Genomic DNA, 40676 nt, shown 5'->3' with positions numbered 1-40676 from the left:
CCTGCGCCAGATCGGAAACCTTGGAGCGATAAAGTTCGGAAAGGTTCGGCTGCAGTCGCACCGGTGAGGGCGTAGCTTCGGAGAGCTTCGCTGCGTACGTCGGGCTCATTAAGAGCGTCGGCAAGGTTGCTGACTTTGGAGTGATAGAGCCTCGACATGTTGGGGTGCAGCACAGGTTGGGGCGCTGGCACCGCGTTCAAGTCATTTTCCAATTGGGCTTTCCTCGCTTCCAACTCAGCCATTTTGTCTTTGACGGTCGACGCCGGCGCTCCGTCGATCAGCGCTTGAACCAGACGAGCCAGCGCGTGATTGGTCTTTGCGAGTTCGGCTTCCTTGGACGCGCGAGTCTATTGGGAAGTGGCTCTCAACCGGTTGGTCTCTGCGACGGACTCTTCGCAAAAGACACTGAACAGGTCTGGGCCCATCAATTGGTCGGAGAGTGCGATGAGAACCCGGTCTTCAACTTTGGTCCTCGCGATGGACTTGCGATTGTTGCACGTGCCTTTGTTGCGCGTGCTAGAGCAGCCGATGTGGGTTTGCGAAATGACTGACATGCCGCGGCCACAGGCCCCGCAAGCAAGTAGCCCTGATAGCAGGTACTTTGCCCGTCGGGCGCGGCCCAGTGCGTGCCCAAGGTTGGCCTGCTTGGGGAGAGCCATTCGCTGCTGACGTGCCTTTGTCGCGTCCCAAAGGTCCTGCGGAATAATACGTAGTTCGGGTGTCGGCACTGTGATCCAGTCTTCAGGCGGGTTGAGCCGTGAAACCCGGCGCCCGGTTTTAGGATCCTTGAGGTAGCGAAGCCTGTTCCAAACCAGGCGGCCGACGTAGAGCTCATTGTTCAATATGCCGGTGCCGCGGCTTGTGTTGCCGTGAATGGTGGAAGCGCCCCACGCCTTTCCTCTTGGACCAGGAACACCGTCTTCATTGAGAGCCTGGGCAATTTTGCGTGGTGAAATGCCCGCCACATAGTCTTCAAAGATGCGGGTGACTATGATTGCTTGGTCTGGATTGATTTTGCGCTCACCGGTTGCTTGTGAGCCGTCGGCCTCCAGGCGTCGCAAGACATCATACCCGTAGCTGTTCCCGCCTCCTGATCGCCCAGATTCAACGCGACCTCGCAGACCGCGTCGTGTCCGCTAGATCTTTCAAGAACAAAGCACTCATCGTGCCCTTTAACGCGATGTGCAACTCCGATATCGCGCCCTCGGAAAGGGTCACGATCTGCACGCCGGCAAATGAAAGGCGCTTGTAAACTCCAGCGATGTCTTCCTGGTCACGGGAAATACGATCTAGGGATTCCGCTAATACAAGTTCGAACTTACCAGCTGACGCATCTTCCAGAAGGTATTGAATGCCTGGACGGATCAGGCTCGCACCTGAAATTGACCGGTCACTGTAGCTTTCGGCGATCTCCCAGCCTTCCCGCGACGCCCGTTCGCGGCAAAGACGAAGCTGATCCTCAATCGATGAGTCACGCTGGTTGTCCGAACTGTATCGGGCGTAGAGGGCAACTCGGGGTGACGTTTCGGTCATTTGTCCGTTTTCTCCTCAAAAGAGCGTGGCACGTCGTTTCGATAATGCCAACCGGCCGCCCGAAAGGGCGGTCATCGGACATTGCGCCGCAATCGCGCCATCGCGTCAATGTGTTTGCGGCCCGCATCGATCTGGCGGGCCTGGTTGTAGTGCCGCTCGGTCGTCTTCGGGTGGGTATGACCAAGCAGAGGCGTTGCCAGCCGAACGTTTTCCGGACTGTTGTGGGCGAGCGTGGTCGCCGCAAAATCGCGGAATAGGTGCGGTGATATCGGCCGGCCGAAAGCCTCGGTGGTGCGACGCGTTATGGCCTCGCCAAGCGCCTTGGGTTTCAGCGCGGAACCGTCGTTCGAGATCCAGAGCGCCCGACCGGGGTCCGAGTACCATCGACCGCGCTGGTTTAGAAGATTGGGCCGAACATGGTCGAGATAATGCTCCAGCGCAAGAACCAACTCGGCCGGAAAACCCGCTTCCCAGTATCGTTTGGTCTTGGAAAGTTCAGGGGGAACGATGAGCTTCCAGCCCTCGTCGACCTGGATCAGGTTGGTGCCGAGTTGCAGCGACGCGAAGGCCCGTATTCTCAGTGGCCGGAGGGCTAGTAGCGCGACTGCCAGACCGTCGCGATACTGGGTCAGTGGCAGGCGCGGATCGCCACCAAACACCGCTTCAGCATTCGCCATCAACGCTTCACCGAGCCGCATAAGGTCGTCGACCGGAACGACGCGGTTTCTCTTGTCTTTGCTTGGAGCAGCCCGCCAGCTCAGGGAACGCTCAGCCCTGCATAGGTGAGTGCGGTCCCATTCGGGCCAGGCCACGCGGCAATACTCGACCAGGTCCCGGACGTGACCATGCTCTGTTACGGACGCGACGCGCGCGTTCAGCCATTTGGCGTAGGACCGAATGTTCCTTGGTGTCGCTGCATCGGGCATGGGAACAAGGCTGCTTGCACGCTCATCAACCAACCAACCCAGAAATCGCCCGACTGCCTGTTCAACCAGTCGACGCGTCGGCTCCCGCCAGCTGCTCGCCAGACCGGTGCCGTCGAAGATATCGCCCTGAAGTTGGGCTCGTGCCCAGGCTTCCTGGTCTTTTGAGGACCAATCTTCGACACGCAGGCATCGTGGTAACCTTCTTGTCCTGTTCACGATGGCGACCTCCTACGATGCCGCCTGGGTGACAGGACAACTTCGTCAAAGCGTGCTGCCGCGGTGGAAATTTCCATGCCAGCATAGAACTGGATCGTGGTCTGCAGCGCCTTGTGACCGAGCAAAACCCTAACCGTTTCGTAGTCGGCTGGACGTTGCTTCAGGTACAGATATCCGGTGACATGACGAAACTGGTGGGGCGAGATCCGGACACCGAGTTCGCGTTTCGTCGTCTTGGAAATTGCCATCCCCAACCCGACCTTGGACCGCTTGGTGCCCCTCCGCCCCGGAAATAGATCCCGACACCCTGTCTCGGCGAGCGCGGGCCACACCTTCTTGAGGTACATGTCGAGCAGCCTGATCGTCTCGGGCGCCAGTGGCAGTTCAATTTCCAGATCGTTTTTGACGGACTGAGCAGGGAAGTAGAGAGAAACCTGGGCACTCCGGCCGGAACCGCGACGGACGATGTTCGTGTCGAGATTGATGTTTACCAGGTTCTCGATCCGAACCGGGGCATTCGTCAGGATGGCGATGGCAAGCGATTGCGCCGCAAGATAGGCATCGCGTTTGCCAATCTGCGGTTTACTTGTTGCACGGCGCATCAGTCGATCCGGCAGCGCAAGTAGATCCCGGACAATTCGCTCGTCGTCAAATAGCCGTAGTGTGTCACGATTCTTTTTCGTCATGCCGCCAGACTTCACCCTGCACCGGGCGCAAACAGCCGTGAGTTTCCGGAGCGGCTCGTCGTCTAGGTGAACCCAATGACGCGCAATCGACAGCAACACACCACTCATTTGATGGGTTTGCTGCGACGGCTGCTTGTCTTCGTTCCGCGCAAGAAACCAGCGCAGGATGTTCTTTGCATTCTCGATTTCGACAAGTACCGAAAGATTCGCGATGCTTGAGGGATCGGCACCCTGACGCGTCAGCGCAGACGCGCAGCGCAAGATATGCTTTCGGTGCCATTCCACGCTGACTTCCCTAAGGGGTCTAAACTCCTGCTCGTCCAGAAGATCGGCCCCAGCCAATCGATCACACCAGGTATCGAGATCCCTCACGAAAGAAGCCGGGAAGGTCTCTTCCGGGAGCAGGAAAATCTCGCGGCGCTTGATCACCGACAATTCGATGCGCGGCCATCCGTCGACCGATGCATAACAGCGGTTCCAACTCCGGATCAGGTTCTGAACAAGTTTTTCGGCGTTCTTCACGAAGGACCTCGTGGTGATGGCTTCGCTGTAAGAGGCGACCACGTCGTCATTGACAGCCACCGGCCCGATATTCCGCAACGAGCACCATTGCGAGAACCGGGTGAGCGCATTGCTGTCATTGGGGGAAGAAAGTCTCTGCATGAGAACCGCCCATTCCGGCAAGAGTGCCGCGTTAAGCCGAAGCGGCTCCACATCGGCTCCCGAATGGATCAGGGCCGTCACGAAGAGCGAACGAATATTGGCGAGCCGACGTGCCGACATCCTGAAGCGGCGCGGCTGAACGTCTTCAAGGATTTTCCGGAGTTCCGGCACATCCACTGATATGCTGGACGGCGGCAGTTGCGCGAACCTTGCAACCTGGTTCACCGCTGACGCCATTTCACGTTGTGCCTGCTTTGTCAGACCTTCGTCGGCGTTGAGGCGCGCGATAGCCTCCGCCAGCGTCGTTGGTGGACTGACTGAAAGTGACGGATCGTGTCTCATAGGGCCTCCGGCTGTCCTTTAGTGAGAATAGTGTTAACTTTGCGTTAATCAAAACCCAGACAATTCAAAAATAGTTTACACTATATTTTTTAGTATATTGAAAGATATACATAAAATATGATTGCTAAAACCTTGCACCAGGTCCTTAGAAGCCGGTGCGCTCGTCGATGAAATCGATCAGTTCAGCCTCGGGAATCCGAAGCACTCTCCCCATCCGAAAAGCCTTCAGGCGACCGGTTTTTATCCAACGAAACACGGTGCGTTTTGAAACGCCCATGCGATCCGCAACCATCTCCGCGGTCAACATTGTGCCAAGCTGCGCGTTTGTCATTCTGTATTTTCCTTTTTTGCGGGGAGCGTGTCTTCATGACAGTCTGTGCCCTGTCCGCGTTCCAACTCGGACACAAACTGCCGTGCCGCAGAACGTGCCAAAACGCGTACTAAAGCTTCCAATGAAGCTGAGCCTTCCGCGTTCGGCATAGTAGCGTTGTGGCGTGAGGTGTCCGTCATGGACACTTCTTAGTGCCCGCTTCCGTGATCTCTGTAGTCACTAGTCGATGAGGATTTGCGCGATTAATGACTATGAAGTTTGGATGGTCCCACTTTTGATTACTTAGCCAGGTGGCGGGTAATTGCGGTGTCCAGACCAGTGGTGCTCATGCCAATACTTTCGAAAACCAGTTCACACATGTTGCAGAACTTACCTTCCGGCGTTGATGTCGGCTTGGCATCGAAAACTCTTTCAAAGGTGTGCGAAAGTTGAGTAAGCGCATATTGCCGCTCTTGATTGGGCGGTTTGCCTATTGGCACTGGGCCCACCAGCTCATCTTGGGCTTTCAGGTGCTTGATTAGGAGACCCAAGAGGCTTGTGATTGGTTGAGTTGGGTTCTCGGCCATGGCTTGCCTTGCGGCCCGCTGAACTTCCGCCAGAACCCACTGAGCACCGCCGTCACGGGACTGCTTGATTGCGAGCTCCAAGTCACGTTCGTCAATCGAAAAGCCAATGAATTGCTTGGTCAATATCTCCATGCCGGGAATGCTAAAGAGGGTAGCCAAATCGCCCGAAAGATCTTCGTCTGAAAAATATCGAATGAGATCGTCTTCGGACGAAAACGCGGTCTGGGCATTATGTAAGTTTTTGATTGTAGCTCTGAGAGCGGTTCTGGTTCTCTTGATCCCTTCGTTAAGGGGTATGCCGCGCTTTTGAGAACCCAATAGCGTATGCGCGATGACCTGAACGGATTGCACAAAGAAGCGGATGTGCTTGTCTGGAACCTGAAGGCTAACCTTCGCGATCTCGGTCAGCTCTTCTTCAGTGGGAATGACAATCGCAGATTGGGGTGACATGGATCAACGGCTCAAAAATATCGATATCAGAAATGACATCAGACTAACCTAAAGCAAGCCTCGAGTCCCGAATGACGCTGGAATGGCACACGTAAAAGCTTTGGCTGCCATCGAAAGTGAATTGTTCAGAGATTGCTCGTATGCAAAGGCGAACCCCAAACAAGAAACCGCGAAATGGCTTGCTCCAAGAGACTTTCCTGCCGCCCGTCAACCCAGCTTATGCTGTCAGACCGTGCACGTAGCGGACTTCTTTAGCAATTACCACCAACGGAAACTTTGAGCTCATATGCGATATTGGGCCCCGGTATCGAGTACGTCACTTTTTCCCGCGGCCTGGACGTAGCCAGGATTTCGACGAACGACCGGAGCTGGTGAAAGCGACCCTTTAGGCTCGGAGTTGCTCGATGCCTGGTATGAATGGCCGCTCCTCCTACCTCAGCAGTCATCTGAGCAAATTGGTTGGATGACCGAGTCGAGCCCAAAGCAGGCGTTCATTGCGTTACCCAGAACAGCCAGTTTGCGCGAATAACTGAATTTGCATTGGGGCGCAAAATGATCGAGAGAATGACTGTTTTAAAACCTATCAGGCTTTTGGGCTGATCACGGCTGAAACCTTGTTATAACAGCGGTTCCTGGGGAAGTTGGTCCATTCATTGCTCGAAGTTCATTGCTAGCCCCTTCCAATCGGACCTCCCTGGCGACCATTGGCTGGATATCCACTTCGCCACGTTCGATCATTCCTAGAAGGCGTGGGTATTTCCATGAAGGCATACCACGAGTGCCGAAAAACGAGAGTTGTTTGGAATAGATTGCCCGCATGTTCACCTGCATCTGGCCGTCGCTCGACGGCATACCAATTTGCACGTGTCGACCAAGGATAGCGAGACACTCTACGGATGCGTTCGTCGTTGTTTCGATACCCAACGCTTCTATGGAAACCTGTGCTCCTCCATCCGTGATATCTCGGATCGCTGCTGCGGCGTCTTCTTTGCTTGCATTTACTGTTGCGTCCGCGCCGTTGAGCTTTGCATGCTCAAGCTTCTCTTCAACCACATCCACTACGACAACTCGGCATCCAAGCATTTTTGCCAATAGAAGAACTGACAAGCCAATCCCTCCGGTTCCGTGGACAGCCACCCATTCACCAGCTGCGACATCTGCACGGTCTGTCAAAGCATGCCAAGCAGTGGTGACACGACACCCGAGCCCTGCCGCCAAGGCAGGGGACAGCGTTTCTGGCAAGTGAACCAAGTTGTGGTCAAAAGGCACTGCAACGTATTCTGCGTATGCACCTTGCGTTCCAAATCCAGGAACGATTTGGTTAGCACAAGTGTTTGATACGCCTGTTTGACAAGCGTTGCAGCTACCGCAGCCTAAGATGAATGGCGCTATGAGGCGATCACCAACTTTGTGCTTCGCTTGAGGCCCTGCCTCTACCACGGTCCCACAGTATTCGTGCCCTAAGATGGAGCCATTTTGAACTTTGGGGTGTGCACCAGACCATCCATGGAAATCCGAGCGGCATACGCCACAGGCAGCGACCTCCAGGACCACTCCATTGTCTGGGCAGGTTGGATCCGGGACCGTCTCAATCGAAAGGTCTTCACAAAACTCTCTTACGACTGCAGCTCGCACTTAGCGCTCCTAAAGATTTGGTTTCATTGATCGAGCAATTCGGTTCAGTCGAGACTAAACAGGTCTATCGCCTTTCACGGTCACACGTCGCCCTTTACGCTCTGCGGGCCAATAGTCCCAGATAGCACGATGCATGCAGCACCGGTTGTCCCAAAAGGCCATGTCGTAAAGCGACCACCTGAACCGGATTTGATAGTTGATTTGTTCCGCATGCTCGAAAAGCATGTCGAGGATCGCATCGCTTTCCTTATCCGACAAGCCCACAATCTTTGTCGTAAATGTTCGGTTCACAAATAGCGATTTCCGGCCCGTTTCCGGATGAGTTCTAACAATTGGATGAACTGCTTCGGGACAATCAATATCGCTGTCTTTTTGTCCCCGGTCGCTATAGCGGCCTTTATAGATATGCTCTGAACTATGAAGCGCAGACAGGCCGTTGATCATATCTTTTATCGGTTCAGAAAGATCGTCGTAGGCCGTATACATATCACTGAACATAGTGTCCCCGCCGCAGGGAGGGGCGATATGGATTTGAAGCATAGTTCCAAGAGGAGGCGTCTCGTCGCAAGAGACGTCAGAGTGCCAGAACTCACCGTTTGCTACCTTGGAATTCTTGGTTGCATGGATTTCGAAAATCTCTGGATATCCTTCCATTGTTGGGGCTGCGGGGTGCGCATGAAGCGGTCCAAAGCGTTTCCCAAATTCAATGTGCTGCGCAGGCGGAATTTCTTTCTGCTCTTTGAAAAACAGAACTTGATAGGTGTGAAAAGCGCTGCAGATCTCTGCGAACTGGTTGTCAGGAACAGGCCGGCTTAGATCGACTCCATAAATCTCAGCCCCAAGGTTTGGAGCGAAGGGTTTGGCAACAATGGAAGTATAAGCGTTGGATTTGGGAGCAACCATAAGCACCTCTGGGTTTGGTTTCGTTGGGCATGCCATGCGCAAGGTACACATCAACAAAAATGAACAAAAACGAAAATTCTTTGACTAATCAGTGAAAAACTTTCACATATCGATCACGGTTTAGGCGGTAGTGAGGTTATCGATATGAGCATTCGGTCACTACGAACTCTAATCGCAGTTCATCGACATGGTAGCTTCCGTGCCGCGTCAGAGGCGGAGCATCTAACTCCGTCGGCGGTCAGTCACCAGATGCGGAATCTGGAGGTCACGTTGGGGCTCGTTTTATTTGACCGATCGGCCAAATCAACCAAACTGACTCATGCCGGGCTAACGTTCGCCGAAGAGGCTGCAGCGGTGGTGGCCGCATATGACGGTTTGGCGGAAAGGGTGAGGTCGAACAACGAACTCTTTGGTGAAATAACTTTGGGGGCTGTTCCAACAACTCTGACTGGATTGGTGCCAATTGCGCTAGCGAGGCTAAAGTCCGTGCATCCGGATATCCGTGTAAGAATTGTTCCAGGTTTGACCAATCAGCTTTTGCTACAGTTAGATCGCGGGCAGATTCAAGCGGCGATCATTTCCCGACCAGATGTTCTGCCAAACACGTTGAAATTCTCTGAAATTGTATCCGAAGAATTGGTCCTGCTTGTCTCGGAAAACACCCCAGATTTACCTCCGAAAGAACTGCTTGGTGCGTCACCGTTTATTCGTTTTACGCGTGATGCGGTTGTAGGAAGGCAAATCGAGACTTGGCTGCAAAGAAAGGGCATTGAAGTCAAAGACGCCATGGAACTAGAGAGCCTTGAAGCAATCTCAAGTATGGTGGCGGCTGAACTTGGCGTATCAATCATACCAGACAGCCGCTTAACTGCATATGACCACTTGCGGCTCAAAAGGATCCCCCTTGAACAGAACGGACCTAAGCGCATTGTTGGCCTGGCAAGTATGACGGCGTCGCCTCACACCAAAATGATCGAGGCAGTTACGGCGGCGCTATTGGAAGCAGCGGATAGCCAACGGGTTTACCTGTGAGTTGGCACTACGATAGGTATCCACAAGATGTTTTTGATCATTATTAGTAAGACAACTGGAAGTCAAATTTGGGCTTGGTTCTGTGATTGGCATGCAACGTGGAGAAAAACAGCTTCAAGCCCATAGCGAAAAAACATCCGATGTCGTTGTGCCCTTCTACAAAGTATCTCTGCCACTAGCCAAAGCAAAATTCAGAGATGGTGAGGCAACGTACGGCCGGAAAAACAGTATTGACGCTCTAAATCTGCAGTCTAATTCCTTTGCTACCCTTACAAAAAGCAGACTGCGTTTGTGATCTAACAATTTACCTTTACGGTCACTTGCGGTCCAAGAGTAAGGTACCCACGTTGCTGGTTCGTCGGTAGTGAGTGACGTTGAGCCAGTTTAGTCTGCACGGCTTTAAACGCTGTCTGAGTGGGGCCTCGCGTGCGCTAAACTATCCCCAACTCGGCCTCGCGAGGTTTCAGACACCGCTTGAGGGGTTCCCGATGGAACATAGTACCAGCCATCCAACCAACGCTGTCGGACGTCTGTTTCGAGCCCGAATTGAACTTGAGCTCCGACGTTTTCTGCTGATGAAACGTCCAAAAGTATCCATCTAAAAAACACCAGATTCTTATGCTTCGGGAGGTTAGGAGAAAAAAAGAATGGCGACTCGTGGGTATTGTCTGTGTAAAAAAACAAGTTGGGTCTACCACGGTGACCAAACATGGTCATGCTATTGCCACTGCGATGACTGCCGTCGGAATTGCGCCGCGCCGGTGGTTGCTTGGTTCGGTGTGCCGATAGAAAACTTTGAATGGACCGGTGCTAAACCCCGCACTTATGAAAGCTCCAAAGGCGTTTTCAGGCACTTTGGTGGAACTTGCGGGTCACCAATTGGGTTTGAAGCCGATCACTATCCAGGTGGTATGCACCTCTATGCTGCGTCGCTCAAAAACCCGGAAAATTTCGAACCGACATTTCACGTTAATAAGCAAAGCAAGTTGCCTTGGCTTCAATTGACTGATGATCTCAACGCCTTTGAAGGCACATTATTACACACCCCTAACGACCCAGACGGATATCAGTAGATTGCGAAGCTACCGGATTTTCAAGTGGCAGCTTCTTCCGAACAGCAGACAATCACTGAACTCTGCCGAACGACCGCATCGAGCCCGAAGCAGACGCTCGCCTTGCGCGCCGCTTCTCAGGAATGCGGAATAATCTCTCGGCTTCTATCGACGGCCTGTGCCGAGCTCGCAAGACAGATTAAGGAACGTCAACACTGGTTCACCGATTCCGGCATCCAAGCTGGTACCCGATATCGCAATGCGCTTTCAGCCGTTTGGTGTCAGTAGCAGTCCAGTCCGCAGGGGCCGTGACCTCGACCCAGGGCGAGATGTAATCCTGCGCAAAATAGGCGTGTCCATGTCCTGGTGGCGTACCAAAAGATAACGCCATGTCGAGGGCCAACTGAAACTGCGTGACTACCGGGATGAAGACGAGTTGCTTTGAGACATCTTCAGCCGGAGGTTCGTTCATCCAGGGCGGTGCCCGCCAAAGGGAACTCGGATCGTAGAAAACGATCGGATCGCTGGAATACTGCAGGAATACGATCCGCATGTCCCCCCAGTCGGCGATGGCTTGAGAGGCATCCGAGAAGTGAGACGCAAATCGGACGAACGATCCGTTCCCAATGATGGGGAGCACCCATGGACTGCCAGGTTCGCGCGCGTTTTGCGCTTGCTGCCAGAACCGTGACGGAAACGGCGGGCCGGCCCAGAAGGCTCCATCGATCGGGTCGTCAGCAAGGCGGAAGAGGTTGGTGGCATGCATCGACGACCAGGCACCAAGGCTCAGACCATGCACGTAAAATCTTGGGCGGCGATCCTTTGGCAGCGTCCGCCAATAGGAGTGCACCACGTCGAGAAGCGCGGTCGCCTGATCGAGGCCGGTCCGGGTTTCTAGAACCAGTGCCAGAGGCGATTGTAGGTAGGAATACTGGGCGCTAACCGTCGCGATATCGCCATTGTGCATGTATTCCACTGGATCGTGAGAACCCGGGTCCATCCAACCGGTTCCTGTGGGGCTAGTAACGATCAGAACTTCCCGATCAAAAGCCCTTAGCCGTTTTAGCTCGGCAAGTGCCAGTTCGGCCCGCTCTTGCGGTGACTCGCCGTTCGCCCGGCCGACATAAACCCGAATAGGGTCCAGCGCGGGTTTTCCTGTGAAGGCGGAAATCGCTTCGGCGTCCGGGCCATCCAGGACGAAATCTCGACCAGGTTGACCCATCGCCGCCCAGTCAATCAGAGACGCTTCGGAACCAGCCTGATCCGGTCTTTCGGGCAGGTCAGGCGCGATATCAAAAAGCATCTGAGCGGCCTCGAAGCTTTCATCCAGGCCCGTGACCACCCGGTCGAAAATGCCGTCGCGGGTGACGACGAAGAGCAGCAGGGCGACCGTCACAACGCCCAGAACATTGGCCCGGCGCGGGGGCATGAAGCGATAGAAGCGATCCCTGACCCATCGGAACAGGGCCGCCACGAACGCGCCGATCAGAAAAAAAAGCGCAAAGGTTCCGGTCCCTGCCAAGAGGATCTGCGCCAGGTGCTTTGCATCTGCAAGCTCCATCCCCATTTTTGCGCGTAGCTCATTCTGCCATTCAAAGCTGTAAGTCAGTGTCCATATTGAAAATCCGGCAACAAGAGCTGCAAAGACAATGTTGCCAACAAGCGCTAGACGTCCGCGCATGCGAGGCAGATCGGCGGCCTGCCAAATCAGTTCGAGCACACGTCCCAGAAGATAGCCAAGCGCCACCAAGATCCCGCCTAATAATCCCTGAACCGTTGGCTCGCGTGGAATTAGGGAGGGGGTCAGCGAGGCGGCAAAGAACAGAAGGCCTAAAAGCAGGCACGGGAGGGATACTCCGGCAATCAGTGGTCTTATCCACCGCACAATCGTTCCTCCACGAACCAGGAAAACTCAGTCAGCTTAGTGAAACGCAGCGCGATGGGCCATGTTTATTGTGCAAGTTCCGGGGTATCGCAAACACCGAAGCTTTTGCGGTCCCTCTCCCTGAGGACGCACATAATATGTGGAACGGACATGTCCGCTTTGGCTCGGAGCGGTCGTTCGCTACGCAGCCTATTAATGACCGCGTTGCGGACAACGCGAGCCTCGGGCACCTTGCGCGAACTCAGATGTCGTGAGAACTAGTATGTTATCCGACGGCAGCGCGCCCGTCTTCTTGAAGTCATAGGTGGAGAGTTTGGATGCCGGACGAAGCTAGGCCCCCGGTTCTTCTATTAACAGGCACAAATGCCGCAGCCTGGACGATGGATAATGTTCGGGCGTCATATGAGTCGTCGGGATATGCCTGCCACAGCCTAACTTACCGCTATCACGATCTTCCATTCGGACCAGAACGCGACAGCAAGCTGATCGGACTGAGCATCGCAGACTACTTAGAAGATGCCCGGCAAGCGATTCAAGAAATCGGCGAGGCTCCAGTTGTTGTCGGTCACTCCCTTGGCGGCGTCGTTGCACAATTGTTGGCGGCTGAAGGCGCTGTGAGAGCTGGCGTTCTTCTCAACAGCAGTGTGATGAACGGTGTTTTAGCAACGACCGATAAAGAGCGCGATCTGGGGAAGCTGTTCATTTCGTCCGGTGCTTTTTGGGAACACGCGCTTGGGCAGGATTTAGATCTTCTGGCAAAATACGGGCTGAATACACTGCCGGACGAACTACAGCATGATATTCATGCACGTCTCGGCACTGAGTCCGGTCGCGTTCTGTTTGAGTTTGTCTTCTGGATGTTCGATGTCCACCAAACCACCCTCATTGATCCTGCAAAGGTAACCTGTCCTTTGCTTTTTGTTTCGGGAACTGAAGATAAAGCCGTTTCAACAAGCACTGCCAGAAGCATGGCTTCCCGTTATGAGACCGCTGATTTTCTAGTGGTTGAGGGTGCGTGTCACTACCTACAGTTCAACGAGACATGGCCCCTCACAGCCCAAAAAACGTTAGATTGGCTAAGAAGGGCTATTTGAAGGCTTCGCAATGAGTAAGGCCCGTCGCAGCCATCAGAGTTGGTTCTGAAATGGTCCCTGCTTTCTTTAGGAAAAGACGAAAACCATGACCCTAGTTCATGCATGGGCGTCCCCGATGGGTTTTCGCGGAACTCACTTCAAATTGGAGTTCCGCGAAACTTCTTTCTCTTGAAAACAGAGCAACTATTCGATTTCGAGTTTTTTGAAACGCGATCCTTTCCAGCTCACATCAGCCATCAAACCCTTTTGGCCAAATATAAAGGATACGATATCGCTTTTGAGGTTAGTGGTATCCAAGTCGCCTCCAGCTCCGACCTTGGCCACAGCCACCGAAGCATCTACACCCAATTCCCACTCACGGTCATTGCTGGTGAACTTTGCCAACGCTTCGTTTGTATTCAGCGCCAAAATCATTGAATGAGACTGTATTCCAGCAATGAACCCGCCTTTAACGCCGAACGTGTTGTAATAGAGCTTTTCATTGGCCCCGGAAACGAGCACGCATCGACCTCCCTCAGCGCCAAAGCCAAGGCCAGCTTTGGTGATGCTCGGGCAAACCAAAACGCCTTTTGCATTTGCCAGCACTTCTTCAGCGCCTTTCGTATCAGCTTTGAATTGAGCTAAAGTTGCCTCTGCTTCCGCATCGAGCTTTGCAGCATCATCAGCCGTGAATTTGGCGGATGCTGTCGTCGCAAAAACTGAGACAAAAAAAAGGCTGGCGAAGACGACTATTAGATGATTTTTGATTGCGTGCATTTTTTTCTCCCTAAGGCTCGGGAACCGAGTAATCGGTTCGCGTGTGCAAACTGCACAGAAGTTTCAATACCAGACGAATTACGATTCACGAAAGCAGATATCCGACACATGCGTTCCTCAGAATTCCTGCGCGTGTTTAAGATCTGCATTGGGCTTTGATCGGACGATCTGCGCGACATGCTCGAACGCAATGCGGGCGAAGCTGACGATTGCTTGCAGGGATTTCAAGTCTACTTTGTCGGCCTCCATGCGAGTTTTTTGACAAGACCCGCTCAAACGAACAAATGGCCTCCCGGCGACGCCATTCACATGCGTCTCCAGGAGGCAACCAGACAAATCTGGTGAATGCGCGTGCAACAGCGGTAAAACAGACTTGCCGCGCATTCGAATAGTTGAATTCAAAATACAACATTTTAATATTTTTTACGCGCGCAAAGAGATTATTCTCGCATGCTTGATGTTTGCTTGAGTATTCAAACTCGCAGGCCCGCCTCAGCGGGTTGGGTTGCGTTGTGCGAGTAGTTGGTCACGAATCTGGACAAGAGTGTCGCGAAATAGTGCGTATACCAACCTGGTTAGCTACCCGTGCCTAAAAAGCACAATCCAGATAGTCTGGACATTCCCATGACCAGACTGCAGCCCACGTTGTCTATCATCCCAGATTAGAACAGCGCGGGCAATAGGACTACGGCTGTGTCTTGTCGCGTTTTTTACTAGCGACTGCTTCGGGCTCGATGCGGTCGTTCGCTACGCTCGGCCTGGATGACCTATTTGCGGACAAAACAGTCTTTGGCTGCGAGTTCCCGAAAGGCTGCTTTGAAGCGCTATCCGGCAGCGCGCAAAGGGATCGAAACGCTGAGCTCGCGTGCGATTTCGTCGATGAGCGCTTTTACGGGTTCGGTTTTTCTTTTGGGATGTATGCGAGCCACAAACGTAATATCGGGTGGTGCTGGAAACACCCCCTCGATGACCTCGATTTCGTCAGATAGGTGCATCCCATTCAATAGCGCTACCCCAAGCCCAGATTGGACGGCGGATTTTACTCCGGCGGCGCTGGGGCATTCCAACACCTGTTCAAAGTGATGCCCCTGCGCTTGGCCGTCAGAGAAGCCCCATTGCCTGTAAAAGCAATTTTTGTCGAACGAGAGAAATGGAATTGACCCCAAGGTGTTTAGGAGCAGGTCAGGAGATTTCACCCAATGCAGAGTGTCGTCAAAAAGAACGAGGTCACCTTTCGCGACATCGGAGTTGAAAATCTGCATTACTGCAACGTCCAGTTCACCTGCCTCGAGCCAGGCCTGCACATTCAGACTTTGGCTTGTTCGGGTTCGCACGTTGACCTCAGGGAAAAGTCTTGTGAATCGCCCGAGGATCCGGGCGATGTCGCTGGTTGCCGTATCCTCAGTCACGCCTAGTCGGATGGTCCCGGCAAGAGGTTTCTTACCCAAATCAGAAAGGGCTTCGTCATGCAGGTCAACCATGCGGCGCGCATAGTCACATAGCCGCTTACCCGCATCCGTGAACAATGGCCCACCCGCTCGACGCGCGAGCAGGTGGCAATCCAACGCTTGTTCGAGGCGTCTAATTTTGTGACTGACGGCGGATTGCGACAACCCAAGATGTTCTGCTGCGCGCGTAACACCGCCGTAGTGAGCAATGGCGAGCAGAGCTCGTAGTGCATCTATTTCAAGTCTCTTAGACATTCTCTCAACCATCCATGACATTTTTCAATCATTATATGACAATCATTCATTTGATTCATATGTTATCGCTTGGCTAAGGTTTGCGAAAGCTAAAAATCTAGAGCATCGCTATGACCCACCTTGTTAATCAAAATGTCATCATCAACGGCACACGCATCTCTCATGGTGTACATGGTGAAGGGAGCCCCGTGGTTCTTATCCACGGCACACCGTCCTCCTCATATATCTGGCGCAATATACTGCCTTCGCTGGTCTCCGCTGGATACAAAGTCCATGTCTGCGACTTGCTGGGATATGGGTTGTCGGAACGCCCTTGCGACCCGGCTATCGACACGTCCGTCACCGGCCAAGTCCCAATCCTTGAAGGATTGCTCGACATATGGGGCCTAGATGATCTGCACGTCATCGCCCATGACATCGGCGGTGGCATTGCACAGCGCTTTGGCGTCCAGTCGCCCGACCGGGTTCGCACGCTCAGCATGATTGATGTAGTGAGCTATGATAGCTGGCCCTCAAAGCGCACTAATGAGCAGATGCAAGCTGGTTTAGAAAAGCTGATCAAAGCACCAGATGCCGATCATCGTGAGCATTTCCGCGAATGGTTCTATTCGACGGTTCAAAACAAAGTGCGTTTAGCAGAAACTTCGATGGAGACCTATTTGGACTTCATCTGTGGTCCGGTCGGTCAGGGAAGCTTTTTCCAGCATCAAGTCATGCATTACGACCCAAAGCATACAGACGAAATTGCCCCTCGTTATGCTGAACTCGGCAAGAACCCAGTTCAACTGATTTGGGGGGCTGACGATGCGTGGCAGGTTGTCGATTGGGCGCATCGACTGCACGACGCAATCCCAGGTTCAGAACTTCATGTGTTGGAAGACTGCGGTCACTTCTCACTGGAAGATCAACCCGAAAAGATTTCTGCCTTGCTGGTAGACTTTCTGCAAAGGCAGTGCTGAGCGATGACGGAGATCACACAAACGAATGTCGCTGGGCGCGACAAGCGACAGCTCACATCGCTATTCGAGATTATCGGCTCCGTCTTGGCGATGGTTTATGCATTGTCGATTGCGCTCAACGTAGGAGCAGAAATGCTTGGATTCTCGCTGCTGCTTGTGTCTTCAGGTCTGTTTGCAGGGTGGGCAATTTTAGATCGGCGTTGGGCTTTCCTTTTGCTCCAAGTCTTCTATGCAACGTCGGCAATTATTGGGTTGATCCGTTGGGCCTGACAACAATTCAGCGAAATCGTCCACATCAATAAGAAGGAGAGAAACTGTGAAACTGACGGACTTCAAGGTTCTGGCATTCGACGTTTATGGCACGCTGATCGACTGGGAAAGCGGGATGGTCACAGCTCTCAAACCATTGACTGACAAGATCACACAAGACCTGACACGTGACGACATCCTTGAAGCGCACGCCTATCATGAATCCACGACACAGCGCAGGACACCCAACAAAAAATACTCCGATCTCCTTGCTATCGTTTACCGTCGTTTGGCTGAAGAATGGGGTGTCGAAGTGACTTGGGAAGAATGCCAAGCATACGGCCTCTCGGTGCGCCAGTGGCCAGCATTTGACGATAGCCGTGACGCACTCGCCTATCTCAAACAACACTACAAACTGGTCGTCCTGACCAATACCGACAATGTAAGCTTTTCAGGGTCGAACGCGCGGCTCGGCGTCCATTTTGACGGCGTTTATACTGCAGAGGACGTGGGCAGCTACAAACCCAATGATCGCAACTTCGACTACATGCTGGAAACCCTTGCAAGGCAGGGCATCGCAAAAGAAGACATTCTGCACACCGCCGAAAGTATGTTCCATGACCATAGTCCGGCCAACAAACACGGGCTGAAAAATTGCTGGATATACCGCCGCTATAAGAAAGAAGGGTTCGGAGCAACTATGAACCCGGGTGAGATGCCCAGCTACAATTTTTGTTTTAATAGCATGGCCGAACTGGCAGACGCACATAGGGCGGAGTTGTCCGGAAAATAAGTCTGCACCGGACTGCGAAGCCGACATTCGCTGCTACTTGTTGAAGCTGTAAGTTTGGGCTCAGGGCTGCCGTTCTCCGCAGCATTCATAATTGACCGGTCGCAGCCCAATCCGGACAATTAATCCAATGTATGCAATTCCGCCTTGCGGACAAAGCTCCAATTCGCAGGTGAGCAGCCTTCCGGCCGCAGAACGTCAGAAATGCACAGAAAACAGATTTTGGAAATCTACGGGAACGGCTCAGAAAAAATGTCTTTCGGCAAACGCCGAACGAGCAGAGGTTTGGTCAGACAAACTTACTGTTCGCAATGTTCCAACAGAATCTCTGTTCTGAACCAAGAATGCTAGAGGATTGCGAAAAAAGTTAGTTTCCGCACTTGGAGACCTAGATTTCTGCAGGTCTGGCAAGGACGCGCGAATAGAAGGTCGATCCAAATCAGCAGGTCAATGCAAAAGCACGTACTTAAAACCTGGAACATGGCGAAAGCGTGATATGTCTTGCGGAGATGAGGATCTGAAGGTTAGTTACTAAGCCGCTGTTTCGTCCTCATTTATTCTAAAGAATATTGAGTACAGAGTCGGCACTACTATCAGCGTAAGAACGGTCGCAAAACTCAAACCGCAGATAATCACCACTGCGAGCGACTCAAAAAATGGATCCCACAGCAAAGGCATTACTCCAAGTACAGTAGTAAGTACTCCCAGTGCCACTGGGCGGACGCGTAGAACAGCTGCGTCGACAACAGCCTGCAATCGAGGTTTTCCACCAGCAATCTGAGTATCGGTTTCGTCAATAAGGACGATAGCGTTTTTGATTAGCATCCCTGTTAGAGACAAAATACCCAGTATTGCCATAAATTCGAGTGGCGTTCTGGTTGCCGCGAGCCCCCAGACGACTCCAATGAGAGCCAGAGGTACTGTCAACCATATGATCAGTGGCTGACGGACTGCATTAAACAAGAAGAAAACTACGACAATCATCGCTCCGAACCCAAGCGGCATAGTCGAAGCCAAACCGTCGTTTGCACTTTGCGAGTCCCCGTACTCACCCCTCCATTCAAGAGAATACCCACTCGGCAAATGGATTGCCTCTACGAATGGTCGGATTTGAGCGAAAAGGTCGCCTGAGAGTACTTCTGGTGCGTTATCGGCTTGTGCGGTGATTGCAAGCTTGCGGTCGATGCGCCTAAGGTTCCCAGCTTCGAAAACAAGGTCAAATCGGTCTACAACTTGAGATATCGGAATGTATCCTCCGGCTACATCGCTGTAAACTTGGATGTTTTTTAGGTCACTAATATTGTTTCGGTCTGCTTCGATTGGGCGCATTACTATGTCCAATAAGTTGTCGCCTTCGCGATAAATCCCTATAGGCGCCCCTACTTGATGCCAGTAAACTGCCCTAGATATCTCCGCTTGGGTGAGACCCAGCCTTCGGGCGTTTTCTGTGTCAATAACTGGTCGAATTACCTGCTTTTGTTCGCGCCAGTCGTCTTTTATCGCGATGGCTCCGTTTTCAGCAAATATCAGTTTTGCCTTTTCGGCGAGTTCGCGAAGCCCAACGGGATCGGGTCCAGAAAATTCGACTTCGATTTTCGATCCACCTCCAGGACCCAATACAAACTTCCAAACTTTTGCATATGAGTCAGCGTACTTTTGGTTGATCCAAGACTGAATTTCCGGCTGTAATGCATCGATCCGCCGATAATCCTCCACGTCCACCAAAATTTGACCATAGGCGGGGTTCTGGTCTTCACTGTCGTATACCAACATGAAGCGTAAATGCCCGCTGCCCACGGAGAGATTTGTGGACGTGACACCAGGTAGAGTTAAGAGATGCGCTTCAATCTCTCGCATGTCCTGACTGGTTTGTTCAATGTCGGTTCCCTCTGGCAAAAAGTAATCCACCACAAATTGCGCCCTGGTGCTGTTGGGAAAGAAACCCGGCGGTACTAACGCAAACCCTGCGATTGCAGAGAAAAAGAGCGCAACAATAAGGCCCACCGTAAGGTGCCGGTATTGGATCGCATAAGCGAGGAGCGAACGATATGCACGGAGAGTAGCATTCTCTGCAGGCGGTGTTTCCGAGGTTGGTTTCAGTAGCAGAGTACAAAAATAGGGTGTGAGCCATATCGCTATCAACCACGAAAAGAGCAAGGAAATCGTAATAGTCCAGAAGAGGCTCCCGGCGTATTCGCCCGTGTTGTCCGGTGAAAAGCCAATTGGAGAAAACGCCAAGAGTCCTACAACTGTTCCTCCGAGTAGCGGCCATTTGGTTTGATTTACGACAGTGATAGCAGCATTGCTGGTGGCTTCACCGCGTTGAACTCGGACCAACGTACCTTCGACAACGACAATAGCGTTATCAACCAGCATGCCGAGTGCAATGATTAGCGCGCCTAGTGAAATCCTTTGCATGTCCAGCCCCAATAGCTGCATACCGGCAAGCGTGCCTGCAACTGTGACCAACAGAATACCTCCCATCAGTATTCCGGATCTTAACCCCATAAAAATAAGCAATATGCCTACAACGATGATGAGCGCCAGAACCACGTTCATGACAAAGTCGTTGATCGATTCTTTTACCGAAGCAGACTGATCAGAGATTGGCAAAATCTGGATTCCGATTGGCCTAAGGTTCTCCAACTCGTTTATCCGTTGCTTCACCGCTTCGCCCATGTTCACAACGTTTCCGCCCAGGCTATTGGATATTCCAATTCCAATTGCAGGTTGGCCGTCCCGAAAAAGTAGGGGGCTCGCGGGTTCAACGTAACCGCGGGACACGGTTGCGATATCTGAAAGTCGAAATGATGCACCGCTACTCGGCACAGAAACGACTAAGTCTTTGATAGCGTCAATTGAGTCGACTGCCGCCGACGGCCGTATCTCTATGCGACGCGAGTTGGACTTGATGGAACCCGCCGGCGCTACGAGGTTTTGCCCCTCCAGAACTTGCCCAATTTTTTGTGGTGATATTCCAAGTTCTATTAACCTTGCTGGTGCGTATTCTACAAAGATTGCTTCATTCTGTTCACCACTTAAGACCACCTTGGAAACACCGCTGACGGCAACCAACTCCCTCTGGAGCTCCTTCGCGTACTCGTGGAGCTCGGCTATAGAATAGCCATCACCAACAATCGCGAAATACAAGGCATACACATCGCCGAAGTCATCGTAGACTTGCGATTGGAGTGAGTTCGGCGGCAGGCTAGTTTGAGCGTCAAGTATCTTTGCGCGCAATTGGGCAAATCTTGCGTGAAGTGACGGAAAATCAGGAGTTGTGGGGATTGTAAATTCGACCGTCACAGTGCTGAGTCCGGGTGATGAAACTGACTTCACCTCTTTTACCCCTAGGAGCTTTTGTAGAGCATTCTCAATCACCTCGGTGACTTCTTCTGCGACTTCTTCTGCAGTGGCACCCGGATAAGGTGTTATGACCTGAGCTTGCCTGATTATAAACTCAGGATCTTCGAAACGAGGAAGAGTTAAGTATGCAAAATAGCCAGCGACCAAGATGAGAATAGTCACCAACGCCGAAATTAGGCGCTTCTCAATTGCAAACCTAGCGAGATCCATTTGCTACTCACCAACTTTTGAAATCGGGCGAACTACCATGTCATCCAGCAGTTCGCTCAAGCCTGCGGTTACAACCATGTGTCCTTCTTCAAGGCCATCTATTACGACCACGAAGTCGTCAGATATTTCTCCCAATTCAACTGGTTGGCGCTTAACGGTGTTGCTGGATCCATCCAACAGCCAGACATAAGGGGAACCGTCGGGGCTTGCCGCTAATGCTGAAAGTGGAACCACAACATGCGTGTCGCTTTGCCCGTCCGCCCTAATAATCACGCGCGCTACCATCCCAGGCAGTACAACCAAGTCTTCAGGCGGGGTTACTGATAGACGACCACGATAGGTTTGTGTCGCTGCGTCTGCTTGCGTTGAAAACTCGACAAGGTCTGCGTTCAATTCTACGCCCGGCAACGAGTCAAACGTAACCATACTAACAACATTGTCGAAGCCAATTGACGACATTGCGATTATGTCAGTGCCGGGCAAGTCATAACTTACATCCACGGTCGAAAGATCTTGGATTAAGGCGATGGTTTCACCGGCTTGAACATTACGGAAGTTGTCCACGTTGCGCTTGGCAATCGTTCCATCGAACGGCGCTCGAAGCGTAGCATCAGAAAGATCGTTTTTTGCCGATTGAACCTGTGTTTTTAGGCCACGGATCGACGCTTCCGCTGCAATTATCTCTTCGGGCCTCCCACCGACTCGACCAATTGTCAGCTGCTCTTCTCGCGACACCAGTTCGGCCTCTGCCAGACGAAAGGCAGCTTCACGTTGCTGGTATTGGGCAGTAGGGATTACACCCCTCTCCAAAAGCTGAGCTGAGCGGATGTATTCTTCGCGAGCTTGATCTCGTTGAGCTTTAGCGGCCTGTACCGAGGCTTCCAAAGCTGTAATTTCTTCAGGGCGTGCGCCTGACCTCAGTACAATTAGATTCGCCTCTGCCTCTTCTAGTTGGCTATTAAGTCTTGCTACCTCGACTTCGAAGTCTCGTGTGTCTAGCTGCGCAACAACGCCTTCCTGCACCACATTGCTAGAGGCCCTAATTGGTAAGCCTATTATTCGTCCACTGACTCGAAAAGAGAGTTCAACTTCCCTCGAAGGGTAGACAATAGCAGGATAAATTCTTTCAAAATCAGATGAGGCTTTAAGAACAGTGAAGACTTTTGCTGGTCTTATCGTCGCGGGGGTATCTTGTGCTGCGGCTACGATGGGAAAAGCACAAAATAAAACAGCCGCCAACGTCCCTAAGAAGTTCAGATGCATATTTTTCACCTTCTTATTCGAAGCTGCTCGCTTGTTGGGCATTCGCGATGGGCACAAGAAACTTGGCGAGAGAAGAGATCGTTTGAACCAACTCTGCCTGCAACAGTAGACTTTCACAAATTTGGGTGAGCCAAAATGGCTCAGCGAAAATATCATGAATTGGAAACAGTTTATTGTTGGATTACAAAGCGTAAGCTAAAATTCAACGAGAATGCTGCCGTAGCGAAAGCCGGACCTACCGCAATGGTGTCAAGCGGTTTTCGATTTCAGTAGAACTCAGAGTTACAGTTTTTTGGGATGCGGCGCATATTTCAGGGAGATACCGCGCGTCTACTTGAGTAGATGTGAGAAGTAGCAAAAACTTGAAGGTAGGGTGTGTTGGCAATTAGAAAACAAGTTCTCAATCTTCAGTCTCTCTTCATAGCAATGGCTGCTGTGCAATTGGCTACTGCTGGATCTGGCACTTTGGTTCCACTTGCGTTTTCTGAAATTGGGGCATCTCAAGAAGCTGCTTCCGTGGCGGCGTCGGCATATTCGGCGGGATTCTTAGTCGGCTGCTTTGTCGTGGCCAGATCCATTGTCGATTTTGGCCATATCCGTGCATTTGCGTTTGGGGCTGCTATCGCGATAGCTGTGGCGATACTATTTTCTGTTTCTACCAGCACCTCTTTTCTTATCTTTTTGCGTTTCCTGGCCGGTTTGGCGACTGCAGGGCTGTTTTCGATCGGCGACACTTGGTTGAATGAGACCGCAGCGGAAAAGACCCGTGGGAGTGTCCTCGCAGTCTATTCGATTGTCGTAGGCATCGTCGCGGTATTCAGTCAGTTTTTAGTTTTTGTAGTGCCTGGTGATATCCGAGAGGCATTCGTCTATGTCGCATTATTTTACTGCATTTCGATTATGGTTATCTCGACTACTCGATCAACGCCGCCCAACAATGACGCCCCGGTACCAATTAGGGTGCGCGGATTGTTCAAAGATGCACCGGCTGCGGCTGTCGGTGCTTTTGCTATAGGTATGGTGTCGACAACGCTGTTGAGCGTGGTTCCCTACAGCGCTGCCCAGCTTGGGATAGAGATCATAAATGTGGCCATTATGGTCGCATTAATCTACTTCGGACGTGTTCTTTTTCAGTTTCCGCTTGGTCGGCTATCCGACAAGATGGATCGCCGGATAGTAATCTTGATTGCATCGGTCACTGCAACATTTGTTCTTTTTGTCATGGGGGTTCTCGTCGATGTGGATTACGATCATAGCGCCAATTCATTCGACTACAACTCAATCGGTTTCGTGGTCCTTTCCATCATATTGGTGTTGCTGGGTGGTAGCTTGCTCACCCTTTATTCTTTGCTTGTAGCGCACGCGTTGGACCGAACGGTTCCGGTCTTTGTGTCTTCGGCGGCGGTAACTATGCTATTGGTTTGGACTTTAGGATCCATAACTGGCCCCCTGATCGCGAATGCCGCTACCACCTACTTCGGTGACATCGCGCTCTATTGGGTGAATTTTGCGGTCATGCTCTGTTTTGCTTTGTATTTGGGAAAAAGGGTATGGTCAGTTGAGCCTGTGTCTCGTGCTGAGCAGACATCTCACACCGACGTCCTACCAACCAGTACAGAAATGGCCCCTTCCGAGAAACGTTAATACCATGAAAATCAAGTTCTTTTTGTTGAGCTCAATTTGAAGGCGACTAATGCGATGGGAGCACACACAGCGCACCTTAGATCAAAACCACGATCAAAAGACGTGGTCCATGTTAATGATATTGGCGTTTGTCCTGGCCTAGTCCAAGTCAGATAGTTGTGGGGGAGACGGGACGCATGAATTGGAGAAAACTCTTTGTTTTTCTGCTACTTTTTCAAGCGGCTTGCTCAAGTATTTCAAGGACCCCAGTAAGCGCTACGGATCTCCAGAACCCGCAAGTACCACGCATCGAAGGTGCTCGTTATTGGGCTGATATTGCTCCGGCCAATATAAGCGAGCTTCTAGAAACCGCTCTGCGCCAGCGACAAGCATCAGGGGTTTCGTCAGATTACACACTAACGCTGTCGGGGGGTGGCGAAGATGGAGCCTTCGCCGCCGGTATTCTTACCGCATGGAGCGAAGCCGGCACTCGCCCTGAGTTCATGGCGGTCACAGGGGTCTCCACAGGTGCGTTGGCTGCGCCCTTTGCGTTCTTGGGCAGCAATTATGACGGTGAGCTAAAAAACCTATACGGTGGACTGCCGCCGTCCCGAATTTTCAGAGGAAGGTTCGTTACTGGGATCCTTAGCGGTGCTTCTGTGAAGAGTTCTGATCCACTAAGGCGACTTATAGAAAGCTACATTACTGACGATTTCCTAGCAAAAATTGCCAACGAACATCGTCGCGGCCGACGCTTGCTGGTTCAATCGGTCAGCTTGGATGCACAAAGGCCGGTGCTTTGGGACCTGGGCGTCATCGCAAATAGCGGGGCAGCAAACGCAAAAAAGGTGTTCGTAGACGTGCTGCTAGCTTCAGCCTCAATACCAGGCGTTTTCCCTCCCGTTTTGATCGACGTCGAAACTCAGGATGGTGTTCGGGATGAACTTCACGTTGATGGTGGTGTCTATTCTCAGACCGCTTACGTGCCTGGATGGGATATCCCAAGAAAATATGCTCGCGGTGGCAAGCTATATGCGATCCGAAACGGCAAAGTTGAGCCAGAACTTAGAGTAACAAAACCGGGGGTCTTCCAAGTATCTGCACGCTCGCTTTCTACACTTATTAAAGCACAAGGCGTAGATGATCTCACGATTGCGTACAAACTAAGCCTTCAGAGAGGCGCTGAATACCAAGCCGCTTGGATCGGGACGGACTTCGACTATCCTCTAGCTGAGCCGTTCGATCCGGAGTATATGCGAGCGCTGTTTGATTACGGTTATCAGCGTTTTAAGTCGGGGACACTTTGGAGCGATCGTCCGCCACGGTAAACCACAGAGGCTTCATGTCGCTAACGGGAACCTTGCTTAAGTCGACTTGCCAGTTGAACCACAACCATTAAAGTATTTGACTATGTCGATGAGTGAAACTGAGCGCAATCGGTTGCGTCTTTGGCGCCGCTGGCAAGTTACATTTGATCATTTCAAGTATCCTCCCCCTATGCAGAGGGTGCATCAAGCACTTGTTATTCACCCTCAACCTTGGACAACGCGCGGTTTAGCCAAATACACAAACCTGCCTCAGACCAGCGTAAGACGACAGTTAAAGCTCTTAGCTGACCCGAACTTGCAGCGTGTTGACGATGGGTTTCAAATCACTGAGTTGGGATTGGCTCTAAACTGGACCGTGCATCGCGAACTCAAAAAGTTCGTCCGAGGGGGGCATCGTTTCAGCCAAAAACTTATTTCTGCACACAAGCAATCAACTGGAATGAACGGTGCCGGTGGGGCTGATTATGAATGGCTCGCCACGCATGTCTGGTGGCCGGTAATAGAGGCGCCGGAAATTCTGGACGCGTAGGTTGTTGGTTTGTTTTGTCCCCAAGTCCTTTGCGGCGAACGAACTCACTCCAAGTGTGCTAAGAAAAAAGGCTACTTGTGGCAAAGAGGTGTTGGGAATGGCGAAGAATAAGAAGATCTCTAAATAGTGCTATGAGACAGAACTGAAAAGGCTGCAGGTAGAGCTTTGCCACCTCCAAGGTTGAGTGCAGCAAACCAAAGCGAGAGTTGTCGTAGTTTTCGAAGGACGCGATGCCGCTGCAAAAGGTGGGGTTAGTCGCGCAGCGAAGTTAGGAGGCTGTTCATGGCAGAACCGATAGTGGTTGATAGTTTTATTGCTGTGACACTGGGCATCGTCGTGTACTTTCTCGGTTCCAGGCTCACAGAGCAGTTTGAGTTTTTACGCAAGTACTCAATCCCCGAGCCGGTTTCAGGGGGCTTGCTGGCTGCACTTGTGACGCTAGGCGTGGTGACTGCGACAGGTCGAGAAGTAGTTTATGATTTGGCTTCGCGCGACTCTTTGCTGATCTATTTCTTCACCACTATTGGGCTTAATGCCAGGTTTTCGGACCTAATTAAAGGCGGACCGCTTCTGGGCCTTATGCTTGTACTGACCATTGGGTACATGTTTATCCAAAACGGAATAGGCGTTGTTGGGGCTTCACTATTTGGGTTGCCATCCCAAGCTGGTGTGATGATGGGAACTACATCTCTAATTGGTGGTCACGGTACCGCGATAGCTTGGGGCCCAGTGGTAGAAGAGCAATATGCTGTAGCGGGCGCAGCGGAACTCGGTATAGCAGCGGCGACGATCGGATTGATCATGGCGAGCCTGGTAGGTGGTCCAATCGCCAGCTACTTGATCGCCCGTGACCAACTAGAACCAAGTGCGAAGGAAAAAACTGCGGCTACCAATTCCAACGAAGAAGGCAGTGGAGTGGTTGCTTCAAACGATCCAACCGGTGGTCCAACAAATCCTGGAATGATGAGAGCCATTCTTTGGACACATGTTGCAATTGTGATTGGTTACATTGCAGATGAATCGCTGGAGCTGACCGGAGCAAACTTGCCACTCTTCGTGCCATGCCTTCTTTCTGGTATTTTACTTGCAAACCTGACGCCCAGAGTTTTCCCAAAGATCAAAACGCCAACGGGAACCGCTTCTTTGCAACTATTGCAAGACTTCTCGCTAGCGGTGTTTCTTTCAATGTCGCTGATGAGTATGCAACTTTGGACTTTGGCGGGTTCGGCTGGGGTTTTAGCCGTTACTATGACGCTTCAAGCTGCCGCTGCTGCTGTTTTTATCGTTTTCGTTGTCTATCGAACGATGGGGCGAAACTACTTTGCTGGCGTGATGTCGGCTGGTTTCGCGGGTTTCGCTCTCGGAGCTACGCCAACGGCTATCGCAAACATGACTGCTGTGACGCACAAGTACGGCCCATCTCCGCTTGCCTTCATTGTGCTTCCGTTGGTTTCAGCTTTCTTTGTCGATATTGCTAATGCATTTATTATCCAAATGTTCGTTTCGAACCTACCTTAGGCTACGTAAAAGGCGTTCGGATGGGTGGCGATCTCTCTCCATCCGACGACGGCGCTGCGCCGAGTTTTCTGATCTTATCAGGCTTTAAAACCCGCCGAAAAGTGATCCAAGCAGGATGATTGCAATCAATGCAATCATCGGCACCAGAACAGCAACTACGAATATATCACCATATGCTTCTCGATGGGTCAGTCCACAAATACCGAGCACCGTGATCACCGCACCGTTATGGGGCAAGGCGTCGAGAGCGCCCGAAGCGACAGATGTTACGCGATGCATGGCTTCCAACGAGGTATTGGTTGCGGCGGCAAGTTCGACAAATTGTGAACCTAATGCATCAAGAGCGATACTCATACCGCCAGAGGCAGATCCCGTGATCGCTGAGAGCGTCGTAACAGAAACCGCCACGGCAATAAGTGGATTGCCCTCACTCAAGCCGAGCATGGCATTTGTGATCGCCTGAAAAACCGGTAGTGCCGCTATAACGGCGCCAAAACCCACGAGACTGGCTGTGTTGAAGATCGGCAATACGGCCGCATCAGCTCCCTTGTTGAGGCTTGTTTTGACGCTTACCAGACGGGTCCAATTTGCTGCGAGCAGAAACAGGATCGAAGTGGTAAGTGCGACAATGATTGACCAAACGCCACGTACAGCCTCAATTGTTGTCTGACCAAACAACGGTTCGGCAAGATAACTGGCATCAAAACGCGGAACGGCTACCTGGATGAAGAGGAAATTAACCACGACCACAAGTACTACCGGGGTGATGGCCAGCGCGAAGCTCGGTTCAATCGTTTGAGGCGTATTGCTTGGTTCAATTTCGTTCAAGTCGAAGCCTTCGCCCTGGGATCGCGTGCGCATCTCACTGTCCAGTTCGGGAAGCACCTCATCGTGTTGCCCATATCCTTCACCGGCAGCTTCTGCACGGGACGCGCGGCGGTTGAGCCACGCCATTCCTAGACCAGCCATGATGGCGGCCGCGATGATCCCAAGACCCGGTGCGGCGAAGGCTGTGGTTCCGAAGAATGGCATCGGGATGGCGTTCTGGATCGCAGGGGTGCCAGGTAGAGCCGACATCGTGAAAGTGAACGCGCCAAGCGCGAGCGCTCCGGGAATAAGCCGTTTGGGAATATCCGCGTCACGGAAGAGAGCGGCTGCGATCGGATAGATCGCGAATGCCACCACGAAGAGCGAGACCCCACCATAGGTTAGTACGCCACAGCACAAGACGACCGCCAGAATGGCTTTGTCAGTGCCAAGCTTGGAGATCACCCAATGTGCGATCGAACGCGCCGAGCCGCTGTCGTCCATTAGCTTGCCGAAGATTGCACCAAGAAAGAACAGAGGAAAAAACGAAATGATGAAATCGCCTGTATTCGTCATGAATATCTGCGTGAAGCTGGCCAGCAGCGGCAATGCGCCCGTCAAAGCAGCTGCCAGCAAAGCAAGGAGCGGCGCCAATATCAGCAGCGTGACACCGCGGAACGCAAAGTACATGAGCAAAAAGAGCGAGAGTAGAACAGAGGCTATATCCATCATTTCTTGGCCTCCCGATCGGTACCTTCGGCCAGATGCGCCGGCTGGAGGCTTTCTTCAAAAATCTCTCTAGGCCGCCACGTTGAGGTCTTTCCAACGTCTGGCCACTCTGAGTTCACCCACTCGTCAGCAGTTTTACGCCCGATTTCGAAAAGGTAGTCCAGAAAGGCCATCTCGGCGTTCATCTTGCTGGACACGCCGAGGTCACACATAGCCCCGGATGCATGGATCCTGTGCAAGCGCCCATCGCGGTAAGCCGCGCGATCCAGATTGTCGTGTTCTATAATCTCCCAAAGGAACCCTAGAGAGCGTAATTCTTTCATCAAGCTGGCGTTGAACGTAATTTCATTAAGGCGATTTTCGATCTCATAGGGCGTTGTGGGAATTTCCGCGCGTTCGAACGGATTAATTTGAACAATGATAATGTCTCGCGCCTCGGTCTCGTCCACCAAGGGGAAGAGCGGTGGATTACCCATGTAACCGCCATCCCAATACGCTTCTCCGTCGATTTCCACAGCTTTGAAGACATGTGGAAGGCAGGCCGACGCCATGACCGCATCTGCACTTAGATCGGGTTGGCGAAAGACTTTGGGGCGCCCGGTCCGCACATTTGTAGCGGACAGAAAGATGCGCGGCCCTTCTGCTGAATTGATGGCTTCAAAATCAAAACAGTTCCGCACAAGGTCCCGTAAGGGATTAATGTTGAGCGGATTGAACTGGTACGGTGACGCCATTTGACGTGTAAACTGGGAAATGATGAAGCCGGGAGAATGCTCCAGGCTCCAATCGCCTCGTAACCTGTTCCACAAAGTTCGTTTGTATGGACTCGCCCTGCTGGCCCGACTCACCTGTGTCCAATAGTGCCTAAGCAAGTTGCGAGCACCCTCAGGCCCAGCCTGTGTTAGGCCCTGTGCCAGGGCGACGGCATTCATTGCCCCGGCACTGGTGCCAGAAATGCCTACTATTTCAAGATCTTCAAGCTGCAGCAATCGATCCAGAACGCCCCAAGTGAAAGCGCCATGCGATCCACCACCCTGAAGAGCGATATCTATTTTTTTCTTAGGCACAACCGAAACTCCATGAGACTTTATCGCACATGCACCATCACTATGCCGCATTGCAGCAATTGCTTAAAGCAAAAGAAACGGAATGCTTTGTTTGTCGCATTTTAGTGACCGCTTCGGGCTCGAAGCGGACGCTCAAGCAAATCGACAGAGGGTCGGCTCTGCGGACGAAGCCGCCATTAGCTGCACGGCGGCGCCCGAAGGCCTAGTGAGCGTTTGCTTTCTGTTCGAAACTGGTTTGCATCGTAGTTGTACAATGTGACTGGAAGGTCCGCTTTTGGACCTGAACTGTAAGCTGAAACAGCAGCAGGAATATTGTTCCAAGCCCAGTTTGCAGGATCAGAGCGCGACAGTGCCTGAGTGGTTAGAGACGCACGGTGTGGAAGCGCCCGTGCATCCATTGCCTAGGGAACCAGAATTGGATGGACCGCCCGGTCACTTGTAGGGGCTGCGAACCTTCTAGTCGTCTAAGTCTGTCGCTTCAGCCTTTTGGAATACTATCAATGTCACAAATAGCCCACCAATCAGCAACATGTGAGCCGCTGCGGTAACGCCGAATACGAAGTAGCTTCCAACTATAAGCGAGAAAATCGCACTCCACATCCAAGCCAACATTTGCATCAACAAATGCGCAGTGGACAAAGATTGGTTCCTAAGTGGGTTTTTGGTTTCATCCATTACCGAAGCCCATGCCGATTTTATGTTGAAACTACTATCCATGGTTTTTCTCCCAGATCTAACTGAAACTGAACCCACGGACCCGACAAAATAAACTTAATAAGCGCTCCGCCATTTGGCAAAACGATAAGGCAAAACGCCGGTCATCCGTGGTTGGTAGTAATTAAAATACGCACAGATTGCTCCGCCGGACCAAAAAAACTCGCGCTGCCAGTTCTGGAGGGGACGAGGCAACACGGCTGTGTTCGGTAGTAGACAAATACGTAGGTTCCCTGGGCCAGAAAAAAACCTGCGCTACCGAGGGGGTCATCGGAAGTGGAATTTCCTAATTTTACCCGTGAAAACAAAAAGGACCACGTTCCGTAAACAATCATTTAATATTGTTCCTTAAAGGGAAACAAAATCAGTTGGAACCGGTCTTTAAGTACATTTGGTCCTATCAACGTCATACCCAGCGGTGGGAGTGCTGGGCTGTATCAGGAAATGGGCACTTCTAATCAGAGATTAAATTCGGTTGAGTGATAGTCTGCCAGCGATCGCGGAGACTATCACAACAGCTTTGTATGACCCAGGATAAAAATCGCGCAGGTCCCACATCCTATTACCGACCGCGATCGCCACCACGATTGGAGACTTGGCCGTCAGCAAGACCAACGGCACTAGCGCTGCCTTCATTGCCCCAGCCGCCGGTTCCACCACCGCTTACAACGGAGGCTGTACCTCTGCCTTTACCGCCAAGGTCCCGGCCCAATGTTGCACCACCACCCGACACTGCTGCTGCCATCGACTGCGCGAGATCACTATTTCCGTTTCCAGTATTCCCCTGGCCTGGCCCAGCGAATGCAACAGGCGCAGTCAGCAGCATCGAGACAGTTGCACCGACAAAAAACTTAGTCATGTTACTCACTCCCTTTATACTTGAGTAATAATGTTACGTGAGTGCTTGGCGATCAGATCAATCCCTGTCCCTATGATCTCGCCTTGCGCGCGCATTTTTTGTCCAAAAGTCAAAGTCCGCTTTGGGCTCAAAGCGGTCATCTCACTGTTTCTGTCGGATGTCCGTTTGCCAGCGCGAAGCGGACGATACTGCATAAGTGCAACAGTCTCGACACATGTCACGCGACTAAGAAGAACCTGAGCAAGAATGTGAATTGCGCCTATGCGGTACTGTAGAGCAGAGACTGCAAACATCGTTGGTATCCTGCTCCCGCAACCAGCGTCGGAAAATCTCAGAACAGCCCGTTCAGACTACAATTGATCCACTGGATCAATTGCTTAACGTCTTCACCTCGTCAAGCTCATAACCTGAAGGTCGCAGGTTCAAATCCTGCTCCCGCAACCACCATGGTCGAACAGAGTTTCGAACAAGCCGCCTCAGGGCGGCTTTGCTCGTTCCCGGCTAACCCAACAATCGCTGCCAGCGCACCCTACACCCATGCACGTCACAGCATTGTTTACACAGGCACAGTTCATTGCGTACGATCCGGTCGAATATTTCCGACTTTATAAACAAAGGGTTTGACGCCATGCCAGAAACGCTGGACCTGCATAAGTACGAAAATCTAAGTCCCTTCCAAATCAAAGACGAACTAATCAAGCTGGCACAGAAAGAGTCGCGCCAGATGGCTCTTCCCTATCTGAATGCGGGACGTGGCAACCCCAACTGGATCGCAACAAAGGCACGCGAGGCGTTTTTTCTTCTGGGTCAATTCGCGATGACCGAAGCGCGGCGCCATCGCAATGAATCACAGGTCGGTTTGGCCGGAATGCCGCAGGGGGATGGATGCTATGACCGGCTCAAGACGTATTGTGCGGATTCGATAGATAAGAATGGCCCTCCGGGTGCTGACACTCTGGTTGATGTGGTGGACTTCGCGATTGAGAAGTTCGGCTTTGTCCCTGACGATTTTGTATTGGAACTGACCGATGGCATTGTCGGTGACCACTACCCGATGCCTGATCGGTGCATGATGCATAACGAGGCGATCGTCCATGAATACGTGATGTGGGCAATGTGCGCCGGTCACCGGCCCGACGCGAAATTCGACATTTACGCGGTCGAGGGCGGCACGGCTGCGATGTGTTACATCTTCAAGGCGCTCAAGAACCAGCGTCTGCTGAATGCGGGTGACACCATCGCATTGGGCACGCCGATATTCACGCCTTATCTGGAAATGCCGGTGCTCGAGGATTATGGGCTGAATGTTGTGGATGTGTCCTCGGCCGAGAAAGATCATTTCCAATTGACCGATGACGACCTCGAGCAACTGGCCGATCCGAAGGTCAAGGCTCTGTTTCTGGTTAATCCGGGCAACCCGTCTTCGGTCGCGATCAGTTCCGAGGTCATGGCCCGGTTGGTCGAATTCGTCAAAACCCGTCGCCCGGATCTGATCATCCTTACGGACGACGTCTATGGTACCTTTGTTCCGAACTTCCAGTCGGTGATGGGGCATCTGCCCGAGAACACGATCGGGGTCTATTCCTTTTCAAAGTACTTCGGCTGCACCGGTTGGCGTCTTGGCGCAATCCTGGTGGCCGAAAACAACATCTTCGACAGGATGATTGCCGAGGCGCCGGCCGAGACAAAGGCCGTGGTCAACGCGCGGTATGAGACGCTGACCCCGGATCCTTCGTCCTTCAAGTTTATCGACCGCATTGTGGCCGACAGCCGCGATGTGGCACTGAACCACACGGCGGGGCTGTCATTGCCACAGCAAGTGATGATGACACTGTTCTCGCTGGTCGAACTGATGGATGAACAGAAAGGCTATCAGAAATTCTGCTGGGGTATCCTGAAACTCCGCTTTGACGAGTTGGTCGAAGGCTTGGGCATTGAAGTGCCCGACAACCCGTTGTTCGACAAATACTACGGCATCATCGATTTCGAATTCTGGCTTCGGAAATACGTGGGCGAAGAGGTGGTTGCCTGGATCAAAGACAACGTCCACCCCCTCGATATTTCCTTCAAGCTGGCACAGGATCACGGGATTGTTCTGCTGAACGGATCGGGTTTTGATGCCCCCAACTGGTCGGCGCGGGTGTCCTTTGCCAACCTGGACGACAGCGCGTATCGGCAGATTGGTCGCGCGGTCCGGGCCGTGGCCGTTGGCTATGTGCAAGCTTACCGCGCGTCGAAAGGGTTGCCGTTGCACGGCTAGGTGCGGGCGCAAGAAGCTGAGCGGGCAAAGCTTTGACCATCTCCCTGCCCTGACGATACTTTGCAGCCTAGCCATCACCTATGGGCCGCTGGGCTTGGGGCAGTGTTCCTATGGGACAGCCTAAGGAACAAATGCCACGACCAGCGGTCCCCAGAGGGTCAGGAAGATGTTTGCCACGGCGTAGGTCATTGTAAAGGCGGGCGTTGGGGTCGCATTGCCCGTCTTTTCCAGCAGCGTTGCAAAACCCGGATTTCCCGAACGTGAACCGGTTACAACGGCGCAGGCCTCGACCGGGTTCTTGATGCGCAGGACAAAATAGTTGATCGGGAACTGTACGATCATCGGCATCAGCGTCACCAGGATTCCCAGAAGCAGGAGGGTGATGCCGTATTCCTGAATCGCTTGCAGCGCAGGTTGCCCGGCATTCAGGCCGACGACACCCACAAAAACGGCCAATCCGAAACTTTGAAGGAAATTCGCCGCACCCCGATTAATGCCGCCAATCTTGGGTCGTCTGATGCGCAAATAGCCGATGATCAGCCCCGTTACCAGGCATCCTAGCCCCGAGCCCAGTGCCACTTTGGTACCTGCGATGTTAAAGCTGATCTCGCCGATCAGATAACCGATCGCCACACCGATCCCCAACGCCACGAAATTCGTGACCGAGGCCGACGGTGGCACATAGCCCGCAAGCTTCGAAACCCGATTCAGATCGTCCTTGTGGCCGACGATACTGATCTCGTCGCCCGCATGGATCTCGGTATTTTGCAGAACCGGTATGTCATGGCCCATTCGGGTGATTTTCGAGATATGGACACCGCGCCGCTGATCCGCTGTAAGCGCCGCGCGCAGTTCGGCAAGGGTTTTGCCGGTCAGTTTGCGGTTGGTGACCACAACGTTGCGACGCTCTTCCACAACTGTCAGCTCCGGCGGATACTCTCCGATTTCACCACTGACAGTGCCTTCGAATTGAGTGAGAGTTGCGACAAGGCCTGAGACAACGATGACATCTCCGGCGTTGACCGACGTCTCCGGCGATGGATCGACGGGAGCACCGTTTTGCAGCAACCGTTCGACCACAAGATCGCCCTGGTAACCGCTCTCAATGTCCTTAACCGGTTTTCCAACAATGGCCGCATCGGCGTTCACCTGGTATGCCCGGGCTTCAAAGCGGTTCATTGGAAGGAATTCGCCTTCTTCCAGCCTGCGACCACCACCGCTGAGTTTCTGAGCCAGTTTGATCGCCTCTTGTCGCAGGTCAACGCGCATTATGATCGGGATAACACTGACGGCCAGAATTGGACCGATTGAGCCAAAGATATAGGTAACCGAGTAACCCACAGCGATGTTTGTCTTGAGCTTTTCGGCTTCATCCGACGCCAGACCCAGCAGATCGATAGCGTTTCCTGCGGTTCCGATAATGGCCGATTGTGTCAGACCGCCAGCCGCCAGACCCGCAGCCAATCCTTTGTCCAGTCCCGCCAATCTGGCCACAACGACAACAAAGAATAGTCCCCACAAGGTCATCATAAATGCGGCCAATAGCTTGGTCAGCGCCGTTCGGTTCAATGCCGCAAAAAACTGAGGGCCACCGTTGTAGCCCACCATGAAGATAAACAATGAAAAAAAGACGTTCTGAACATCCGCGCTCAGGTTTATGCCGCCAATCTGACCGACAAACACCGCCACAAGCAAAGTGCCCGCGATGCCGCCCAGCTCAAACTTGCCGACCCGGAATTTCCCGACTCCGTAGCCCAGACCCAGACACAAAAAAAGCGCCATTATCGGAAAGGCGCGTAGTTGTTCAGTGATCAATTCCATCATCAAACCCCTGGGCTTTTACACTGCTCGAGCCGGCACTGCTTATGACGTCTCAGCACATTGAAAAGACAATAGATTAAACTCATTCCGCTATGTCGCTGACAGGTAAGCATCGAGAGAGAGTTCTGTCAAATTCTGACGTTCAACAGAACCAAATGAGGGCTTGCACCCTCTTTGACTGATTTCAGCGCCAAAGCGAACGCCTCAGGACACTCAGGTCCGGATCGATGGGCCCGACAGTGCTGTTCCAGATCGGCGACTTTAGCCCAAAAGGGTTCGGGAAGGTTCCATGGGTTTTCACGGGATAAACAACCGGATAAAAAACGCGACAGAAGCCAGGCACACAACGCTGCTGAACCAGATCGCGCCGAACCAGAAAACTCGGTTTAGTGTTTTCAATGGTAACTCTCCTCTGGATCAATCTTCCCGCGAAAAACCCAGTAAGTGTAGGCAGTGTACGCCAGGATTACCGGCAGCAAAGTCGCAGCGCCGACCAAAGCAAAACCCAGGCTGCTGTTCGGCGCGGCGGCTTCGGCAATCGTGAGGCTTGGGGGCAGCACATAGGGGTAGAAGCTGATCCCAATGCCAATGAAACAGACGACGAACAAGCCAATGGCGCAGAAGAAGGGTTGATAATCTCGCCGATCTCTAAGGCCGCGATGCAGAGTCCACGCAATGACAGTCACAACGGCGGGCACAATCACAGAGAATGTGACGCCGGGCCATGAAAACCACCGGGCCAAATAAACCGTGTCCTGGTACGGGGTCAGAAGACTGACGAGACCGATCGATCCCACAGCTGCAAGCATCAGCGGGCGGGCATACCTTCGCATCTGACGCTGTATGGCCCCTGTGGTTTTCATATTGAGCCACGTTGCGCCCAGCAACGCATACCCGATCACCAGGGCCACTCCGGTCAGCACTGAGAATGGTGTCAGCCAATCCCACCACCCACCTGCGTACTGCCGGTCCTCGACCGTGATGCCCTGAACCAGCGCGCCTAGCGCGATGCCTTGGCACAGGGACGCAACGGTTGAACCACCGTGAAACGCAACATCCCACAGCCAGCGTCCGTGTACCGTTCGCCACCGGTATTCGAAGGCCACACCCCTGAAGACGAGCGCAAGCAGCATGATGATGATCGGCATGTAGATTGCGGGCATCACCACGGAATAGGCCAGCGGGAACACGGCGAACAAACCTCCGCCGCCCATGACCAGCCAGGTTTCGTTTCCGTCCCATACCGGCGTCACCGAGTTCATCATGACATCCCGATCTTTGTCGGTTTTCGCGAAGGGGAACAGGATTCCAACTCCAAGATCGAAACCGTCTAGGATCACATAGGTCAGAACGGCAAAGGCAATGATGCCTGCCCAGATTGTCGAGAGTTCAAGCATTACGCCGCCTCCGCCAAGGCCGAGATTTCAATGGGTTTGTGATTGTCCGGCAGCCCTCCGGCAGGTGGTTTTCCCATAAGGCGCAGCATGTAGAACGTGCCTGCTCCGAATACGGCGAAATACACGACAATGAAGGCAACCAGAGAAGCTGCAACAGCGGGTGCGTCCACTTGTGAAAGGGAGTCTGATGTTCTCATCAGGCCGTACACCGTGTACGGCTGGCGCCCCACTTCGGTGGTGATCCAACCAGCCAGTACCGCCACAAACCCGCTGGGCGCCAAAAGTACGGATGCCCGGTGCAACCAGCGATCTTCAATGAGGCGGCCGCGCAACCTTTGAACAAGCGACCACAAGCCGACGCCCAGCATGGCGAAGCCGATGGCGAGCATGACGCGGAAGCTGTAGAAGACGATCGCGACCGGTGGTTCTTCGTCGTCGGGAATGGTGTCCAGCCCGTCAAGCGGCGCGTTCAGATCGTGTTTCAGGATCAGCGAAGACAGCTTTGGTATTGCGATGGCGTGGTCCACGCGCTTTTCATCCTCGTTTGGAATACCAAAAAGGATCAGTGGGGCACCTTCGGGATGGCTGTCGAAGTGACCCTCCATCGCCATCACTTTCTGCGGCTGATGCTCCAGTGTGTTCAGACCATGAAGGTCGCCGGCGACGATCTGCAGAGGGGTGACCAGAACGGCCATCCACATTGCCATCGAGAACATTCGAGTGACCTCGGCCGTGCGATTGCCGCGTAGCAGGTGCCAGGCCGCAACCCCGGCTACCACAAAAGCAGTGGTGAGATAGGCGGCAAGAACCATGTGTGTCAGGCGGTAGGGAAAAGACGGATTGAAGACAATCGACCACCAGTCAACGGGAATGAACTGCCCCAGTTCGTTGATGTCGAACCCGGCCGGGGTCTGCATCCAGGAGTTGACCGAAAGGATCCACGTAGCCGAAATCAGAGTGCCGAGGGCGACCATCGCCGTGGCCATCATGTGCAAGCTGGGACCGACGCGTTCACGACCAAAGAGCATAATGCCGAGGAAGCCCGCCTCGAGGAAAAAGGCTGTCATGACCTCGTAAGCCATCAAGGGCCCGATTACAGGGCCTGCGATATCCGAGAATGCGCTCCAGTTCGTGCCGAACTGGTACGACATCACGATGCCGGACACGACACCCATCGCAAAGCCAACGGCGAAGATCTTTTTCCAGTAGTTGAAAAGGTTGAGGTAGGCGCGCTCTTTGCGCCAAAGCCAGAGACCGTTTAGGACGGCCAGGTAACTTGCGAGGCCAATGGAAAAGGCCGGGAAGATGATGTGGAACGACACAGTGAAGGCAAACTGGATACGTGCCAGGGTCTCCGCGTCGAAGTTTGTGAACAGGTTCATTGCCGTGTCCTTTGGCGTTGAGTGCAATAAGCGGCAGTCACTGAAGTTGCGTCAGTTGCCGGCCCGTCGATGTCATTCAGATGAGCCGAATTTGGGGTGCAGCCTGTTTCGGTTCGTTTGGGTTCTGGACGGTTGTTTTAGGGTTTTGGACAAAACCCGGGTCGCAATGGTCAAGGCTGGGGGTTGAAATTTGAAGCCGCGCCTTCAGGAAATGCGTGGTTTTCGCAGGCCAAAAACAAAGTTGCCACCCGGCTTGTGCGAGAGCCGGATGGCAACCTGTCAGAAACTGTGCGAGTTCTGTGAGGGGTGGTCAGTCAAGTTGCGTCTGGATGCTAACAGCGCTTGTCCAAGGGAGTTTAGGCTGACCCGTCAGTTGTGTGCGGCTGTATCTCCTCCTTCTTCCGTTACACTTCAGTCATCGTTTCAGCGCTTGTGGTCTTCCTTGAATTCATCGCGGCGCTCTTGTGCTTCATCCTGCGCGTCTTCAAAGTTGTCTTTCTGGATCGCGCCGCCGACAGCACCGACCGCAGCGCCAGCGGCAGCGCCACCCACGATGCTTTCACCGGCAATACCGGCGACGGTGGCGCCGACAACTGCGCCTTTGATCGCCTTGTCGGTGACGTAATCCGCCTGGGCGGTCACAGCCATCGTGATCAGAAGTGCGCCGGAGATCGGAGCGATAAAGAGATTTCTCGAGGTCTTCATTGGGTTCATCCTTGTTCTGGGTCGGCAACCAACGCGGCCGCCGTGTGCCATTGAACTAGGTGATCCTGACGCCTGCTTTCTTTTGGAGACAGGACAAGGTTTTGTTGATCCTGGACACCTCAACTTTCTCAGGATCCCGAGGATCAGGAGAAACTACCGGCCGGCTTTACGAAATCTTGCCGGCGTCTCACCGGTCCAGCGCTTGAATGCAACCGAAAAGGCAGCCTGATCGGCAAAGCCAAGCATGAAGGCCACCCGCGCAACACCTTCGCCACTACGCAGCATGCGCTTTGAAAGGTCGCACAACGTACCTTCCAGAAGAGACTTGAAACTTGTCCCTTCAGCCGACAGACGCCTTGTCATGGTGCGGCGTGTCAGTCCAAGCTCGTCCGCAATCTCATCTCCGTTTGGAATTGGTCCTGGAAGACGTTCTCCGAGCATATCCACAATGCGGTCGGACAGGCTTTGGACGGCATCTGGTCGCGCTTTCAACTGCTCTTCACCGTGCCTGCGCAAATGTCCCAAAAGAGTCGGGTCAGCGGTTGGAATGCGAAAACTCATGGCGTTTGGCGGCAGACTCAAGGCGTATCCGGCTTTGAACCCCTCGACAGTGGTTTCCGCCAGTTCGGAAAGCAAACAACAATGGGCGGCATCATCTGTTTCCAGCTCGATCGATATGGGCGCCAGCTTGCCGGAAGTGATTTGCTGAATGCGCCTGTAAAGACCGAACAAAAGCAACTCGCGATGTCTGGGATATTGGTGCGCCGGGATCACATTGCTTTCCAGCGTGAGCCTTGGATGATCTGGCGCGCCGACGTCATCCAACCGCAGGTCGGGATCTTGCATCGCATAAAATCGCTGAGTCATGGCCAATGCATCATCAATAGTTTCGGCGGCCCGCACGATATATGCAAGCAGTGTTCCGGGGCCTTGTGCCGAAAGCCCGACCCGGGCCGCAAAGGTCTTATCCTCAAGTACACGGCATGCCGTCTCGACCGCTCCGGCCTCGTGCAGCAGCTCGACAGTTGAATCGGGTTCGTCGATCACGTCTTTGGGGGCTCCAGCCATTTCCAGAACCTCAGGAAACGTAATTCGGGCACGTGGCTCCTGCGCGTAAAGACGCCCGACATGCTGCAATCTGTACGCGCTGATGCGTGGCACGTTTTGCTTCCTCCCCTGACTGACGATCAAGCCCTGACAGTTGGGCAATTGTCCAGAAGCCAACAACAATTGTCCAGAAGCCTAAGGATCGCCCGTGTGATGACGTTTAGGTCCGGGTAATCAGAAAGGACAAGACCATGATCTACTTCGCAAGGTACTACCGCGT

The 40676-nt window shown here is 52.8% G+C and carries 35 protein-coding genes and 1 pseudogene; 12 read left to right on the top strand and 24 right to left on the bottom strand.

All coding sequences use genetic code 11. From position 1 onward, the window contains the following. Positions 1–347 precede the first annotated feature (347 nt). From ACR0JW_RS12110 to ACR0JW_RS12070, 9 genes and pseudogenes are all read right to left on the bottom strand, one after another. On the bottom strand, positions 348–1061 hold the full coding sequence (locus tag ACR0JW_RS12110; RefSeq protein WP_480713972.1) for a recombinase family protein: 714 nt from the start codon (positions 1059–1061) through the stop codon (positions 348–350). Between the two features lie 43 nt (positions 1062–1104). After that, positions 1105–1533 (bottom strand): recombinase family protein, encoded by a 429-nt coding sequence (locus ACR0JW_RS12105; RefSeq protein ID WP_480713971.1) that lies wholly within the window; start codon positions 1531–1533, stop codon positions 1105–1107. A gap of 71 nt (positions 1534–1604) precedes the next feature. Next, entirely contained in the window at positions 1605–2675 is a 1071-nt protein-coding gene (locus tag ACR0JW_RS12100) for a tyrosine-type recombinase/integrase (protein ID WP_480713970.1), read from the bottom strand. After that, the gene (locus ACR0JW_RS12095) at positions 2672–4366 is read right to left on the bottom strand and encodes a tyrosine-type recombinase/integrase (protein ID WP_480713969.1); all 1695 of its coding nucleotides are present in this window, start codon (positions 4364–4366) and stop codon (positions 2672–2674) included. The genes ACR0JW_RS12100 and ACR0JW_RS12095 overlap by 4 nt, the downstream gene beginning before the upstream one ends. Positions 4367–4511: 145 nt before the next feature. After that, positions 4512–4697 (bottom strand): helix-turn-helix domain-containing protein, encoded by a 186-nt coding sequence (locus tag ACR0JW_RS12090; RefSeq protein WP_480713968.1) that lies wholly within the window; start codon positions 4695–4697, stop codon positions 4512–4514. A gap of 278 nt (positions 4698–4975) precedes the next feature. Beyond that, positions 4976–5713: a hypothetical protein gene (locus ACR0JW_RS12085; RefSeq protein WP_480713967.1), complete on the bottom strand. Its 738-nt coding sequence runs from the start codon at positions 5711–5713 to the stop codon at positions 4976–4978. 600 nt (positions 5714–6313) lie between these two features. Continuing rightward, the gene (locus tag ACR0JW_RS12080; RefSeq protein WP_480713975.1) at positions 6314–6820 is read right to left on the bottom strand and encodes a zinc-binding dehydrogenase; all 507 of its coding nucleotides are present in this window, start codon (positions 6818–6820) and stop codon (positions 6314–6316) included. Positions 6821–6958: 138 nt separating this feature from the next. Beyond that, positions 6959–7267 (bottom strand): annotated as a pseudogene (locus ACR0JW_RS12075) (alcohol dehydrogenase catalytic domain-containing protein); the annotation flags it as partial. Between the two features lie 135 nt (positions 7268–7402). Further along, complete coding sequence (locus ACR0JW_RS12070) at positions 7403–8251, bottom strand: TauD/TfdA dioxygenase family protein (RefSeq protein ID WP_480713966.1); 849 nt, start codon at positions 8249–8251, stop codon at positions 7403–7405. Positions 8252–8395: 144 nt separating this feature from the next. Here ACR0JW_RS12070 and ACR0JW_RS12065 point away from each other — a divergent pair, with 144 nt between their 5' ends. Both ACR0JW_RS12065 and ACR0JW_RS12060 read left to right on the top strand, forming a co-directional pair. After that, positions 8396–9283, top strand: a complete 888-nt coding sequence (locus ACR0JW_RS12065) for a LysR family transcriptional regulator (protein ID WP_480713965.1) — start codon at positions 8396–8398, stop codon at positions 9281–9283. 647 nt (positions 9284–9930) lie between these two features. After that, positions 9931–10356, top strand: a complete 426-nt coding sequence (locus ACR0JW_RS12060; protein ID WP_480713964.1) for a GFA family protein — start codon at positions 9931–9933, stop codon at positions 10354–10356. A gap of 199 nt (positions 10357–10555) precedes the next feature. On the opposite strand, the gene ACR0JW_RS12055 is transcribed toward ACR0JW_RS12060, so the two are convergent. After that, the gene (locus ACR0JW_RS12055; RefSeq protein ID WP_480713963.1) at positions 10556–12082 is read right to left on the bottom strand and encodes an alpha/beta hydrolase; all 1527 of its coding nucleotides are present in this window, start codon (positions 12080–12082) and stop codon (positions 10556–10558) included. 455 nt (positions 12083–12537) lie between these two features. Here ACR0JW_RS12055 and ACR0JW_RS12050 point away from each other — a divergent pair, with 455 nt between their 5' ends. Then, a complete protein-coding gene (locus ACR0JW_RS12050) occupies positions 12538–13314 on the top strand; it encodes an alpha/beta hydrolase (protein ID WP_480713962.1) in 777 nt (258 codons plus the stop codon). Positions 13315–13497: 183 nt separating this feature from the next. Here ACR0JW_RS12050 and ACR0JW_RS12045 read toward each other — a convergent pair whose 3' ends face one another. From ACR0JW_RS12045 to ACR0JW_RS12035, 3 genes are all read right to left on the bottom strand, one after another. Further along, the gene (locus tag ACR0JW_RS12045; protein WP_480713961.1) at positions 13498–14070 is read right to left on the bottom strand and encodes a lipid-binding SYLF domain-containing protein; all 573 of its coding nucleotides are present in this window, start codon (positions 14068–14070) and stop codon (positions 13498–13500) included. A 117-nt stretch (positions 14071–14187) separates the two neighbouring features. Beyond that, positions 14188–14454, bottom strand: coding sequence for a hypothetical protein (locus ACR0JW_RS12040; protein ID WP_480713960.1), 267 nt, complete (start codon positions 14452–14454; stop codon positions 14188–14190). A 440-nt stretch (positions 14455–14894) separates the two neighbouring features. Continuing rightward, the gene (locus tag ACR0JW_RS12035; RefSeq protein WP_480713959.1) at positions 14895–15785 is read right to left on the bottom strand and encodes a LysR family transcriptional regulator; all 891 of its coding nucleotides are present in this window, start codon (positions 15783–15785) and stop codon (positions 14895–14897) included. 98 nt (positions 15786–15883) lie between these two features. Here ACR0JW_RS12035 and ACR0JW_RS12030 point away from each other — a divergent pair, with 98 nt between their 5' ends. From ACR0JW_RS12030 to ACR0JW_RS12020, 3 genes are read left to right on the top strand one after another with little or no spacing between them, the layout of a single operon-like run. Then, positions 15884–16732, top strand: coding sequence for an alpha/beta fold hydrolase (locus ACR0JW_RS12030; RefSeq protein WP_480713958.1), 849 nt, complete (start codon positions 15884–15886; stop codon positions 16730–16732). 3 nt (positions 16733–16735) lie between these two features. Next, the gene (locus ACR0JW_RS12025; protein WP_480713957.1) at positions 16736–17002 is read left to right on the top strand and encodes a hypothetical protein; all 267 of its coding nucleotides are present in this window, start codon (positions 16736–16738) and stop codon (positions 17000–17002) included. Positions 17003–17048: 46 nt separating this feature from the next. Beyond that, positions 17049–17774, top strand: a complete 726-nt coding sequence (locus ACR0JW_RS12020) for a haloacid dehalogenase type II (protein WP_480713956.1) — start codon at positions 17049–17051, stop codon at positions 17772–17774. 528 nt (positions 17775–18302) lie between these two features. Here the strand turns inward: ACR0JW_RS12020 and ACR0JW_RS12015 are convergent. Both ACR0JW_RS12015 and ACR0JW_RS12010 read right to left on the bottom strand, forming a co-directional pair. Next, positions 18303–21347, bottom strand: a complete 3045-nt coding sequence (locus ACR0JW_RS12015; RefSeq protein ID WP_480713955.1) for an efflux RND transporter permease subunit — start codon at positions 21345–21347, stop codon at positions 18303–18305. Between the two features lie 3 nt (positions 21348–21350). Then, the gene (locus ACR0JW_RS12010; protein WP_480713954.1) at positions 21351–22610 is read right to left on the bottom strand and encodes an efflux RND transporter periplasmic adaptor subunit; all 1260 of its coding nucleotides are present in this window, start codon (positions 22608–22610) and stop codon (positions 21351–21353) included. 378 nt (positions 22611–22988) lie between these two features. Between ACR0JW_RS12010 and ACR0JW_RS12005 the strand changes: the two genes are divergently transcribed. From ACR0JW_RS12005 to gltS, 5 genes are all read left to right on the top strand, one after another. Beyond that, entirely contained in the window at positions 22989–24254 is a 1266-nt protein-coding gene (locus tag ACR0JW_RS12005; protein WP_480713953.1) for an MFS transporter, read from the top strand. 176 nt (positions 24255–24430) lie between these two features. Beyond that, positions 24431–25561, top strand: a complete 1131-nt coding sequence (locus ACR0JW_RS12000) for a patatin-like phospholipase family protein (protein ID WP_480713952.1) — start codon at positions 24431–24433, stop codon at positions 25559–25561. An 88-nt stretch (positions 25562–25649) separates the two neighbouring features. After that, a complete protein-coding gene (locus ACR0JW_RS11995; RefSeq protein WP_170682580.1) occupies positions 25650–26090 on the top strand; it encodes a hypothetical protein in 441 nt (146 codons plus the stop codon). Between the two features lie 184 nt (positions 26091–26274). Further along, positions 26275–26388 (top strand): hypothetical protein, encoded by a 114-nt coding sequence (locus tag ACR0JW_RS11990; RefSeq protein ID WP_480442377.1) that lies wholly within the window; start codon positions 26275–26277, stop codon positions 26386–26388. Further along, positions 26373–27608 carry a sodium/glutamate symporter gene (gene gltS, locus ACR0JW_RS11985; RefSeq protein ID WP_480713951.1) on the top strand — a complete coding sequence of 412 codons (1236 nt, stop codon included), beginning with the start codon at positions 26373–26375 and terminating at the stop codon, positions 27606–27608. The genes ACR0JW_RS11990 and gltS overlap by 16 nt, the downstream gene beginning before the upstream one ends. An 84-nt stretch (positions 27609–27692) precedes the next feature. Here gltS and ACR0JW_RS11980 read toward each other — a convergent pair whose 3' ends face one another. The 4 genes from ACR0JW_RS11980 to ACR0JW_RS11965 form a co-directional block, all read right to left on the bottom strand. Further along, complete coding sequence (locus tag ACR0JW_RS11980) at positions 27693–29147, bottom strand: GntP family permease (RefSeq protein ID WP_170682582.1); 1455 nt, start codon at positions 29145–29147, stop codon at positions 27693–27695. Beyond that, complete coding sequence (locus ACR0JW_RS11975; protein WP_480713950.1) at positions 29144–30211, bottom strand: patatin-like phospholipase family protein; 1068 nt, start codon at positions 30209–30211, stop codon at positions 29144–29146. The genes ACR0JW_RS11980 and ACR0JW_RS11975 overlap by 4 nt, the downstream gene beginning before the upstream one ends. Positions 30212–30667: 456 nt before the next feature. After that, positions 30668–30928, bottom strand: coding sequence for a hypothetical protein (locus ACR0JW_RS11970; RefSeq protein WP_480713949.1), 261 nt, complete (start codon positions 30926–30928; stop codon positions 30668–30670). A gap of 559 nt (positions 30929–31487) precedes the next feature. After that, positions 31488–31784: a hypothetical protein gene (locus ACR0JW_RS11965; RefSeq protein ID WP_170615118.1), complete on the bottom strand. Its 297-nt coding sequence runs from the start codon at positions 31782–31784 to the stop codon at positions 31488–31490. Between the two features lie 628 nt (positions 31785–32412). Here ACR0JW_RS11965 and ACR0JW_RS11960 point away from each other — a divergent pair. Further along, complete coding sequence (locus tag ACR0JW_RS11960) at positions 32413–34044, top strand: bifunctional aspartate transaminase/aspartate 4-decarboxylase (RefSeq protein ID WP_170681804.1); 1632 nt, start codon at positions 32413–32415, stop codon at positions 34042–34044. Between the two features lie 120 nt (positions 34045–34164). Here ACR0JW_RS11960 and aspT read toward each other — a convergent pair whose 3' ends face one another. From aspT to ACR0JW_RS11935, 5 genes are all read right to left on the bottom strand, one after another. Continuing rightward, positions 34165–35865, bottom strand: coding sequence for an aspartate-alanine antiporter (aspT, locus tag ACR0JW_RS11955; RefSeq protein WP_170681805.1), 1701 nt, complete (start codon positions 35863–35865; stop codon positions 34165–34167). A gap of 395 nt (positions 35866–36260) precedes the next feature. Further along, positions 36261–37262 carry a cytochrome d ubiquinol oxidase subunit II gene (cydB, locus tag ACR0JW_RS11950; protein ID WP_170681807.1) on the bottom strand — a complete coding sequence of 334 codons (1002 nt, stop codon included), beginning with the start codon at positions 37260–37262 and terminating at the stop codon, positions 36261–36263. Then, on the bottom strand, positions 37262–38644 hold the full coding sequence (locus ACR0JW_RS11945) for a cytochrome ubiquinol oxidase subunit I (protein WP_170681808.1): 1383 nt from the start codon (positions 38642–38644) through the stop codon (positions 37262–37264). Before ACR0JW_RS11945 ends, cydB begins: the two co-directional genes overlap by 1 nt. 423 nt (positions 38645–39067) lie before the next feature. After that, positions 39068–39349 carry a DUF4126 domain-containing protein gene (locus tag ACR0JW_RS11940; RefSeq protein ID WP_170681809.1) on the bottom strand — a complete coding sequence of 94 codons (282 nt, stop codon included), beginning with the start codon at positions 39347–39349 and terminating at the stop codon, positions 39068–39070. Between the two features lie 153 nt (positions 39350–39502). Continuing rightward, positions 39503–40510 (bottom strand): helix-turn-helix domain-containing protein, encoded by a 1008-nt coding sequence (locus ACR0JW_RS11935; protein ID WP_480713948.1) that lies wholly within the window; start codon positions 40508–40510, stop codon positions 39503–39505. Positions 40511–40676: the final 166 nt, after the last annotated feature.

This window comes from Ruegeria sp. BG6 (assembly GCF_056538465.1).
The sequence above is the reverse complement of the archived record's forward strand: the minus strand, read 5'-3'. Positions and strand labels throughout refer to the sequence as shown.

Excerpts from the sequence above, each read along its gene's own strand:
- ACR0JW_RS12105 (WP_480713971.1), bottom strand. The coding sequence starts at position 1,533 with ATGACCGAAACGTCACCCCGAGTTGCCCTCTACGCCCGATACAGTTCG.
- ACR0JW_RS12095 (WP_480713969.1), bottom strand. The coding sequence starts at position 4,366 with ATGAGACACGATCCGTCACTTTCAGTCAGTCCACCAACGACGCTGGCG.
- ACR0JW_RS12090 (WP_480713968.1), bottom strand. The coding sequence starts at position 4,697 with ATGACAAACGCGCAGCTTGGCACAATGTTGACCGCGGAGATGGTTGCG.
- ACR0JW_RS12085 (WP_480713967.1), bottom strand. The coding sequence starts at position 5,713 with ATGTCACCCCAATCTGCGATTGTCATTCCCACTGAAGAAGAGCTGACC.
- ACR0JW_RS12070 (WP_480713966.1), bottom strand. The coding sequence starts at position 8,251 with ATGGTTGCTCCCAAATCCAACGCTTATACTTCCATTGTTGCCAAACCC.
- ACR0JW_RS12065 (WP_480713965.1), top strand. The coding sequence starts at position 8,396 with ATGAGCATTCGGTCACTACGAACTCTAATCGCAGTTCATCGACATGGT.
- ACR0JW_RS12060 (WP_480713964.1), top strand. The coding sequence starts at position 9,931 with ATGGCGACTCGTGGGTATTGTCTGTGTAAAAAAACAAGTTGGGTCTAC.
- ACR0JW_RS12050 (WP_480713962.1), top strand. The coding sequence starts at position 12,538 with ATGCCGGACGAAGCTAGGCCCCCGGTTCTTCTATTAACAGGCACAAAT.
- ACR0JW_RS12045 (WP_480713961.1), bottom strand. The coding sequence starts at position 14,070 with ATGCACGCAATCAAAAATCATCTAATAGTCGTCTTCGCCAGCCTTTTT.
- ACR0JW_RS12040 (WP_480713960.1), bottom strand. The coding sequence starts at position 14,454 with ATGCGCGGCAAGTCTGTTTTACCGCTGTTGCACGCGCATTCACCAGAT.
- ACR0JW_RS12035 (WP_480713959.1), bottom strand. The coding sequence starts at position 15,785 with ATGGTTGAGAGAATGTCTAAGAGACTTGAAATAGATGCACTACGAGCT.
- ACR0JW_RS12030 (WP_480713958.1), top strand. The coding sequence starts at position 15,884 with ATGACCCACCTTGTTAATCAAAATGTCATCATCAACGGCACACGCATC.
- ACR0JW_RS12025 (WP_480713957.1), top strand. The coding sequence starts at position 16,736 with ATGACGGAGATCACACAAACGAATGTCGCTGGGCGCGACAAGCGACAG.
- ACR0JW_RS12015 (WP_480713955.1), bottom strand. The coding sequence starts at position 21,347 with ATGGATCTCGCTAGGTTTGCAATTGAGAAGCGCCTAATTTCGGCGTTG.
- ACR0JW_RS12010 (WP_480713954.1), bottom strand. The coding sequence starts at position 22,610 with ATGCATCTGAACTTCTTAGGGACGTTGGCGGCTGTTTTATTTTGTGCT.
- ACR0JW_RS12000 (WP_480713952.1), top strand. The coding sequence starts at position 24,431 with ATGAATTGGAGAAAACTCTTTGTTTTTCTGCTACTTTTTCAAGCGGCT.
- ACR0JW_RS11995 (WP_170682580.1), top strand. The coding sequence starts at position 25,650 with ATGAGTGAAACTGAGCGCAATCGGTTGCGTCTTTGGCGCCGCTGGCAA.
- gltS (WP_480713951.1), top strand. The coding sequence starts at position 26,373 with ATGGCAGAACCGATAGTGGTTGATAGTTTTATTGCTGTGACACTGGGC.
- ACR0JW_RS11980 (WP_170682582.1), bottom strand. The coding sequence starts at position 29,147 with ATGATGGATATAGCCTCTGTTCTACTCTCGCTCTTTTTGCTCATGTAC.
- ACR0JW_RS11970 (WP_480713949.1), bottom strand. The coding sequence starts at position 30,928 with ATGGATAGTAGTTTCAACATAAAATCGGCATGGGCTTCGGTAATGGAT.
- ACR0JW_RS11965 (WP_170615118.1), bottom strand. The coding sequence starts at position 31,784 with ATGACTAAGTTTTTTGTCGGTGCAACTGTCTCGATGCTGCTGACTGCG.
- ACR0JW_RS11960 (WP_170681804.1), top strand. The coding sequence starts at position 32,413 with ATGCCAGAAACGCTGGACCTGCATAAGTACGAAAATCTAAGTCCCTTC.
- aspT (WP_170681805.1), bottom strand. The coding sequence starts at position 35,865 with ATGGAATTGATCACTGAACAACTACGCGCCTTTCCGATAATGGCGCTT.
- cydB (WP_170681807.1), bottom strand. The coding sequence starts at position 37,262 with ATGCTTGAACTCTCGACAATCTGGGCAGGCATCATTGCCTTTGCCGTT.
- ACR0JW_RS11945 (WP_170681808.1), bottom strand. The coding sequence starts at position 38,644 with ATGAACCTGTTCACAAACTTCGACGCGGAGACCCTGGCACGTATCCAG.
- ACR0JW_RS11940 (WP_170681809.1), bottom strand. The coding sequence starts at position 39,349 with ATGAAGACCTCGAGAAATCTCTTTATCGCTCCGATCTCCGGCGCACTT.